Genomic DNA, 57671 nt, shown 5'->3' on the forward strand with positions numbered 1-57671 from the left:
TAGACGTTGCCCGGCACTTCGCCGGCAAAGCGCGCCGCAGCATCGGCAGCGGTGCGGAACACGTAACTGGAGGTGAAGAACATCGGATCACCGTGTTCGCCTTCCGGCGTGCGGTGCTGACCGGCACGGACGGCCAGGGTATCGAACGCTACGCCTTCGAGGTCGCTGTCCAGCCGACCGGCATCCCATTCCTGACTCATGCTGTCTCTCCTTTGTTCACGAACAATAAATATCAGATACAAAACCGGCCCCTCAGGGCCGGTGGAAACTCAGTTGTTGTACAGATCGATGATCGCACTGACTGCCTGGGTCTTGACCTTCGAGGCATCGTTGCGCGCCTGTTCGATCTTGTTCAGGTAAGCCTCGTCGACGTCACCAGTCACGTACTTGCCGTCGAACACCGCGCAATCGAAGTGCTCGATCTTGATCTTGCCGCCACCGACCGCTTCGATCAAGTCAGGCAGGTCCTGATAGATCAGCCAGTCAGCGCCGATCAGGTCGGCCACGTCCTGGGTCGAACGGTTGTGCGCGATCAGTTCGTGAGCGCTCGGCATATCGATACCGTAGACGTTCGGGAAGCGCACCGCAGGTGCCGCCGAGCAGAAGTAGACGTTTTTCGCGCCGGCTTCGCGGGCCATCTGGATGATCTGCTTGCAAGTGGTGCCGCGCACGATCGAGTCATCGACCAGCATCACGTTCTTGCCACGGAATTCCAGCTCGATGGCATTGAGCTTCTGGCGTACCGACTTCTTGCGCGCCGCCTGGCCCGGCATGATGAAGGTGCGACCGATGTAGCGGTTCTTGACGAAGCCTTCGCGGAATTTCACACCCAGGTGATTGGCCAGCTCCAGCGCGGCAGTACGGCTGGTGTCCGGAATAGGGATGACCACGTCGATGTCGTGCTCAGGGCGCTCGCGCAGGATCTTTTCGGCAAGCTTCTCGCCCATGCGCAGACGTGCCTTGTACACCGACACGCCGTCGATGATCGAGTCCGGACGCGCCAGGTAGACGTGTTCGAAAATGCACGGGGTCAGCGACGGGTTGGTTGCGCACTGACGGGTGTGCAGCTTGCCATCTTCGGTGATGTACACCGCTTCGCCTGGCGCGAGATCGCGGATCAGGGTGAAACCGAGCACGTCCAGGGAAACGCTTTCCGAGGCGATCATGTACTCGACGCCTTCGTCAGTGTGACGCTGGCCGAACACGATCGGGCGAATGCCGTGCGGGTCGCGGAAACCAACGATGCCGTAACCGGTGACCATCGCCACAACGGCGTAACCACCCACGCAGCGGTTGTGCACGTCGGTCACGGCGGCGAACACGTCTTCTTCGGTCGGCTGCAGCTTGCCGCGCTGGGCCAGCTCGTGGGCGAACACGTTGAGCAGCACTTCCGAGTCGGAACTGGTGTTGACGTGACGCAGATCGGATTCGTAGATCTCTTTGGCCAACTGTTCAACGTTGGTCAGGTTACCGTTGTGCGCCAAGGTGATGCCGTACGGCGAGTTGACGTAGAACGGCTGGGCTTCGGCCGACGTCGAGCTGCCGGCAGTCGGGTAACGGACGTGGCCGATACCCATGTGGCCGACCAGACGCTGCATGTGACGCTGCTGGAACACATCACGCACCAGGCCGTTATCCTTGCGCAGGAACAACCGGCCATCATGGCTGGTCACGATACCGGCAGCGTCCTGGCCGCGGTGCTGGAGCACGGTTAGCGCGTCATACAGCGCCTGATTGACGTTCGACTTACCGACGATACCGACGATGCCACACATGCGACGCAACCCCTACTTAATGGATCTGAACTGAACAGCACTCACTGAGGCGTTTTCGCCGTCGGCAAGAGCTGCTCCTTGAACGGAATCTCAGCGGGTACGCTGATTCCGCTGGCAAGCCACTGACTGCTCCACCCGAGTATCAGGTTTTTGGACCAGTCGGCGACCAATAGAAACTTGGGCACGAGCTGTGATTCTTTCCACCACCCGTCCTGCTGTACCGGCCCCAGGCTCAACAGCCCGACCGCCACGACCACCAGCAACACGCCACGCGCTGCGCCGAAGGCCATGCCGAGGAATCGATCGGTCCCGGACAACCCGGTGACGCGAACCAACTCGCCGATAAGATAATTGATCATTGCGCCCACGATCAGTGTGGCGACAAACATGATGGCACAGCCCGCGATCACGCGAGCCGATGGGGTTTCGATGTATCCGGCGAGGTACTCGGACAGTGAGCCACCAAACATCCAGGCAACCGCTCCTGCGATGATCCAGGTCAGCAGCGATAACGCTTCCTTTACGAAGCCGCGGCTCAGACTGATCAATGCGGAGATGGCGATGATTGCAACGATCGCCCAGTCAACCCAGGTAAATGGCACAGTGCAGCCTACAGACGGATAAGGCGGCGCATTTTAGCAGAGCGCATGGCTGTCGGTAAGCTGCGATTGTCAGTGCTTTTCAATCGAGGTGATAGATTTCAGCCACGTTCAGGCTGAAAACGGACAACGAAGCCCTTGAGGTTCTGTTGACGGCTCAGCAGATCACGCAGACGATCGGCCTCGGCACGCTCGATCAGCGGACCGACGAACACCCGGTTCTTGCCATCGGCCGAACGAATGTAGGCGTTATAACCCTGGCTGCGCAGGTTCTTCTGCAGGCTTTCGGCGCTGGCGCGGCTCGACAGACTGGCCAGTTGCACCGACCAGCTCACCGACAGACCGTTGGCATCGACGCGGCTCTGCGTGGTGTCAGGCTTGCTGGTTGTGGAGGCGATTGGCTGAGCCGGCGCCGGAATCGGCTTGGCCACCGGTGGCGGCGTTGCCGGGCGGGCAATCTGCGCCGGGATGGTCGGTGCCGGGGCGGCCGGAGCAGCAGCCGGAGCAGCAGGCACCGCTTCTTCAGCGACCTCTGCGTCCGTTGGCACAGGCTCTTGCGGCAAAGCCTGGGGCTCAGGCACGGCGACCGGGTCCATTTGCACTTGCGGCATGGCCGAAGGCTGAGGCGCAGCCGGGGCCTCGACGGCCACCTGACGCTGCTCGTCCTGACGGGAAAACAGCATCGGCAGGAAGATCACCGCCAGCGCCACCAGTACCAGCGCGCCAACCATGCGCTGCTTGTACGCTTTATCCAGCAAAGCCATTTGCCGCTTCCTCCGTGGAGCGCCGGGCCAGCCATTCAAGGGCCTCGGCGACACAATAAAATGATCCGAACAAGAGAATCTCGTCGTCGCTGGTACCTACAGCACACTGCCCTTCCAGAGCCGCCGCAACGCTGGCATAGGACGTAACCGAAGCACCAAGGTTCTGCAGCGCTGCCTCAAGCTCAGTTACGGGACGCGCACGCGGCGAATCCAGCGGCGCGACAGCCCAATGCGCGACACTAGCATTCAATTCGCCAACAACACCATCGAGATCCTTGTCCGCCAGCAACCCGAACACCGCCAGACGCTTGCCAACCGGCGGCCGCGCAGCCAGACGTCGCGCGAGATATTCAGCGGCATGCGGATTGTGACCAACATCCAGCAACAGGTTCAGGCGCTTGCCGTTCCATTCGAACGAACGACGATCGAGGCGCCCGACCACGCGCGTCGCCTGCAACGCAGGTACGATCTGTTCGGCATTCCACGGCAAACCGGTCAGCAGATAGGCTTGCAGCGCCAGCGCGGCGTTTTCCATCGGCAGATCGAGCAGCGGCAGGTCGCGCAATTCGACCGATTGGCCTTGGACATCGGTGCCGCGCCATTGCCAGTGTTGGTCAGTGATGCCGAGATCGAAATCGCGTCCACGCAGGAAGAACGGGCAAGCCAGTTCACGCGCCTTGTCGAGCAGTGGTTGCGGAGGGTTCAGATCGCCACACAAGGCCGGTTTGCCCTGACGGAAAATTCCAGCCTTCTCGTAGGCTACGGATTCGCGGGTATCGCCCAGATAATCGGCGTGATCGACGCCAATGCTGGTGACCAGCGCGATGTCGGCATCGACCACATTGACCGTGTCCAGACGCCCGCCCAGACCCACTTCAAGCACTACAGCGTCAAGTGCAGACTGCTGAAACAGCCAGAACGCCGCCAGGGTGCCCATTTCGAAGTAAGTCAGGGAAGTCTCGCCGCGGCCCGCCTCGACCGCAGCAAAGGCTTCGCACAGCTGGGCGTCAGTGGCTTCGACGCCATTGAGTTGCACCCGCTCGTTGTAACGCAGCAGGTGCGGAGAATTGTAGACACCAACGCTCAGGCCCTGCGCACGCAGCAAAGAAGCCACGAACGCGCAGGTCGAACCCTTGCCGTTGGTGCCGGTGACCGTGATCACCCGAGGCGCCGGCTGGCCCAGCCCCATGCGGGACGCTACCTGTTGCGAACGCTCCAGGCCCATGTCGATGGCCGACGGATGCAACTGCTCGAGGTAGGCGAGCCATTCACCAAGGGTGCGCTGGGTCATACGTTGGCAGGCACCGGCGGCACCACGATCGGCTCGATCGGCGCGGCGACGAACTTCGGCGTCGGCTTGCCGGTCATCTGTGCCAGCAGGTTACCCAGACGCGGACGCAGTTCCTGACGGTGAATGATCATGTCGATTGCACCGTGCTCCAGCAGGAATTCGCTGCGCTGGAAGCCTTCCGGCAGTTTTTCGCGCACGGTCTGCTCGATTACCCGCGGACCGGCGAAGCCGATCAGGGCTTTCGGTTCGCCAACGATGACGTCACCGAGCATCGCCAGACTGGCGGAAACGCCGCCGTAGACCGGGTCGGTCAGTACGGAAATGAACGGAATGCCTTCTTCACGCAGGCGCGCCAGCACGGCCGAGGTCTTGGCCATCTGCATCAGCGAGATCAGCGCTTCCTGCATGCGCGCGCCACCGGAAGCGGCGAAGCAGATCATCGGGCAGCGGTTTTCCAGTGCGTAGTTGGCAGCGCGCACGAAGCGCTCACCGACGATGGCGCCCATGGAACCGCCCATGAAGTTGAATTCGAATGCCGAAACCACCACCGGCATGCCCAACAAGGTACCGCTGACCGAGATCAGCGCGTCTTTTTCGCCGGTCTGCTTCTGCGCAGCGACCAAGCGATCCTTGTACTTTTTGCCGTCGCGGAATTTCAGACGGTCAACCGGCTCCAGGTCAGCGCCCAGTTCGTTGCGGCCTTCCGGATCGAGGAAGATGTCGATGCGCGCACGTGCGCCGATACGCATGTGGTGGTTGCACTTGGGGCAAACGTCCAGGGTCTTTTCCAGCTCCGGACGGTACAACACCGCCTCGCAGGATGGGCATTTGTGCCACAGACCTTCAGGCACCGAGCTCTTCTTGACCTCCGAGCGCATGATCGAAGGGATCAGTTTGTCTACTAACCAGTTGCTCATGCTTTCTTTCTCCAGTACCGGCGGCCCGAACGCTCTGGTTCGCAGCCCCGCGTATGCCCTTGAGCTAAATTCATGTGTGTGGCGATGGTTGCCGAACAGTCGCGGTCAGCGCGAAACATGACCTGCGTACGATTCAGCAACCCTCAGCCGCGCCTGCTTTGTGCAAGTGCATTGATGGACGGCGGCAGACTGCCAGCCGTCACATCGACGATGTATTGCCGCGCACCGCGTTGATGAATGCGCGAATCTTGTGGTGATCCTTGATGCCTTTGCTCGCTTCTACCCCGCCGCTGACATCCACCGCGTAGGGCTTGACCCGCGCTACCGCGTCGGCAACGTTCTGCGGCGTCAGGCCGCCTGCCAGAATCAGCGGCTTGCTCAAGTGTTGCGGAATCAGTGACCAGTCAAACGCCTCGCCGGTTCCGCCGGGCACCCCTTCGACATAAGTGTCGAGCAGTACGCCACTGGCGCCGGGAAAGGCATCGCAGGCGGCGGCAATATCATCGCCAGCCTTGACCCGCAACGCTTTGATGTACGGACGATGCCAGCCTTCGCATTCCTCCGCGCTTTCGTCGCCATGAAATTGCAGCAGATCCAGCGGCACCGCATCGAGGATTTCTCCCAGCTCGCAACGACTGGCATTGACGAACAGCCCCACGGTGGTGACAAACGGCGGCAGCGCCTTGATGATCGCCCGCGCCTGCTGCACGTTCACCGCTCGCGGGCTCTTGGCGTAAAACACCAGACCGATCGCATCGGCACCGGCTTCAACGGCGGCCAGCGCATCTTCGATGCGGGTAATGCCGCAGATCTTGCTGCGAACGGCTGACATGTCAGGAAAACCTCAAGGCAAAATCCGAAAACGTCCCGGATGGTAACAAAAGCGTTCGAGGGCGTCAGCCGTCAAGTTCGGAGAAACCCGTAAGGAAATGTGGCCCGATAAAGCGTTCGGGTAACGGGAATTCGTCGTGGTACTCAACCTGTACCAGATAGAGCCCATATGGATGCGCCGTCACCCCGCCGGAGCGACGCTCGCGACTCTCCAGCACTTCTTTCATCCACTCCACCGGGCGCTCCCCGGCACCGATGGTCATCAGCACACCGGCAATATTGCGCACCATGTGATGCAGGAAGGCATTGGCCCGAATGTCGAGCACGATCATCTTGCCGTGACGGGTCACGCGCAGGTGATGCATCTTTTTGATCGGCGACTTGGCCTGGCACTGACCAGCCCGGAACGCGCTGAAGTCGTGGGTACCGATCAGGTACTGCGCGGCCTCGGCCATGCGCTCGGCGTCGAGCGGGCGGTGATTCCAGGTGATTTCTTCATTGAGGTGCGCCGGGCGAATCTGATCGTTGTAGATCACATAGCGATAACGCCGGGCGATGGCCTTGAAGCGCGCATGAAAATGCGCCGGCATGACCCTGGCCCAACTGACGCTGATGTCGTGGGGCAGATTGATGTTGGCGCCCATGACCCAGGCTTTCAGCGAGCGATCAACCTGGGTGTCGAAGTGCACCACTTGGCCGCAGGCATGCACGCCGGCGTCGGTACGCCCGGCGCATTGCAGGGAAACCGGTGAATTGGCGACTTTCGACAGGGCTTTTTCAAGCTCTTCCTGCACCGTCGCCACACCGGTCAACTGACGCTGCCAGCCGCTGTAGCGCGAGCCTTTGTACTCAACGCCCAGTGCGACGCGGTAAAAGCCGTCGGGCGCCATTTCGGCGACCGGGTTATCTATGTTTGCCAAGGTGGGACAGCCTGCTGATTTTGCAAAGGCGGGCATTATAAGGCGGTGGGCCGGGGATGCCAGAGTTCTCTATCGGCAGTACCGCCGCCTTCGCGAGCAGGCTCGCTCCCACATTTGCAATGCATCCCCCTGTGGGAGCGAGCCTGCTCGCGAAAGCAATCGATCAGACACCGCCGAATCCGGCACCAACAAAAACGGCAGCCCCACCGGGCTGCCGCTTGTTGTTTACCGCTGAACTTACGCCAGGTTGGAAAGCATTTCCTTGGCCTCGCCCCGCTGCTTCTCGTCACCCTCGGTCAACACTTCGTTGAGGATGTCACGGGCACCGTCGGCGTCGCCCATGTCGATGTAGGCCTGGGCCAGATCGAGCTTGGTCGCTGCTTCGTCAGTGCCGGCGAGGAAGTCGAAATCGTCTTCGCCCAAATCATCACCCAACGCTGCGTCCGCTTCGGTGAAGCTCGGTTCGGCCATGCTTTGCGACAGGCGATCCAGCTCGGCATTGACGTCGTCCAGCTCGGCCGAGAAGGCATCCGGCTCAGCAGCCGGGTTGCTGTCCATTTCGTCCGCCAGCGACAGGTCGAAATCGGCTGGCAATTCCAGATCGTCCTGCGGCACGTCGGCGACTACCGGCGTCTCGACCGGCGGCAGATCTTTCACGCCGTCGTCCAGATCCAGCAGGAAGTCATCTTCAGCCAACGTGGCCGGCGATGGTTCGGCGCCGAGATCCATATCCAGATCGAAGTCCGATAGATCGTCGAGATTGTCTTTCATCTCGGTCTGTTCCTGCAGCACCGAGGCGAAACTCAGATCGTCTTCAGCCGGAAATGCGTCGAGCTCGACCGGCGCTTCTGGCTCGACCGCTGGCGCAGGATCGACCGGGGTGATGTTGTCGAGATCGTCCAGGCTCAAATCGAAGGCTGTGTCCAGATCGTCAGTGGCTGGCTCCGGCGCTGCCGGCTCGTCCTGCAACAGTTCCTTGACGTACTGTGCGTCCAGCTCGGCAGCGACGGCGGCAGCCGCCAGCCCACCGGCAGCAACCACGGCCATGGCCGGGAAGCGGCTTTTCAGTGCTTCGACCTTGGCGAAGTTATCGCCATTAGCCACCAGTTGACGCTCCTGCGCGACGAACGCATCGCGGTCGCCCTGCTGGCCGTAGACTTCCATCAACTTCAGGCGCAGATCGCTGCGTTCCGGCTCAAGGCTCACGCCCTCTTCCAGCAGCGCGGCGGCTTGATTGAGGCGACCGGCATTGATGTGCGATTGCGCTTTGTCGAGCACGTCATCCGATCGCTCGCCGGCCGGGGCCACCAGAGGTGCGGCAATCGGCGCAGCCATCACCACCGGAGTGACGACCGGTGCAGGGGCTGGTGCAGGTGCCGGAGCTGGCGTATTGAGTTTGACGCTGGCTGCCGGGGTTTCCAGACCAGAGAAGCTGCTTTCCGGCAGTTCCTGCTCAGCGGAGAATTCTTGCTCTTCAGCCAGAGCGCGGGCCATGCGCAGATGCTTTTCGGCTTCCTGCTGGGCTTTGCGACGACGCGCCAACAGCAACAACAGAAGCAGCAGAACCACCGCACCGCCGCCGATCAGGCCGAGCAGGATCGGATTGGTCAGCAGTTCATTGAAGGCTTTGTCGTCATCGGCGGCAGCAGGCGTGGTTTCGACCACCGGCTCGACGACTGGCTCAACCGGGGTTTCCGCTGGCGGCGCGATGGCCGACTCTGGAGTCGGTGAAGCCGCTGCGGCGTCGGCCGGGGTGGCTGGCGGGGTCGCCGCCAGTTCGGCAGTGATCGCCGGCACCGGCGGTACAGCAGCAGTGGCGCCAGGCGCAGCGCCGGCACCAGCGCCGTCGGCCTGCATCTTCGCCAGCTGATTGTTCTTCAGCTCGATCAGCTTTTGCAGCTTGTCCAACTGGCTCTGCAGATCCGCCATGCGGCTTTTCAGTTCCTCATTGTCACGACGGGTCGTGTCGAGGTTTTCCTGAGTGATTGCCAGTTTGTTGCTCAGCGCCTTGGCGTCGCCGGCCGGGCCTTTCGCACCGGGCTTGGCGCTTTCCGCCGAGACCAGGCTCAGGTTGTCCTGAGTGTTGGCCGCTGTACCGGTATTGCCACGGCCACGATTGGTCGCATCCAACTGCTGCTGACCGGTGCCAGGCTTGGCCGCGTAACGACGGCCCTGACGCCAGGCTTCGTTCTGCGCCGCCACTTCAGCGATGGCCGCCGACTGCGGCAGCGCGGTGCTTTGTACCGGATCCGGCAGACGCAGCACCTGACCGGTTTTCAGACGGTTGATGTTGCCGTCGATAAAGGCATTTGGATTGAGCGCCTGAATCGCCAGCATGGTCTGCTGCACCGAGCCACCGTTGCGCGCCTTCGCAGCGATTTCCCACAGGGTGTCGCGCGGCGTGGTGGTGTATTGATTGCGATGGGTGGCGCCAGTGGTTGGCGCGGTGATGGTCTGCGACGGCGCCGGCTGCGCGGCGGCGTCTGCGGTCTGCGGCGAGAACTTCGACGGATCGAGCAGCACGCTGTAATCACGCAGCAGGCGGCCATTGGGCCACATCACCTGCACGAGGAACTTCACCATCGGTTCCGACAGCGGTTGGCTCGAGGTCACGCGCAATACGCTTTTACCGTTGGCGTTGAGCACCGGGGTGAAAGTCAGATCGTTGAGAAAGGCCTGACGATCAACGCCGGCCTTGGCGAAATCTTCAGGGGAAGCCAGGCTCGGCACCACCTCGGCGGCGGTGAGATCCTTGACGTCGAGCAGCTCGATTTCAGCCACCAGCGGCTGGTTCAGGGTCGACTTCAGGGTCAGCTCCCCGAGCCCGAGGGCATGCGCCATACCGGAGGACAGCGCCGAGGCGGCCGCTATTGCTAACACCAGTTTGCGAACTTGAACCATAGCCTCATCCTTTGTTTGAACGTTCCTCGGCCAGCGAGAAGCTTTTGAATACCGCTGCCGTAAGGCATTGCGCGCGACGACGGAAGTCGCCGCGCGCGATCATTTCTGTGCTGCCCCGGAAAGTCCCGGAGGGTGACTCGTCATCGACGCGCTTCGGGCAAGCATAGCGCTCACCTAGAATCAGTCGACAAATTGTTGCCAAGTATCTTTTACAGCAGGTCTTTTATCAACAACTCAGCCAATTGCACGGCATTGAGCGCCGCGCCTTTGCGTACGTTATCTGACGTCAGCCAAAGATTTAGTTCCGCCGGGTCGTCGACACCACTGCGCACGCGGCCGACATAGACCACGTCCTGCCCCACCGCATCGCCGACAGCGGTCGGATAATCGCCAGCCTCGACCAGCTCGATGCCCGGTGCAGCCTCGAGCGCGGCGTTGACCTTTTCCAGGTCAACAGCGCTGCCTGACTGCAAGGTCACGCTAAAGCTATCGCCAAAAAACACCGGGGCTTGAACGCAAGTGGCAGAAATCTTCAATAAAGGTTTTGCCAGAACCTGGCGCAACTCGCGTACCAGACGCTTTTCCAGCAGCGTATGGCCCTGCGCATCAGGCGTACCGACTTGCGCCAGCAGGTTGAACGCCATCTGCCGATCAAAGAAGGTCGGCTCCAGCGGGCGCATGTTCAGCAGCTCGGCAGTCTGCCGCGCAAGCTCGGTGACCGCCTCGCGCCCTTGCGCAGAAACGGCCAGGTTGGCGGTGACGTTGACGTATTGCAGATCGAGCAGATCGAGCAGCGGCGCCAGTACCACAGCAAGCGTGGTGGCCGACGGGCTTGGGCTGCTGACCTGGAATGGGCTTTTCAGACCGGCGAGAATATCGGCATTGGCCTCGGGCACCACTTGTGGCGCCTGCTCCGCAGGCAACGCGCCGGATAAATCGATCAGAGAGCAACCGGCAGCATGGGCGCGAGCGGCGTAGCTCAGCGACACCGCAGCGCCAGCGGCGAAGAACACCAGTCTGACCTTGCTGAAATCGAACTCGTCGACCTCGCGCACACGGACGTTTTTGTTGCGGAACAGCACCGAGCTGCCGGCCGATTCGCTGCTGGCCAGCAGGTGCAGATTGCCGACCGGGAAGTCGCGCTCTTCGAGAATCTGTACGAGGGTTTCGCCGACAGTACCGGTGGCGCCGATAACGGCGATATCGAAAGTCTGGGTCATGGAGCTACCTCTGGCAAAACGGGGGGAGCGGCACTTTACCGGGTGGGTGGCGCACAGGCAATTTCTGCGGGATTTGCGGCGGCTGTGCCGGCCCTTTCGCGAGCAGGCTCGCTCCCACAGGGACCGCACTTCAATGTGGGAGCGAGCCTGCTCGCGAAAAAGGCAGCACAGACACCGGAGAAATCCTTGGCATAAAAAAACCCGCACCTCTCACAAGGCACGGGCTTCTCATTGCTTCAAGCGATCAACGCTCCAGCAGGATCCGCAGCATGCGGCGCAGCGGTTCGGCCGCGCCCCACAGCAGTTGGTCGCCGACGGTGAAGGCGCCGACGAATTGCGAACCCATGTTCAACTTGCGCAGACGACCGACCGGTACGTTCAGGGTGCCGGTGACCTTGGTCGGGCTCAGCTCCTGCATGCTGATTTCGCGGTTGTTCGGTACCAGCTTGACCCACGGGTTGTGCTGGCTGATCAGCCCTTCGATATCGGCGATCGGTACGTCTTTGTTGAGCTTGATGGTCAGTGCCTGGCTATGGCAACGCATGGCGCCGATGCGCACGCAGATGCCGTCGACCGGGATCGGGCTCTTGAAGCGGCCAAGGATCTTGTTGGTCTCGGCCTGGGCCTTCCACTCTTCGCGGCTCTGGCCGTTCGGCAGTTCCTTGTCGATCCACGGGATCAGGCTGCCGGCCAGCGGTACACCGAAGTTTTCGGTTGGGTACGCTTCGCTGCGCATGGCCTCGGCCACGCGACGGTCGATGTCGAGGATCGCGCTGGCCGGGTCGGCCAGCTGATCGGCGACAGCGGCGTGGGTCGCCCCCATCTGCTTGATCAGTTCACGCATGTTCTGCGCGCCGGCACCGGAGGCCGCCTGATAGGTCATGGCGCTCATCCACTCGACCAGACCGGCCTCGAACAGACCGCCCAGGCCCATCAGCATCAAGCTGACGGTGCAGTTGCCGCCGATGTAGTTCTTGGTGCCCGCGTCCAGCTGCTGGTCGATGACCTTGCGGTTGACCGGGTCGAGAATGATCACAGCGTCATCGTTCATACGCAGGCTCGACGCCGCGTCGATCCAGTAACCCTGCCAGCCGGCTTCGCGCAGCTTGGGGAATACTTCGCTGGTGTAGTCGCCGCCCTGGCAGGTCAGGATCACGTCGAGGGTCTTCAGCTCGTCAATGCTGTAAGCGTCCTTGAGCGGAGCAATGTCCTTGCCCACGGACGGGCCTTGGCCACCGACATTGGACGTGGTGAAAAACACCGGCTCGATAAGATCGAAATCCTGCTCTTCCAGCATCCGCTGCATGAGCACGGAACCGACCATCCCGCGCCAACCGATCAGACCTACACGTTTCATCGCAACTACACCTTCTTGAAAAGTGGGCCGCTGCTTTGTATTGAATTTCGCAGCGGGCCCGAGAGATTACAGATTCCGCAGCGCGGCGACTACTGCGTCGCCCATTTCCTGCGTACCGACTTTGGTACAACCGGCCGAGTGGATGTCACCGGTGCGCAAGCCCTGATCGAGCACGACGCTGACGGCTTTTTCGATGGCATCGGCAGCGTCGTGCAGATTGAAGCTGTAACGCAGCATCATCGACACCGACAGGATCGTCGCCAGCGGGTTGGCAATGCCTTTACCGGCAATGTCCGGCGCCGAACCGTGGCAAGGCTCGTACATGCCCTTGTTGTTGGAGTCCAGCGAGGCCGACGGCAGCATGCCGATCGAGCCGGTGAGCATCGACGCTTCGTCGGAGAGGATGTCGCCGAACATGTTGTCGGTGACGATCACGTCGAACTGCTTGGGTGCGCGCACCAGTTGCATGGCGGCGTTGTCGACGTACATGTGGCTCAGTTCGACTTCCGGGTAATCCTTGGCCACTTGCTCGACCACTTCACGCCACAACTGACTGGACGCCAGGACGTTGGCCTTGTCCACCGAGCAGAGCTTCTTGCCACGCACCATGGCCATGTCGAAACCGACACGGGCGATGCGGCGGATTTCGCTTTCGCTGTACGGCAGGGTGTCGTAGGACTGACGCTCGCCGTTGTCCAGCGTACGGGTGCCACGCGGCGCGCCGAAGTAAATGCCGCCGGTCAGCTCCCGGACAATGAGGATGTCCAGACCGGCAACGATTTCCGGCTTCAGGCTCGACGCGTCGGCCAGTTGCGGATACAGGATCGCCGGGCGCAGGTTGCCGAACAGGCCCAGTTGCGCGCGGATTTTCAGCAGGCCGCGCTCAGGGCGGATGTCACGCTCGATGGTGTCCCATTTCGGCCCACCGACAGCGCCCAGCAGCACAGCGTCGGCAGCGCGGGCGCGATCAAGGGTTTCGTCGGCCAGCGGCACGCCATGCTTGTCGATGGCCGCGCCACCGATCACGTCGTGGCTCAGCTCGAAGCCCAGGCTGTACTTGTCATTGGCCAATTCCAGCACCTTGACCGCTTCGGCCATGATTTCCGGACCAATACCGTCACCCGGGAGAATCAGAATCTGCTTGCTCATGCTTTCCTCGTGTCTTCAAGCGGTGCGCCAGTGAACGGCGCGCCGGGAAAAATTCTTATCGCTCAGCCATCAGTACGATCACATCGGTACTGAACGAGCCGTCGGCATCTATCTCAAAATACTCACCCACTTCGTTGCCCATCGACTGCTGCAACTGGCGGATCGCCGCGCGCATCACTTCAGGTGTGCGCATGCGCTCGACCCAACTGCTGTACTCCAGACGCAGGCGCTGACGGGTGGTACTGCGCACATGCAGACCGGCCTCGCTGACCTGGCGCAGCCACTCGGCGGCGGAGTAGTCGCGGACATGGCTGGTGTCGCGCAACACCTCAACGCTTTGCAGGTAAGTGTCGAACAACGCACTGCCCGGTGACAACACATCAACGAACGCCGCCACCCCGCCCGGCTTCAGCACCCGACGCACTTCGCGCAAGGCCAGACCGAGGTCGCTCCAGTGATGCGCCGAATAGCGGCTGAAGACAAAATCGAACTCGCCATCGGCGAACGGCAAGCGCTCGGCAGCACCGTTGACGGTAATGATGTTGCTCAAGCCGCGATCGACGGCAGCGCCGGCAACCACATCAAGCATTTGCTGCGACAGGTCGTAAGCCACCACTTCCCTGACCAGCGGTGCCACATGAAAGCTGACGTGACCGGCGCCACAACCCAGATCCAGCACCCGTGCCGCGCCTTGCCCGGCCAGCTCAGCCTGCAGCAGCGCGAATTCACTGCCTTGGGCATGAACGGCGCTGCTCAGGTAAGCGGCGGCCTGTTCGCCGAATTGCTTCTGGACGACCTGGGTGTGCTGGGGGGTGCTGGTCATGGGTCACATCCTGTAAGCAGTGTTGTTTGAAATACATTCCCTGTGGGAGCGAGCCTGCTCGCGAAGAGGCCCGCCCTGACTACATCAATCTCGAATCACGCGTCGCGAAACAACCACGGCTGGCTAACTCGATGCTTGGCCTCGAACGTCGCGATCGCATCGCCGTCCTGCAAGGTCAGGCCGATATCGTCCAGACCATTGAGCAGGCAGTGCTTGCGGAACGCGTCGATCTCGAAGCTGTAGACCTTGCCATCCGGGCGGGTCACGGTCTGCGCTTGCAGGTCGACCTGCAATTGATAACCCGGCTCGGCTTCAACCTGCTTAAACAGTTCATCAACTTCTGCATCGCTGAGGATGATCGGCAGCAGGCCGTTCTTGAAACTGTTGTTGAAGAAGATGTCGGCGTAACTCGGCGCGATGATGCTGCGGAAACCGTACTCTTCCAGCGCCCACGGCGCGTGTTCACGGCTCGAGCCGCAGCCGAAGTTCTCGCGGGCGAGCAACACGCTGGCACCCTGATAACGCTCGGCGTTGAGGACGAAATCCTTGTTCAACGGGCGCTTGGAGTTGTCCTGATACGGCTGGCCAACATCCAGATAACGCCACTCGTCAAACAGGTTCGGACCGAAACCGGTGCGCTTGATCGACTTCAAGAACTGCTTGGGAATGATCTGATCGGTGTCGACGTTGGCACGATCCAGAGGCGCGACAAGACCAGTGTGCTGGGTAAAAGCTTTCATGCTGCGCTCCTTTTAGATCAATTCACGAACGTCGATGAAACGGCCGTTCACCGCTGCCGCCGCTGCCATCGCCGGACTGACCAGGTGGGTACGGCCACCGGCGCCCTGACGGCCTTCGAAGTTACGGTTGGACGTCGACGCGCAATGCTCGCCGGACTCCAAACGGTCCGGGTTCATCGCCAGGCACATCGAGCAGCCCGGTTCACGCCATTCGAAACCGGCCTCGAGGAAAATCTTGTCGAGGCCTTCGGCTTCGGCCTGCGCCTTGACCAGACCCGAGCCCGGCACCACGATCGCCTGCTTGATGGTCGAGGCGACCTTGCGGCCCTTGGCAATCACTGCCGCAGCGCGCAAATCTTCGATCCGCGAGTTGGTGCAGGACCCGATGAACACGCGATCCAGCTGAATGTCGGTGATCGCCTGATTGGCGGTCAAACCCATGTATTTCAAGGCGCGGACGATCGAGTCGCGCTTGACCAGATCCATTTCCTTGGCCGGGTCCGGCACGTTCTGATCCACGGCCAAGACCATTTCAGGCGAAGTGCCCCAGCTGACTTGCGGCTTGATCTGCGCGGCGTCGAGCTCGACCACGGTGTCGAATTTGGCATCGGCATCGGAAACCAGGTCTTTCCAGGCTTCGACGGCCATGTCCCACTGTTCGCCCTTCGGCGCGAATGGACGACCTTTGACGTAGTCAATGGTCTTCTGATCCGCCGCTACCAGGCCGACGCGGGCGCCGGCTTCGATGGACATGTTGCAGATGGTCATGCGGCCTTCAACGGACAGATCGCGGATCGCGCTGCCGGCAAATTCGATGGCGTGGCCGTTACCGCCGGCGGTGCCGATCTTGCCGATCACCGCAAGGACGATGTCCTTGGCGGTCACGCCGAACGGCAATTGGCCTTCGACGCGCACCAGCATGTTTTTCATTTTCTTGGCCACCAGGCACTGCGTGGCGAGCACGTGCTCGACCTCGGAGGTGCCGATGCCGTGGGCCAACGCACCGAATGCACCGTGGGTCGAAGTGTGCGAGTCGCCGCAGACTACGGTCATGCCCGGCAACGTCGCGCCCTGCTCCGGGCTGATCACGTGAACGATGCCCTGACGCACGTCGTTCATCTTGAACTCGACGATGCCGTATTCATCGCAGTTGTCGTCGAGGGTCTGCACCTGCAAACGCGAGACCTGGTCGGCAATGGCTTCGATGCCGCCCTTACGCTCAGGGGTGGTCGGTACGTTGTGGTCCGGGGTCGCGATGTTGGCATCGATGCGCCAAGGCTTGCGCCCGGCCAGACGCAAGCCTTCGAAAGCCTGCGGCGAAGTCACTTCGTGGATGATGTGACGATCGATGTAGATCAGCGCCGAGCCATCGTCGCGCTGCTTGACCAAATGCGAATCCCAGAGCTTGTCGTAGAGCGTTTTGCCGGCCATCAGACGGTTCCTCATCAGCTTGTTTCTATGCCCTGGGCTTATAACCCTTTGGCTTGTGAGGCCGATCCTATGGGGTTAGATTAAATAACTCAAATTCATATTTTTTATGCTTTGGATAACCAACTGGAATGCGACATGGACTTGGCTAACCTCAACGCTTTTATTGCCATCGCCGAGACCGGCAGCTTCTCCGGCGCTGGCGAACGCCTGCACCTGACACAACCGGCGATCAGCAAGCGCATCGCCGGTCTTGAGCAGCAATTAAAGGTGCGCCTTTTCGATCGACTGGGCCGCGAAGTCGGCCTGACCGAGGCCGGTCGTGCCCTGCTGCCACGGGCTTATCAGATTCTTAACGTGCTCGACGACACCCGCCGCGCCCTGACCAACCTGACCGGTGAAGTCAGCGGCCGCCTGACCCTGGCCACCAGTCACCACATCGGCCTGCACCGCTTGCCACCTCTATTAAGGGAGTTCACCCGCCGCTACCCACAGGTCGCGCTGGATATTCAGTTCCTTGATTCGGAAGTGGCCTACGAGGAAATTCTCCACGGCCGCGCCGAACTGGCGGTCATCACCCTCGCGCCGGAGCCGCATACCCTGGTCAAAGCCACGCCGGTATGGGACGACCCGCTGGATTTTGTTGTCGCCCCGGAGCATTCGCTGATCAATAACGGCGCCGTCAGTCTGGCGGACATCGCCGGTCATCCGGCGGTTTTCCCCGGCGGCAACACCTTTACCCACCACATCGTCCAGCGTTTGTTCGAAGCTCAGGGCCTGACGCCGAACATCGCCATGAGCACCAACTACCTGGAAACCATCAAGATGATGGTCTCCATCGGCCTGGCCTGGAGCGTGCTGCCGCGCACCATGCTCGACGAACAAGTGGCAAGCATCGCATTGCCGGGCATACAGCTCACTCGCCAGCTAGGCTATATCTTGCACACCGAACGGACGCTATCGAATGCAGCACGCGCCTTCATGGCCCTGCTGGATGCACAAATCGATCGGCCAGGGATCCCGGCCTGACTTGTGCTACTTCTATAGAGCCGCTCCTGTGCCTAACGCCACTCAGCTCAAGGCCCGCTGACAATGCCGAAATCTGTTGACCGAATTCCGCCGATGCCGCGAATCCAGGCTGTTGATCCGCGCCATTCCGAGCAGAGCTGGGAAAGCGCGCCACAATTGCTCGCCGCGCTCAACGGCGCGCGGCTCGGTGCCTGGTATTGGGACATCGAGCGCGGGCAGATCAGCTGGTCGCGAGGCACCCAGGCGTTGTTCGGTTTCGATCCACGGCAGCCATTACCCGCCGACCTGGAATACCTCGACCTGTTGCCACCGGAGGACCGCGCAAAAACCGTGCGTGCCTTCCACGCGGTGATCGCCGGCGCCCCGCTGGAGCAGGCGATGCATCACCGCATCCGCTGGCCCGACGGCAGCCTGCACTGGCTGGAGATCAGCGGCAGCCTGCTGCCAGACAAGAACGGCCGGCCCCGAATGATCGGGGTGATTCGCGAAATCACCCACCAGCGCCAGCGCGAGCAGGCCTTGAGCAGCTCGGAGAAACGTTTCGCTACACTTTTCCACCTATGCCCGAACATGGTTTTGCTGACCCGTCAGGAGGACGGCCTGATCAGCGAGGCCAACCAGTATTTCGAAAGCCTGTTCGGCTGGCCGGTGCAAAGCGCGATCGGCCGCACCACCCTGGAACTGGGCCTGTGGGTGCACCCCGAGCAACGCGCCGAACTGGTGAAGAAAACCAAAGCCAAGGGCGAATTGATCAGCATGGAAGTGCAGTTCCGTGCCAGCAACGGCCAGGTCCACGACGGCATCCTCAGCGCGCAGAAGGTCGAGCTCGAAGGCCAGCCCTATCTGCTCAGCACCTTCCTCGACACCACTGAACGCAAAGCCGCCGAACTGGCCTTGAAGGACAGCCAGGAACGCCTCGACCTGGCGCTGGACTCGGCGCAACTCGGCACCTGGGACTGGCACATCCCCAGCGGCATGCTTTACGGCTCGGCGCGCGCTGCGCAATTGCACGGGCTGGAGCCGATCCCATTCCATGAATCATTCGAGGAGTTTTTCGAAGGCGTGCCGGGCGAGGAGCGCGACAGCATGCGCGACGCCTACCGCAGCCTGCGCGAAGGTCCGGCCGGCAATTATCAACTGACCTACCGCGTGCAATTGCCCGACGGCAGCTCGCGTTATCTGGAAAGCCGCGCGCGTCTCTATCGCGACGACAACGGCGCGCCGCTGCGCATGGCCGGCACGTTGCTGGACATCACCGATCAGGTCGAGCGCGAGCAGCGTCTGGTCGCCTCGGAAGAGAAATTCGCCACGCTGTTTCAGGTCAGCCCTGATCCGATTTGCGTCACGCGCCAGGAAACCGGGGAGTTCATCGAGATCAATTCCAGCTTCAGCCAGACTTTTGGCTGGAGCGCCGCCGACGTGATTGGCCACACCGCCGAGGAAATCGGCCTGTGGGACGCCTCGGCGAAAAGCCTGCAACGCATCGAACGGGTGATTCGCGAACAAGGCCTGAGCAACGTCGCCATTCTCGTCCAGCACAAGGACGGCCAGTCGCTGACCTGCGTGATTTCCAGCCGGCAGATCAGCGTCGGCGATCAGCCGTGCATCGTCACCACCCTGCGCGACATTACTCAGCAACAGCGCTCGGAAGCGGCGCTGAAGGCCAGCGAAGAAAAATTCGCCAAGGCGTTTCACTCAAGTCCAGACGCGATCACCATCACCGAGCGCGACACCGGGCGATATCTGGAGGTCAACGACGGTTTCTGTCGCCTCACCGGCTACCGCGCTGACGAAGTGGTGGGCAAAACCGTTTATCAGGTGGGGATCTGGGCCGAAGAGAAACAACGCTCGACCTTGCTCGCCGAGTTGCAGATCAAGGGACGCGTGCATCATCAGGAAATGCTCGGGCGCAACAAGCGCGGCGAATTGCTCACGGTGGAAGTCTCGGTCGAGCCGATTACCCTCAACGAAACCGCGTGCCTGCTGCTGACCGCGCGCGACGTCAGCCTGTTGAAGAACGCCGAAGCGCAGATTCGTCACCTGGCCTATCACGACCCGCTGACCAACCTGCCCAATCGCGCGCTGCTGATGGATCGCTTGAGTCAGCAGATCGCCCTGCTCAAGCGCCACAATCTACGCGGCGCCTTGCTGTTTCTCGACCTCGATCACTTCAAGCACATCAACGATTCCCTCGGTCACCCGGTCGGCGACACCGTGCTGAAAATCATCACCGCGCGGCTCGAAGCCAGCGTGCGCATGGAAGACACGGTGGCGCGCCTCGGTGGCGATGAGTTTGTGGTGTTGCTCAGCGGCCTCGAAGGTTCGCGCAGTGAAGTCAGCGAACAAGTGCGCGCGCTGGCCGACACCATTCGCGAATTGCTTTCGGAGCCGATGTTCCTCGATGGCCAGCGCCTGCAAGTGACGCCGAGCATTGGCGTCGCGTTGATCCCCGATCACGGTTCGACCCCGACCGACCTGCTCAAACGCGCCGACATCGCCCTTTACCGGGCCAAGGACTCCGGGCGCAACACCACGCAGATGTATCACAACACCATGCAGAAAGCGGCCAGCGAACGCCTGCGCATGGAGACCGACCTGCGTCTGGCGCTGTCACGCGGCGAGTTCAACGTGCACTTTCAGCCGCAGGTCGATGCCCGCGACAACCGCATCATCGGCGCCGAAGCGCTGGTGCGCTGGAATCATCCCGAACTCGGCGCGCAATCGCCCACCGAGTTCATCAAGGTACTGGAAGACAGCGGCCTGATTCTCGAAGTCGGCACGTGGATCCTCGATGAAGCCTGCAACGCCTTCAAAAAACTGATCGCGTTGAAACTGGTCGACCCGCTGAACTTCAGCCTGTGCGTGAACATCAGCCCGAGACAGTTCCGCCAGAACGATTTCGTCGAACGCATCGAACACAGCATGACCAGCCACGGCCTGCCCTGCTCGCTGCTTAAACTGGAAATTACCGAAGGCATCGTCATCCAGAATCTGGAAGACACCATCAGCAAAATGCGCCGCCTGAAAAAGCTTGGCGTGAGCTTCGCCATGGATGATTTCGGCACCGGTTACTCATCGCTGACCTATCTGAAACGCCTGCCGGTGGACACCTTGAAAATCGACCAGTCGTTCATCCGCGATGCGATCACCGACTCCAATGTCGCGGAGATCATTCGCGCAATTGTCGCGATGGCGCGCAGCTTGGAGCTGGAAGTGATTGCCGAGGGCGTGGAGACGCCGGAACAGTTGGCGTTCTTGCAGGGGCTGGACTGCCATTTGTATCAAGGTTATTTGCATAGCCGTCCGGTGGGGTTGGAGGATCTGAAAAAACTGCTGCCCTGAATCGGCGGTCGCACGGCCTGGCAACAGAGCAACAATTGCCACGGTTTGCGTCAGCCTGTAGGGTCGCGTTTTTTGCGCCGCTTCGAGATCAACCATGCAGGATGCATCCCTTCCCCGCCCGGCCCTGCTGGGCATCGACCTTGGCACCACCAACAGCCTGATCGCCGTCTGGCGTGAAGGACGCGCCGAGCTGATCCGCAACGCCCTCGGCGATGTGCTGACACCGTCGGTGGTCAGCCTTGATGAAGACGACACGATTCTGGTCGGCAAAGCCGCCCGCGCCCGCCTGACCACGCACCCGGAACGCACTGCCGCCGCGTTCAAGCGCTTCATGGGCAGCGACCGGCAAATCCAGCTCGGCTCTCGCCAGTTCAGCCCGGAAGAGTTGTCGGCGCTGGTACTTGGCTCACTCAAGCAAGACGCGGAAGCCTTTCTCGGCCAGGCGGTCACAGAAGCGGTCATTTCCGTACCGGCATATTTCAGTGACGAGCAGCGCAAGCGCACCTTGTTCGCCGCCGAACTGGCCGGGCTGTCCGTGACGCGCCTGATCAATGAACCGACCGCTGCCGCCATGGCGTACGGCCTGCACGAACAGAAGTTCGAACGCACGCTGATTTTCGATCTCGGCGGCGGCACGTTCGACGTCACCGTGCTCGAATACGCATTGCCGCTGATCGAAGTGCACGCCTCCACCGGTGACAACTTTCTTGGCGGTGAAGACTTCACCGCCGCCCTGTTGCAGGCCTGCCTGAAACACTGGCAACTCACCCCCTCAACGATCGATGCACAAGCCATGGCCAGCCTCGGTGATGCCCTGGAACAGCTGAAATGCAAACTCGGCGAAGGGGCGCAGCACTTGAGCTGGCGGTATGCCGAGCAGACATTCGAATGGGAACTGGATGAAGCCGCTGCGGTGAAAATCTGGGAGCCGTTGCTGGCCCGCTTGCGCGCACCAATCGAACAGGCTCTGCGCGATGCCCGACTGAAACCGCGCGACCTCGACAGCCTCGTACTGGTCGGTGGCGCCACGCGCATGCCGGCGGTACAGCAAATGGTCGCCACGTTGTTTGGACGCCTGCCTTATCGGCATCTTGATCCGGACACCATCGTGGCTCTGGGCGCAGCGACGCAGGCGGCATGCAAGGCGCGGGACGGTGCGGTCGAGGAATTGATTTTGACCGATGTCTGCCCTTATACGCTGGGGATTTCGACCAATCGTGGCGAAGGCGTCAGTGGCGCGTTCTCGCCGATCATCGAACGTAACACGGTGATTCCAACGTCACGGGTGCAGCGTTACTCGACGACGTTTGCGCAACAGACTGAAATCCGTATCGCGGTTTACCAAGGGGAACGCCCGTGGGTACGCGACAATATTTTCATCGATTCTTTCGACATCCAGTTCACCCCTAGTGAGCAGCTGCAGAGCCTCGATGTGCGTTTCAGTTATGACATCAACGGCCTGCTGGAAGTAGACGTCACGCTTCTGGAAACCGGCGAACGTTACGGCCACAGCATCGACCGCAGCCCGACCGGACTGGATGAACAGGCGCGCAGAGACAGCCATGCCCGGCTCGCGACGCTCAAAGTCCACCCTCGCGACGCCCTGCCCAACCGCACCCTGCTCGCACGTCTGGAGCGAGCATGGATGCAAACTCTGGGCGACGAGCGTGCGCGCATTGCCGAGTGGATGGACACCTTCAACACCGTGCTTGCCGGCCAGCAAGCCAGCAAAATCGCCAGCCACCGCTCAGCGCTGAATGATGCGCTGGATCAGATGCGTCTTTAACCGTTCAGTTGCCGTAAAGCAGCCTGCAACCCGCCGGACAACATATCTGCCCCACTGTCCGGCGGCACGCCATAGCGGTTAGGCAGTTTGTCTCCCGGAAAGCCGAACAACACCAGCGGCAGGAATGGCAGAAACGGCGACAATCCAAGAAATATCAGCAGTGTCGGTATGCCCCGGCCCATATCGTGCAACCGCCGTAGAACTGCCGCGAACAACAGCAGCACGCCAAGCAAAAAGATGACCAACCCGCCAATCGTCGTGCCCGTTATCAGCCCCGCTATTGGGGTTACCACTACGCATCCCAGGACCTGAGCGATAAAAGCCTTGCGCCCCAGCCGTGATCCGAGGCGCCAGAAAGCTTTCGCTGGTACTGGCTGGACATCACTGTTGGCTAACAGCAACCGCTCCGACCACGACAGCAACGCGCACAGTGCCAAGCGCAAACCGACGCTGTTCTGCACGTCATCCTTACCCTGCTGCAGTTGCCGCAACACTCGCGTTTTCGGCACACCGGCAGCGCCGTAGCGAATCAAGCTTTTGAGCGCATCCAGCGCCTCATAGGCCAATAGTTTGTCGACACCGAAATCCGTCAACACCTTGCGCGGTGGCCACACCGGTTCGCCCTTGATCAGACCGTCGCGAAAGCCTTCGAACCAGTCATCCTCGCAACTGACCGCTTCAATCGACTGCAACAACGCCCGGTGCTGCTCGGCGCTCAGGCCTGGATCGTGGTAGAGCACGCCCCAGAACATCAACAAGCCCAGCAGATCATCGCCGCACGCCGCACGGTCACTTTCGACGCAGGTGTAAAGCAGGGTATTGGCGGGCAGCCTGGCGCTGTCGAGAGCCTGCTCGACACTGAACAACTGTTGCACCAGCAAACCGTGCACAGGATCGTCACCCTGCAGCCAGCCCAGCAAACCGGCGCCATTGCCCTGCTCACGCAGCAAGCGCCGCAATAGCGGCTGCAGTCGGCTCAAAGGATGCGCAGGATTGAACGGCAAACGCTCCAGACACTGCGCATCAATCAATTGCAACCAGCGCTCGGGTTGTTCCAGCAATGCCAGAAAAAACACGGTTTGAGCGTGCCAATCCCAGATGGCCGCTCCCAACCCGATCGGCGGCAAACCTGTCGCGCGCCGACTCAACTGGAGCATGAGATCAAGCTCCGAGAGGTCATTGCCGTCTTTGACCGCACTCAGCTCGAACGCGTCGGCGATGCGTGCAAGCGCCGTGTCGCTATAGGGCCGCAAGCGCTGCAACCACAGACGACAAACCTTGTGCAGCGCACCTTCGGACAACGCGAGCGGCAATTGCGGTGAAAGTGTTTGCGAGTCAGTGAAAGCGCTCATGGCCTGCGCAACAGGCGCCTTGGCCAGCCAATGCAGATGTTGCCTGGCCTGATACTTCAGGCCGCTCAAAACCAGGCATTCCAGCGCGTCCACCGGCAGCGGTTCGTCGACAATCTGCTGCAACAAGGCCGAATCACCACGATGCAGCGCCCAGGCGTGCCGGTACAGACGCAGCAAACGGCTGTCGTGGTTTTCGCCGATCAACTGCGCGAGCAATGGCAACTCGTCGCCCGCCATGCGCCAATCAACAAAGCTTTGCGCCAGTGCATCAAGCTTGAGCCGTCCGACACCCAACCAACGGGTCAAGGTCTCGGGCCGTTGTGACGGACTGCCATACACTTGGCACTCAGCACCCAGTTCGTCCGGCCAAACGGCGCAGTCCTCCAGACGATCGAACGCCTGAATCAGCACCGGCAGAAAGGTCGGCTGACGCTTGGCACACAGCTCCAGCAAGCGACTCTCTGCCGCGGGATGGCGATGTTCGCTCCAGAGCCGAATCCAGCATGGAAACGCTTGATCGTCGTGCCCCAACAGACTGTACTGACACGCCAGCAGGTACAGCCAGTCGACGTTATCCGGCGCGGCATCGTGCTGTTCGGCACAGCATTGCAGGAACGTCGGCGCGCCCATCCCCGCTTGGGTGAACTGCACCAGCAACCGCTTGAGGTACGCGGCATCGTTGGGCAACGGCAAGCACGTGTGCCGACTGGCGAACTCGGCGAACTCGTGAAGCGGACGCTGAGTAAAGATGAAATCGAGGCTACGGGCATACCACAGCGACTCGGTCTGTGCCGGCTCTGACCAGGCGCTCATCAGATCCGTGTCGAACGGGTCGGGCGTCTTGATGCGCTGCAAAAAGCCTTCTACCGCTTGCGCATCGTCGAATGCCAGATCGAGCAATTGCTGGTCCCAGGCCATGCGCTGCGCCAACAGATTCGCACAACGGTAGGACAACGGACCGGCGCCGGAAAGTCGGTGGTACAAGCCCCAGTTGAGGTCATCGAAAACCTCCAGTGACAAGTCATCCAGCGTCCGGACAAATGCCTGCCATGCCGCGTAGTTGAAGCGTCGCGCGGGATCATCCAGCAGCGCACAGAAATCCAGGAAAGCTTGAGGCGCCCGGACGACATTGGCTTGTGCAGCGTCGATCTCGTCTCCAGCCTCTTCCTCCTCTTCACGGGCCAGACGCAGGGCACTCTCGTAGGCCATGCGTAGCGCTTGAAAACCTTCCGGATCGGTTTCCGGATGGTGCGCCGGCAAACGGGCGCGATAGGCGCTGCGAATCAGGGTTTCGTCAGTAGTCGGTTCAATGCCCAGTCGAATCCAGCAACTCATGACCAGTCGAACTCCCCAAGCGATGCCGGACGAGACGGCGGATCAATATCCATGTGCCAAGGCAGATCAGCGAGAAAGTGTGGAATGTTTTGCGCAAGGCCTCGGGCAATCCTGGTGTTGAAAGCGCTGGTGCCCTCACGACTCATCTCGACCGCCAGTTCACCATCGCTTTTGCTCATGCAGCACCAAAAAGTTCGTCCCACCAGAAAGCCGTTGAAATAAGCCATCCAGCTGCCGTAATGAAACTGCGCCCTCAACGCCAGACGACTGTGCAACCAGTTGCTCTCGTCCAGACCGATCCATTGATTACGCACGGCGCAGCGCAACAGAAAGCCCATCCGGCCGTAATCCCAGGACAAGATGCCGCCGGGACCACAGTTGCCGAAGGTACGGCTGGCAAATTCATGCAGGACGCGCTCGCGCGGGCTCAGCTCATTGAGCAACGACTGCCATTCACTCGGCAGGCATCGCTGCCACGCCAGATAGGCCGCACTGAGGTGTTTGGCATGGCCGTCGTCGGTCATCCATCCGAGCATGTCGAACAACTGTTGCCGATCATCGATACCCCAACTTTCCTTGAGGTTGATGTAACGATCGTTGCAGAACGCCGGGTCGTCATACCCGGCGCCGGTGTTGAGCGCGGCCATTGGTGCGGACAACGCGCACAGCCAGCGCTGTTGAATCTCGTCCATGAAAAAAGGCTCCAGGCCGACCGCTGGGAAATGGGGGCCGGCAAAACTGCGCCGATTGTAAAGAGCCCCGCCAACAGCGGCAAACCCTGCATCGCTTTGACTGCGCGCACAAAAAAGGCCCCGACGTATCGGGGCCTTTCGTTCAGCGGCTTATCGCCGGTTCGGGCGATTGTGTGTCAGCACATGAATCAATGCTGCAACGCCGGCTGCTGCGCTCCATTGATCGGGATGCGCTTGGCTTTCGCCTCTTCCGGGATCACACGGAGCAGGTCGATGCTCAGCAGGCCGTTGCGCAGGGCAGCGTCCTTGATCTCGATGTGATCAGCCAGACGGAACGACAGCTTGAAGGCTCGCTGAGCGATGCCTTGATGCAAGAACGTGACGCTTTCGTCGGTGTCACGTTTGCCGCCACTGATGGTCAGCACACCCTTCTCGACTTGCAGGTCCAGGTCTTCTTCCTGGAAACCGGCGGCCGCAACGACGATACGGTATTGGTCATCACCGTGTTTTTCGACGTTGTAAGGTGGGTAGCTGCTGCCTGGCTCGTTGCGCAGGGCGGTTTCGAAAAGGTCGTTGAAACGGTCGAAACCTACCGAGGAACGGAACAGTGGTGCGAGAGAAAATGCAGTACTCATGATTCAAATCTCCTGAAAACAATCAGCAAGGTTTTGTGTCTCCGCGACCCGAATTCGGCATCGCGTAACCCTTAGATAGGGACCGCTGTTTTGATTTCAAGAGAATATTTTGAGATTTTTTATGCGGCTTCGACGAGCGGCAATCCGAGCAGACGCGAGACTTGATCCGGCTCGGTTTCGCGGCGCAGAACGGTGAAAAGCTCGGCGGCTTCCGGGTAGTTGCGGGTCAGCATGGCCAGCCATTGCTTGAGGCGACCGGGCGATTGGCGCGCGGTCATTTGCGCTTTGGCCTGCAGCCAGAAGTCCCGAATCAGCGGCATCAGCTCGGCCCAGGTCATCTCGACGACCTCTTCGCCAGCGCGAGCCGCAGCGATCTGCCGAGCGAGATCCGGGCGGGAGACCAGACCCCGACCGAGCATAATGTCTTCCACGCCACTGATTTCGCGGCAACGGCGCCAGTCTTCGACGCTCCAGATATCGCCGTTGGCGAACACCGGCACCTTGACCACGTCCTGCACGCGCGGGATCCACTCCCAATGAGCCGGCGGTTTGTAGCCGTCCATTTTCGTCCGCGCATGTACGACGATGTGCTCTGCCCCGCCTTCGGCCAGCGCCGTGGCGCAGACCAGCGAGCCGTCAGGACTGTCGAAACCCAGGCGCATTTTCGCGGTAACCGGGATATGCGCCGGTACGGCGCGACGGACATGCTCGACGATCTGGTTGAGCAGCTCCGGCTCCTTCAGCAGCACGGCGCCGCCACGGGATTTGTTGACGGTCTTGGCCGGGCAGCCGAAGTTGAGGTCGATCACTTCAGAACCGAGCTCGCAGGCCAGAGCGGCGTTTTCCGCCAGGCACACCGGATCGGAACCGAGCAATTGCACGCGCAGCGGCACGCCGGACGCGGTGCGAGCACCGTTGAGCAGCTCGGGGCCGAACTTGTGGAAATACGCCGGGGTGAGCAACTGGTCGTTGACCCGAATGAATTCGGTCACGCACCAGTCGATGCCGCCAACGCGGGTCAGCACGTCGCGCAGGATGTCGTCGACCAACCCTTCCATGGGCGCCAGAGCAATTTGCATGGGGAAACACTACTTGAAGAAAAAACGTGCGGCAGTTTACTGGATATCGCCCAAATCCGCAGAACTACACATATCTCTGTGGGAGCGAGCCTGCTCGCGAAGACGGTCTTTCAGCTCATGCATGCGTGACTGACCTGACGCTTTCGCGAGCAGGCTCGCTCCCACAGGGTGAGATTTACATCGCCTCTGCAATCTGGATCGCCGGGCCATAGCCTTCGATGAATTCCGCCGGCATGCGCTTCGGCTTGCCGGTCGACAGTTCGATGCACACAAACGTGGTCTGCGCGCGCAGCAGGGTGGCGTTGTCGCTGGGGCGTTTGAGCTGGAAGTGCCGGGTCATTTTCAAGCGCTGATCCCAGTCGACGATCCAGGTCGCCAGTTGCAGTTCATCACCTTCATAGGCGGCGGCCAGGTAATCGATTTCGTGGCGGACAACGGCCATCGCCCGATCCAGTCGCCGGTATTCGACCAGGTCCAGGCCGAGGCGCTGCGAATGGCGCCAGGCGCAGCGCTCGAGCCAGGTCACGTACACCGCGTTATTGGCGTGCCCGAGCCCGTCGATGTCTTCGGCGCCTACTTGCAGATCAATGGTAAACGGCGTTGCCCGATCCCAGCCCATGCCCCACTCCCGGTCAAAGTATTCAACCGGGGCAGTGTAACGGAGCTCAGGCCGATTGGCGCGCCTGAAGGCTGCGACCGGCAAGCAGTGATAACACACCATCAATCACTCGAGGGTCGGCCAGCACGCGTTGATGGCCGCCGCTTTCCAGACGCAGCAGGCGGCTGTCGAACCAGGCTTCGTGAATCAATTGCGATTCCTTGACCGAGACGAAGTTGTCGTCCTCGGCATGCACGATCAGGCCGGGCATATCCAGTTGATAGTGGGCCACGTCCAGCGTCGCAGCGCGCATGCCGACGTCCTGCTCGACCTGACGAATGAACGCAGAACGCGCGCGCGGCGGCATGCCGACCATGCGCGCGAATCCGCGCAGTACGCCGAGGATCCGCGACGGTGCGGCAATGCTGACCAAGGTTTCGGTGCGCAGACCCAATTGCACGGCGAGCATCGCGCTGGCGCCGCCCATGGAATGGCCGATAACCGCTTGCAGCGGCGGCAATTCGGCAGCCGCTTCGAGCATGGCGCGGGCGAACAGCACTACATTGGCTTCTCGCCCAGGGGAGCGACCGTGAGCCGGACCGTCGAGCGCGACGACGGTATAGCCGGCATCGACCAGAGCATTGATCAGCGAGGCGAATTGCGTTGGCCGCCCTTCCCAACCATGCATCAGCAGCACCGTAGGGCCTTGGCCCCAGCGCAGCGCCGACAGGCCGAAGCGCAACGTGATGCGTTCGGAGCTGGCCAACAGCGGCAGCTCCCAATCCCGCAACGGCAGCGCCCGTGGCGTCATGAATGCCAGGCGCATTTTGCTCGCCACCAGTTTCGGTGCAAACCAGCCCAAGGTACCGTTAACGCCACGAACCCACTTCAACGCGTTCATCGCACTCTCCTCAGGCTTGTTGCCTTCAGGTCAACGCACCGCCGACTTGGCAGCGCGCAGCAATCGATCGGATAACTCTCCCGGACCCAGCGCTCTGGCCAAGGCCAGACCACCGACCATCAACGCGACATCGGCCAGAGCCTTGTCGGTGTCTTCAGGGCTGGCCGCCAGTTGCGCGACCATCAGCTCCAGATGCTCGTTCAGTGCAATGCGGAACGACTCTGGCAGACGGCCCAGCTCGCCAATAGACGCCGGAATCGGGCATGCGGCTTCGCTGGAATCACGGTGTTTGCGCGACAGGTAGAACGCAGCCACCAAAGCGCGACGCTCTTCGCCGGTCAGATCGGCGTCCATGTCGGCAATCAGGTCGCGACGGCGGCCCAGCAGTTGCTTGAACGCTTCGAGCATCATCGCGTCCTTGCTTTCGAAGTGTGCGTAGAAACCGCCGACGGTCAGGCCGGCGGCGCCCATCACTTCGCCCACGCTCGGGTCTGCCGGGCCGCGCTGAATCAACGCGGCGCTGGCAGCCTTGAGGATGCGTTCGCGGGTTTGAGCTTTTTTATCGTTCATCGTTGCCTCCGAATATTACGACTAGAATATTATTCGCATAATAATATTCCGCAAGTCATGAATATGACCGCTGGTCTGAAGCACAGTGTAAGGAAAAAGGAGAGTTGGCCAAACGCCAGACAAACAAAAGGGCCATTCAATAATTGAATGACCCTTATAAAATCCCGCAGAGCGGGTAATCGTGGCGTCCCCTAGGGGACTCGAACCCCTGTTACCGCCGTGAAAGGGCGGTGTCCTAGGCCACTAGACGAAGGGGACACAAACCCTTCTATACAACTGATCAGTGCTGAGAGCTGATCGATTCAAGGCCGGTGTGGCCAGACCTTGAACTGTAAAATTGGTGGAGCTAAGCGGGATCGAACCGCTGACCTCCTGCATGCCATGCAGGCGCTCTCCCAGCTGAGCTATAGCCCCGGATTTTTCGCCTCACGGCGGAGTGATCTCTTGCAACATCACTTCTGTAAAACTGGCGTCCCCTAGGGGACTCGAACCCCTGTTACCGCCGTGAAAGGGCGGTGTCCTAGGCCACTAGACGAAGGGGACGCAAACCCTTCTATACAACTGATCAACGCTGAGTGTTGATCGCTTCAAGGCCGGTGTGGCCAGACCTCGAAGTGTAAATTGGTGGAGCTAGACGGGATCGAACCGTCGACCTCTTGCATGCCATGCAAGCGCTCTCCCAGCTGAGCTATAGCCCCTCATCGCTGAGGACGGGGCGAATCTTAAGGGCGTATCGAAAGCCTGTCAAACTTATTTTTGAAAAATTTCAAAATTTTTTGCCGGGATAACAATCACTTACCGCCCTCCCCCGTAAAACCGGGCGGTTTGCAACGCGGGCAGACCTGCAGGAGCTGGCGCAGCCTGCGATCTTTTGACTTTGCCTTTTGAAAACAAGATCAAAAGATCGTAGCCTGCGGCAGCTCCTACCAAGAAGCAAAAGCGTTTAGACGATAGAGCCCAAGAGCTTTTCCCATTCCTTGTTTTCTTTCTTCGACACGCCGCCCAGCAGGTCAATCGCCTGTCGCAGGCGGAAACGGGTGAGATCCGGGCCGAGGATTTCCATCGCATCGAGCACCGACACCGAACTGGCCTGCCCGGTGATCGCAGCAAACATCAGCGGCATGGCGTCGCGCAGTTTCAGCTCGAGGGATTCGACCACCGCCTGAATCGTCGCGGTGATGCTGTCCTTCTCCCACTGCCGCAGACTTTCCAGTTTCCACAGGATCAACTGCATCAACTGGCGAACCTGATCGCCGGAGAGCTTTTTCGACTCGAACAGCCTGGCGTCCGGATTAACGCCGCCGGCAAAGAAGAACCCCGCCAGCGGTGCAACCTGGCTGAACGTTTCAACCCGGCCCTGCACGTGCGGCGCGATCTTCATCATGTAGTCGGAATTGAACGCCCACTTCTGCACGCGGGCGGCAAACTCTTCGACCGGCAGATCGCGCAGCCACTGGCCGTTGAGCCACGACAGCTTCTCGATGTCGAAAATCGGCCCGCCGAGGGAGACACGCTTGAGGTCGAAGTTGTCGACCATTTCCTGCAGCGAGAACTTCTCGCGCTCGTCCGGCATCGACCAGCCCATGCGCCCGAGGTAGTTGAGCATCGCTTCCGGCATGAAGCCCATGCGCTCGTAGAACGTCACCGAGGTCGGGTTCTTGCGCTTGGACAGCTTGCTCTTGTCCGGGTTACGCAGCAGCGGCATGTAGCACAGCTCTGGTTGTTCCCAGCCGAAGTATTCGTACAGCAAAATCAGTTTCGGTGCCGATGGCAGCCATTCTTCGCCACGCAGCACGTGGGTGATGCCCATCAGATGGTCATCGACGACGTTGGCGAGGAAGTACGTCGGCAGGCCGTCGGTCTTCATCAGCACCTGCATGTCCATACGATCCCACGGGATCTCGACGTCACCACGGAGCATGTCCGGCACCACGCAGACGCCTTCGCTCGGCACCTTCATGCGAATCACGTGCGGTTCGCCAGCAGCCAGGCGCGCCGCGACTTCTTCCTTCGACAGCAACAGTGCGCGACCGTCGTAACGTGGAGTTTCGCCGCGAGCCATTTGCTCGGCGCGCATCTGGTCCAGCTCTTCAGCAGTGCAGAAGCACGGGAACGCATGGCCCATGTCGACCAGTTGCTGGCAGTAGTTCTGGTAGATATCGCCGCGCTCGCTCTGCCGATATGGGCCGTGCGGGCCGCCGACGTCCGGGCCTTCGCTCCAGTCGATGCCGAGCCAGCGCAGGGCGTCGAAGATCTGCTGTTCGGACTCGCGGGTCGAACGCAACTGATCGGTGTCTTCGATGCGCAGGATGAACTCACCGCCGTGCTGCTTGGCAAAGCAGTAGTTGAACAATGCGATGTAAGCGGTACCTACGTGGGGGTCCCCGGTAGGCGATGGCGCGATGCGAGTGCGGACGGTGGTCATGGCATGTCTCGAAAAGAATGAAAAGCAAAACAATCAAGCGGCGAATGGTAACAGGCGACACCCGCCCCGCTCCAGCGGGCAGGGCATTTAAGCCGGAAGCCCTAAGGCCTTCCGATTGTGTGAAGGCCATTCGCGAGCAGGCTCGCTCCCACAGGAATATGCAATTGCTATGTGGGAGCGAGCCTGCTCGCGAAGAGGCCCGGCAAGGCGATCAAGATCAAACGGTGAGAAGTCGCTCGCGCAGTTTGGCAATCTCGTCGCGCATCTGCGCCGCCGCTTCAAACTCCAGATCCCGCGCCAGCTGGTACATCTTCTCTTCCAGCGCGCGGATGCGCTTGGTGATTTCGCTTGGCGAGCGCAGTTCGGCTTCGTACTTGGCGTTCTCTTCGGCGGCCTTGGCCATGCCTTTGCGCTTCTTGCTGCGCGAACCGGGCACGGTGGCGCCTTCCATGATGTCGGCGACGTCCTTGATCACACCTTTCGGGGTGATGCCGTTTTCCAGGTTGAAAGCGATCTGCTTCTCGCGACGGCGCTCGGTCTCGCCGATCGCTCGCTCCATCGAACCGGTCATGCGATCGGCGTAGAGAATCGCCCGGCCGTTGAGGTTACGTGCCGCACGGCCAATGGTCTGGATCAGCGAGCGCTCGGAACGCAGGAAGCCTTCCTTGTCCGCGTCGAGAATCGCCACCAGCGACACTTCCGGCATGTCGAGCCCTTCGCGCAGCAGGTTGATCCCGACCAGCACATCGAACACGCCGAGGCGCAAGTCGCGGATGATCTCGACGCGCTCGACGGTGTCGATGTCCGAGTGCAGATAACGCACGCGCACGCCGTGGTCGGCGAGGTAATCGGTCAGGTCTTCGGCCATGCGCTTGGTCAGCGTGGTGACCAGCACACGTTCTTCGATCGCCACGCGCTTGGTGATTTCCGAGAGCAAGTCATCGACCTGGGTCAGGGCCGGCCGCACTTCAACCTGCGGGTCGACCAGACCGGTCGGCCGTACCACTTGCTCAACCACGCGGCCGGCGTGCTCGGCTTCGTAGTTGCCCGGCGTCGCCGAGACGAAGATGGTCTGCGGGCTGACCCCTTCCCACTCGTCGAAACGCATGGGCCGGTTGTCCAGCGCCGAAGGCAGGCGGAAGCCGTACTCAACGAGGGTTTCCTTGCGCGAACGGTCGCCCTTATACATTGCGCCGACCTGCGGCACGCTGACGTGGGATTCGTCGATCACCAGCAAGGCGTCGGCGGGCAAGTAGTCGTAAAGCGTGGGTGGCGCCGCGCCGGCCGGACGCCCGGACAGGTAGCGCGAGTAGTTTTCGATGCCGTTGCAATAGCCCAGTTCGAGGATCATTTCCAGGTCGAAACGGGTGCGCTGTTCAAGACGCTGGGCTTCCACCAGTTTGTTGTTGCTGCGCAGGTATTCGAGGCGCTCCTGCAATTCGACCTTGATGCCTTCGATGGCGTCGAGCAGGGTTTCCCGCGGAGTCACGTAGTGGCTTTTCGGGTAGAAGGTGAACCGCGGCATCTTGCGGATGACTTCGCCGGTCAGTGGGTCGAAGGCGGAAATGCTCTCGACCTCGTCATCGAACAGCTCGATGCGGATCGCTTCCAGATCGGATTCCGCCGGGAAGATATCGATCACGTCACCACGCACGCGGAACGTCGCCCGGGCAAAATCCATGTCGTTGCGGGTGTATTGCAGGTCGGCCAGGCGCCGCAGCAGAGCGCGCTGATCAAGCTTGTCGCCGCGATCAACGTGCAAGACCATCTTCAAATAGGTTTCCGGACTGCCCAGACCATAAATGCACGACACTGTGGTGACGATGATCGCGTCCTTGCGTTCGAGCAACGCTTTGGTTGCGGACAGCCGCATCTGCTCGATGTGGTCGTTGATCGACGCGTCCTTCTCGATGAAGGTGTCGGACGACGGCACATACGCTTCGGGCTGGTAGTAGTCGTAGTAGGAAACGAAATATTCCACCGCGTTGTTCGGGAAGAACGCCTTGAACTCCCCGTACAACTGCGCGGCCAGGGTCTTGTTCGGCGCCAGTACCAGCGTCGGACGCTGTACCTGCGAAATGACGTTGGCGATGCTGAAGGTCTTGCCCGAACCGGTCACACCGAGCAGCGTCTGGTGCGCCAGCCCGGCGTCAATGCCCTCAACCAACTGGCGAATGGCTTCCGGCTGATCGCCGGCGGGCTCGAAGCGGGTGACTAGCTGGAATTCCGACATACACACCTCTGGAATCGCGGCGTTCCGCGTCAGACGGAACACCACGAGGACGACCGCAAACGACCGATGTCGCGCAAGAAAAAACCTGGATTGTGCTGAATGTGGTGGCGATTGCCTGACCTTTCAAGGCAAACGTCCTACATCCGGTAAAGAATCTGACAAAGTCAATCGACTAACGGTCCAGAAATAATCGGAAAAACTTACCGTAAAAGCCGATTCGCCTGTCGCCATTGCGCGGTGATGGCCTCTATACTAGCTCCCCGTTTGTGCACCGCTCTAGTGCATTCGGCTGGAGCGCTACACGTCCCTCCACTCTCCATTCAGAGCCGCCGTAATAATGAGCCTGTTCTCCGCTGTCGAAATGGCACCCCGCGATCCAATCCTGGGCCTCAACGAAGCATTCAACGCCGATACCCGGACCACCAAGGTCAACCTGGGCGTGGGCGTGTACTGCAACGAAGAGGGGCGAATTCCACTGCTGCGTGCGGTGATCGAAGCCGAGACGATTCGCGTCGCGCAACACGCTTCGCGCGGTTACCTGCCGATCGATGGCATCGCTGCCTACGACCAAGCCGTGCAGAAACTGCTGTTCGGCAACGATTCGCCGCTGATCAGCGCCGGTCGCGTCATCACCACTCAGGCCGTCGGCGGGACTGGCGCACTGAAAATCGGTGCCGACTTCCTCAAGCAACTGCTGCCGAACGCCGTCGTGGCGATCAGCGACCCGAGCTGGGAAAACCACCGCGCACTGTTCGAAACCGCTGGTTTCCCGGTGCAGAACTACCGTTACTACGACGCTGCCACCCATGACGTTAACCGTGCCGGCATGCTCGACGACCTCAACGCCCTGCCGAACGGCTCGATCGTTGTCCTGCATGCTTGCTGCCACAACCCGACCGGCGTCGACCTGACCCCGGCGGACTGGAACAAGGTGCTGGAAGTGGTCAAGGCCAAAGGTCACGTGCCGTTCCTCGACATGGCTTACCAGGGTTTCGGCGACGGCATCGACGAAGACGCCGCCGCTGTGCGCCTCTTCGCCGAATCCGGCCTGACCTTTTTCGTCTCGAGCTCGTTCTCCAAATCGTTCTCGCTATACGGCGAACGCGTTGGCGCACTGTCGATCATCAGCGAATCGAAAGAAGAAAGCGCGCGCGTGCTGTCGCAGGTCAAGCGCGTGATCCGCACCAACTACTCCAACCCGCCGACCCACGGCGCCAGCATCGTTGCTGCGGTGCTCAACAGCCCGGAACTGCGCGCGCAGTGGGAAGCCGAGCTGGCCGAGATGCGTCTGCGTATTCGCGGCATGCGCGAACAGATGGTTGCCCTGCTGGCGGAAAAAGCGCCGGGCCGCGATTTCAGCTTCGTTGGTCGTCAGCGCGGCATGTTCTCCTACTCCGGCCTGACCACTGAACAAGTGCATCGCCTGCGCAACGAGTTCGGCATCTACGCCCTGGACACCGGCCGCATCTGCGTGGCCGCGCTGAACCAGAGCAACATCAAGGCTGTGACGGACGCGATCGTTCAGGTCATCTGATTTCGGCCAGTGATGAAAAACGGGAAGCCTTTTCGGCTTCCCGTTTTTATTTGTCTCTGGAAACGCCTTGCAACCTCTAGACTGCACACAATTCAGAACCGTAGGAGCTCGTAGGAGCTGACGAGTGAAACGAGGCTGCGATCTTTTGATCTTGTTTTTTAAGATCAAGATCAAGATCAAGAGCAAGATCAAAAGATCGCAGCGTTCCGCAGCTCCTACCGGTTTTGTGTACACCCGAGATTTTTGAAGAGAACCCACATGAAAAACGACAACCTGCGCGCTGACCGTGACGACCTGGATGATTTCATCCCGCGCGCTCCGGCCAAGCGTGAAAAAAGCCTGGTGCTGCAAGTCGCCACCGGGGTATTCCTCGGTGGCCTGGCCCTGTGGCTCGTGCAACTGGCGGCGACGGCGGCCTATGCCAAGCTAATGCTCGGCACGATTACCTTCGGCAGTTAAGCCAGCTCGGCCGAGCGCTGGGTGGCGGCGTCGTCGTAAATCACATACAGCGATTCGGCGACCTGGCTCTTGATGGCCTTGCTGCTTTCGAGGCCGAGGACAAAACCTTCAGCCTTGCCGCCAGCGCGGTTCAATTCTTCGGCGGTGCTTGCACCGGCGATTGCATCGAAAAGTTTTTCGGCGTGCGGGCCGATGCCTTTGGGCAGGCTGATCTGTGTGGTGCTCATGCGAGCACCTCGGTGTTGCGAGTGATTTGAATCATGGCGCGTACCTTTGCGGCGAATGGCCGGTAGCGCGTGTGACCACTTCCGGGCTGCCATGGTAGACCGCCGAGGCCATTCTGGTAACCGCCAATCGCTGACAAAATGCCGTCCGTCCAGGCGAAACGCAAAAGTTGCCAGGCGACGCTTGACTTCTCTTTTTGAATCAGTAACATACGCACCAATTCCGCAATAGCTCAGTTGGTAGAGCAAGTGACTGTTAATCACTGGGTCCCTGGTTCGAGTCCAGGTTGTGGAGCCAAATAGCAAAGCCCCTGAATCGCAAGGTTCAGGGGCTTTTTTGTGGGCGCACGAAAAATACCAAAAGGCCGATCTGTTTGGGCAGATCGGCCTTTTCTGTTTCAGACGCAGCGGTCAGACATGTTCGCTGCTTTTCACCTGCACCTTCGGCGCGCCGTGGCCATGATCATGGTCATCCGGCTCGATCACCGGCACTTCCTTGCCATCGCAATCATGCAGCTTGCCGTCGCTGAAGTAATCACCTTCACGCAGCGCGGCGAGATCGCGATAACGCAGGGTGCGCTCTTCCGCGGCGGCGAACACCGATTGTTGATCCGAATTGCCGGTCGTGAAGTGGTTGAACGCCAGGTTGAGCAGGATCGCCATGATTGCCGACGAACTGATGCCCGAATGGAAAATCGTCGCGAACCAGCTCGGGAAGTGATCGTAGAAATTCGGCGCGGCGATCGGGATCATGCCGAAACCGATCGAGGTGGCAACGATGATCAGGTTGACGTTATTGCGGTAGTCCACCTTCGACAACGTGCGGATGCCGCTCGCAGCCACAGTACCGAACAGCACGATCCCGGCGCCGCCGAGTACCGAAGTCGGCACGGCGGCAATCACCCGCCCCATGAACGGCAGCAGGCCGAGCACCACCAGGAACAGACCGCCGGTGGCGACCACGAATCGGCTCTTGATCCCGGTCACCGCCACCAGGCCGACGTTTTGCGCGAAAGCACTTTGTGTAAAAGAACCGAAGATCGGCGCGAACATGCTCGACAGCATGTCGGCACGCAGGCCGTTGCCCAAGCGTTTCGAGTCGACCTTGGTGCCGATGATCTCACCCACCGCAAGGATGTCCGCCGAGGTTTCCACCAGCGTCACCATGACCACAATGCACATCGACAGAATCGCGGCGAAATGGAAGGTCGGCATGCCGAAGTGGAATGGTGTCGGAAAGCCAAACATGGGACCGGTGGTGACACTGGAGAAATCCGCCATGCCAAGGAACACCGCCAGCACCGTGCCGATGACCATGGCCAGCAGAATCGACAGCCGAGAAATGGTCGCGCTGCCAACCTTGCTCAGCAGCAACACCAGCACCAGCGTGACCGCCGCCAGACCGATGTTCTGCATGCTGCCGAAGTCCGGCGCGTGGCTGTTGCCGCCCATCGCCCAGCGTGCGGCCACAGGCATCAGCGTCAGGCCAATGGTGGTGATCACAATGCCGGTGACCAAAGGCGGAAAGAACTTGGTGATGCGTGAGAACACCGGCGTGATCAGCAAGCCGATCAACGAGGCGGCAATCACCGCACCCAGCACCGATTGGAAACCGCCCTCCCCGCCGCTGCTGACGATCGCGACCATGGTCGCCACGCCGGAGAACGATACGCCCTGGACCAGCGGCAACTGACAGCCAAAAAACGGCAGACCCAGGGTTTGCAGCAACGTCGCCAGCCCCCCCGCAAACAATGAAGCAGCAATCAACAGACCAATGTCCGCCGGCGACAGACCGGCCGCCTGGCCGATGATCAGTGGCACCGCAACGATACCGCCGTACATGGTCAGAACATGTTGCAGGCCGTAAGCCATATTCGCGCCGACCCCGAGGTTTTCGTCCTCGGGCCGTTGGTGTGAAACATGGGGCGTTTTCATGGTGGGGGGTTCCCTGGTTTTTGTTATGCGCACACTGTATTCAATACTCAGGACAAATGTCTATAGAGTTGTATACAACTTATCAGTCACATAATGGTTAGGTAGCCATCCAACCTTCTAGCCTGCGCTTCTTGCTCCAACAAATCCGGCAACACATCCCCGCTGCGTCCGCGCCAGTGCCCACTAGGCTGGAGTGTTCACGGCGACCGACGGTGCAGTCGCGCTCTTTTAGCGGCCATCGGCGAAATCCGTCGCGTATTGGAGCCTGGTGTAAAGCCTTAGATGGAGGCTGGCGCGATGACCCGAGCCAGCGCTTGCCGTACACGCGGTGAATCAGGCACCTGAAGGTCGAACTCGCGGCGCAGCAACTCCATCAGCTCGTCGACGTCCGCCACCTCGCGCCGCTCACTGTCCGCGCCCATGTGATGAATGGCAAAACTGCCGTTGTTCAGGGTTTTGCGCCAACCAGCGCCGGTGCGCGCAACCATCAGGCGCTGGGCAAAAGGTGACTCGGGATGGGTGGAGACGTACCAGTTGCCGACGCTGTAATCGATGTCTTCCTGGCGCTGCAAATCGAACAGGTACATCGGCCGCCATTCGCCTGCGACTTTGGCGCGCAGCAGGTAGCCATCGGTCTGTTTGTCGATGCGGTAGGGTTCGTGCGGGGTGGGTTGCTCATCCTCACTGTCGAGCAACAGCGGCGCGGTGGGCACCATGCCACCGAAGCCGACGTCGGTGATGTAACGCACTGCGTCGATGGTCACCAGACTCAAACGATGGGTTCGCGCCGTCCAGCTGCCTTCCGGCTGATTCATCACCACGCGCCCGCTGATCGCCCGCGCGTCGAAGCCCAATTCAAGCAGCAGCGCATAGAACAAATGATTGAGCTCATAGCAGTAGCCGCCCCGCCCCTGCTGCAACACCTTGTCTTCGATGGAGACCAAGTCGATCAACACCGGCTCTCCACTGATCGTTGCCAGATTTTCGAAAACAAACTGAGCGGTGTGGCGCAGTTGCAACTGATGCAAGGTTTCCAGCGTCGGTGGCGGCGGCGCATCGAAACCCAGACGTTGCAGGTACAGATTGGTATTGGTCAGCCGTGGCGCACTCATTGCTCGATCCTTATGCATGGGCCGCAGAACACTGCGTTGATGTTGCCCTGTATACGGGATCAGGCACGGCTTTCGACAATTGATTTCGCCAATCGCCCGTTCAGCGCTTTTTCCGCGAAGCGATGCGAATCCACGTCGGCGCATGGTCACTGGCGTGCGGTTCATTGCGCACCCAGGCGTCGACGCCAGCGTCATGCAGATACGGGCTCAATGCCGGGTTGAGCAGCAGGTGGTCGATGCGCAGGCCGGAGTTGGTTTGCCAATGATTGCGGAAGTAATCCCAGAAGGTGTAGAGGCGCTCTTCGGGATACACGTGGCGCAGAGAATCGGTCCAGCCCTGATCCAGCAGCCGCTGGTAGCACTCGCGGCTTTCGGGTTGCAACAAAGCATCCTTGAGCCAGGATCGGGTGTTGTAGATGTCCATGTCGGTGGGCACGACATTGAAGTCACCGGCGAGCACCACCGGGTGATCGCTGCTTTGCAGGTCTTTGGCGTAATTGATCAGACGCTCGAACCAGGCCAGTTTGTAATCGAATTTCGGCCCCGGCTGCGGGTTGCCATTGGGCAGATACAGGCAACCGACCAGCACACCGTGCACCGCCGCTTCGATATAGCGGCTGTGGGTGTCATCGGCATCGCCGGGCAAACCGCGTCGACTCTCCAACGGCTGCGCATCACGCGCCAGAATCGCCACGCCATTCCATGACGCCTGGCCCTGCCAGATTGCGCCGTAACCGGCGGCTTCCAGTTCGGCGGCGGGAAATGCGCTGTCGACTGATTTGAGCTCTTGCAGGCAGGCGATGTCCGGCTGCTCGCGCTTGAGCCATTCCAGCAGATTCGGCAGCCGCGCGCGCATGCCGTTGACGTTGAAGGTGGCGATTCGCAGGTTTTTCATCGTCTGCAACTCCTGCCCGGTGGGATTGCAAATTGTGACCCTGAGAACGCCGCGCAGGTTGCATCGAATGACAATACGACAGCTCAGACTCGGTTACGCAGCCATTGCAGAAAGCCTCTTTTCGGCGCGACCACGGGCGTTTCCTCGGTCAGCGACTGTGCCTTGTGCAGACGGAAATCGAGCAACGCCTGCATCGCATCATGGATGTCATGGCGCGCATCCAGGCACGGTTTCAGGTAGGACTTCTCGATGCGATACAGGGCGCAGAAAGTCTTCGCGGAGAAATCCGCCGGCAAGGCGGTGTCGGAAAGAATCCCGGCCTCGCCGATCACCTCACCCGGCCCCATGCGCCCGGATTCCAGGGGTGCGCCGTGGCGCTTGAGCGTCACCGATACCACGCCGGATTCAATGATGAACAAATGATCGCTGACCTCGCCGCCCGCGAGAATCGTTTCGCCGGCGCGGAAGGTTTGCAGAGTCATGTTCTGGCTGAAGGTGTCTTTCTCTTCTTCACGCAGAGTCGAGAAGATCGGTGAGCTTTCCAGCAGCGCCCGTGGCCGCGACAACTGCGGTGCGGCGCTGGTCTCGTTGCTCGACAGCAGATTGACTCCCGAAGCCTGCAAATGTCGGTAGGCCAGATCGAACAATTGATTGCGCACCACGCGCTTCTCGCCCATCGAAGCGACAAATCCGCTGATCTCGTATTCCGCACCGCCGCTGGCAGAACTTTTCAACGACACGCTGGGCGCCGGTGTGTCGAGCAATTGCCGGCAGCCTTGCATCGCCCGCTCCAACGCCTCGATTACCGAACTGGGCCGGGCATGGGGGCTGACGGGCACGCTGACGGAAACGCCGAACATATTGCTCGGTCGGCTGAAGTTGATGATTTTGGCTTTCGCCGCCAGCGAGTTGGGAATTACGGCCATGCTGCCCTGACTGGTTTGCAGACGCGTGGCGCGCCAGTCGATGTCGGTGACGCGGCCCTCGGTGCCGTCGATGGAGATCCAATCATCGAGTTGATAGGGCTTGGTGGTGTTGAGGACGATGCCGGAGAACACATCGCTCAAGGTGCTCTGCAAGGCCAGACCGACAATGATCGCCAACGCGCCGGACGTCGCCAGCACGCCTTTGACTGGCAGATCGAGCACGTACGCCAGCGCCGCAATGATCGCGATGAGGAAAATCACCGCGCCGAGCAAGTCCTGCAACAGCCGGCCGGTATGGCCGACCCGTTGCATCATCACCGCGCCGATCAGCACCGTCAGGGTCCGCGCACCAAACAGCCACCACCCGATCTGCAACCCGGTCGCCGCCAGATGCAGCGGCACGTTGTCGGCCCACGGTGCCGGTTCCATCGGGTTGAGGCCTTCGTTGAACAGCACAATGCTGAACAAGGCGAAAATCAGCACCCGCACCAACAGCTTCCATTCGCTGCCGCGAGAGCTGATCAGCCGCCACAGGCCAAGATCGAGCAGGATCAGGATCAACGCGCTAAACAACGGGTGTTCGGTCAGCAGAGACAGCATCAAACAACTCCGACAAAGGCCAATCGCGAGAAGATCGCACAGATTGGCACAGTGTAGGAGCAATTGATTTCGGTGGATGAACAGCGTCTCGAAAACGCTGAAAAACCTGTAGGAGCGAGCCTGCTCGCGAAGGCGTCCTGTCAGTCACTACCTCTTGGACTGAAACAGAGCATTCGCGAGCAGGCTCGCTCCCACAGGGGGGGTCAGTTGCCAGTAAAGCTCGGGGTCAGGGGTGCATCTGGCCAAAGCGCCCGGACTGGAAGTCGGCAAAGGCCTGATGGATTTCCTGCTCGGTGTTCATCACGAACGGGCCGTGGCCGACGATCGGTTCGTCGATCGGCTCGCCACTGAGCAGCAATACCACCGCGTCTTCGCTGGCCTGGAGGGTGAGTCGATCACCGTCGCGTTCGAACAGCGCCAACTGCCCTACTTCCACCGATTCCGCGCCGTTGACCTGCACCGAACCTTTTAACACCACCAGCGCCGTGTTGCGTCCTTCGTGCAGATCAAGCGTCAGCAGCTTGCCGGCATTGAGGCGCAGATCCCACACGTCGATCGGCGTGAAAGTCCGCGACGGTCCGGTGTGCCCATCGAATTCGCCGGCGATCAGACGCAGGCTGCCGGCGTCGTCCTTGAGCGCGATGCTCGGAATGTCGCGGTCGAGAATGGTCTGGTAACCCGGCGCGGCCATTTTGTTCTTGGCCGGCAGGTTGACCCACAGCTGGACCATTTCCAGCTTGCCGCCGGTTCTGGCGAAGTTCTCCGAATGAAACTCTTCATGGAGGATGCCGGACGCTGCGGTCATCCACTGCACATCACCCGGGCCGATGGTGCCGCCACTGCCGGTGGAGTCACGGTGCTGCACTTCGCCGTCGTAAACGATGGTCACGGTTTCGAAACCACGGTGCGGGTGCTGGCCGACGCCACGCTGTTCAGTGGTCGGGGTGAATTCGGCGGGACCGGCGTGATCGAGCAGCAGAAACGGGCTGATGTGCTTGCCCAGGTTGTCATAGGAAAACAGGGTGCGCACCGGGAAACCATCGCCGACCCAGTGGCCGCGCGGGCTGGTGTAAATGCCGATGATATTTTTCATGGGGTCTCCAATGTGTAAGTGCATTGGATTAAGCGTAAGGGCATATCGAATATTCGACTAGAGGGTGCAAACCGGCTTGAGTGTTCCATATGCAGAACAATTGAGCAGCGGCGCGCATTTCTCGAGCAGGCTCGCTCCCACAGGAGTCTGCAATGGTTCAGAGGCACCGTGCGAGGCCGTGCATGGCTTCGCGCAACTTGCCGATGGCACGGTCGATGACAGCGCTGTCACTGTCTCGGCACGCCGTGTCCAGATCAGCGCACGCCGCAACAACCCGCGCAGCCCCAACCATTTGCGCGCCGCCCCTGATGCGATGAGCCAACTCGCGCAAGTCTGCGCGGTCGCTCGCCTGCAAGCGATCCAGTGCTTGCAGATCATCGCGCAGGCTATTGCCGACTTCCTTGCGCAAGCGTTCGATCAACGAATGATCGGCACCCGCCATCTGTTCAAGAGCACTGAGATCGATCTCGACCGGCTCGGCGCCTGGCGGTTCATCTTCGTGCGGCGCGCAAGGCTGCGCGCCGGTCAAGGCCTGTGCCAAATCGCGCAAGCGAATCGGTTTGAACAAGCAGTCATCCATGCCGGCATCCAGACAACGCAAACGCTCTTCGACCTGCGCGTTGGCCGTAAAACCGAGGATCAGACAGGGTGCGCGGCCGCTGGCGGCCTCTTCATCGCGAATGGATCGCGCCAGTTCATAGCCATTGCGTCGCGGCATGTTGCAGTCGGTTATCACCACATCAAAAGCCTGCGCTCGCCAGCGTTGCAGCCCTTCATCGCCATCCCCGACATCAGTCGTGCGATGCCCCAGTTCGCTCAGTTGCCAGCACATCAGCAAGCGGTTGACCGGGTGATCGTCTACCACCAGCACGTTCAATACACAGGCGGCGAGCGTCACGTCGGGCGTAGCCGCTGTGGTCGTCATCGCGGTCAGCAGTGGCAATTGCAGATGGACTTCCACTCGCGTGCCCTGCCCCAGGTCACTGTCGAGGCGCAGCGTACCGCCCATCATGTCGCAGAGGTTGCGGCTGATCACCAGCCCCAGACCGGAACCGCTGCGCGCCGTTTGCGAACTGTTGCTTGCCTGGACGAAAGGACTGAACAGAAGCTTTTGATCTTCGACACTGATGCCGATGCCGCTGTCTTCGATGCGCACCAGCATGTCCACTTCAGCGTCGGTCATGGCGATGACCTGCAAGCGCAAACTCACCTCACCCACCTCGGTGAATTTGATCGCATTGCTCAACAGGTTCGACAGCACCTGTTTGAAGCGCGTCGGATCAATCAGCACATCCACGTCGGCGCGCGGATCAAGTTCGATGCGCCACACCAAGCGCTTCTGCCGCGCCAGCCCTTCGAACACTCGGCATACCGATAACACCGTCTCGCGTAAATTGGCCCGGTCGGGCGAAAGGGACAAATGCCCCGATTCGATGCGGGCGATGTCGAGAATGTCGCCAATCAACGCCAGCAGTTGCTGGCCGGCATTCGAAGCCACTTGAATCGCCAATCGGTCGGTCACGCCCTCCTCTGCGCGCATGAGCGCCAATTCGAGCATGCCGATCAGGGCGTTCATCGGCGTGCGGATCTCGTGGCTCATGGTCGCCAGAAAAGTACTCTTGGCCCGATTGGCCTCATCCGCTGCGTCCTTGGCCTGTTGCAGTTGCAACAACCATTGCTGGCGCTGATGGATCTGCCGACGCTGCCAGCCGATCCAGATCAAGGCCAGCAGCAGCAACACCGCCGCGCTGGCAAAGCCGAGCAGAATCTCCTGACGATGGCGCGACCAATAGCTGTCTTCAACCACCACATCGTGGCTCCAGCGCTCGACCAGTTCATCCATTTGCTGCGGCGCGATGCTCAGCAACGCCTTGTTCAGGATCGAGTGCAGCAGCGCCGACTGCGGCGCCGTGGCCAAAGCGATGCGCGCCGGCTGATCGCCAACGGTGCCGGTGATGCGCAGGCGGTCGCGATACTGGCGGGCGATCAGAAAACGCGCTACCAGCAACGAGCTTACCGTCACGTCGACCTGCCCTCGGGCAATCAGCGCCATGCCTTCGGCTGGGCTTTTGACCTCGACCAGACGCAGACCGGGGACCCGTTGCAGCAAATAATCGCGCAGCGGGTGCCCCCGATAGATCGCCAGGCGTTTGCCCGCCAGTTCGTCGAGCGGCAATGGATGTTGCCCGTTCGCCGCGCTGACCAGCACGAACGGATTGTTCAGATAGGCGCGAGTGAATTGCAGCTGCGCTTCACGCTCGGTGCTCGGCGTCACCACCGGCAGAACATCGAGTGCGCCGGCCTGAAGTTGGACGACCTGGTCGTTCAGCGAGGTGCCACGCACGATCTCGAAATTCAGCCCGCTGCGCTGTGCAATCAGGCTCAGCAACTGCGCTGCCAGCCCTTTGAAGCGTCCGTCGGCATCGAAAAACGCCAACGGCGCGAAGTCTTCGACAGCGCCGACCCGCACCACCGGGTGCTGATCCAGCCACTGCTGCTCGGCGGCGCTGAGCTGTACCCGCGACTGTTCGGCCATCTCGGCGAGGCCGACGCTCCAGCGCTGTTCGATCAGATGGCGACGCTCCATGGGCACGGCCAGCAAGGCCTTGTCGACGATGCGTTTGAGCACCACGTCGCTGCGCAACAACGCAAAAGCGAACGGATTGGCATCAAGCCCCGACGGCCCGGCCAGTTGCAAATCGTTGCGGTAATTGGTGTTGATCAGATAGTTGGCGCTGATGAAGTCGCCCAGGTACGCATCGTCGGCACCGAAGGCGACCGCGCCGAGTGCATCCATTGCCGAAGCATAAAGCTGCACGTAGGCGCCGGGGTAGAAGGCCTGAACGTGGGCCAGCGGCAGGTAATCCTCGACCATGGCGATGCGTTTGGCCGCCAGGTCGGTGGGCAGTTTCTCGTCGTGGCGCGTAACCAGCATCGGCTGATCTTCAGCGTACGGCCGCGACAGAATGAAGGCCGGATCTGCCGCTTCGAAACTGTTCGAGGTGCCCAAGAGATCGACATCACCGCGCTTGAGTGCCGCCATCAGCGCGGGTCGATCGGTAAAACGCCGCACTTCGATCCTGATGCCGAGCAGTTGTGCCAACAGGTCGACGTAATCCGCCGTCAGTCCCTCCAACTCATGCTGATGGCGGGTGATTTCGAAGGGCGGGTAGTCCGGGCCGGAGATGCCCATACGCAACACCGGATGCTCACGCAACCACTGGCGTTCCCGATCATCGAGGCGGACCTGGACATTGCCCGGTTCGAGGCGGGCCAGCACTTCCAGTGTCTGCGGCCGGTCATCGGCCCAGACCGAGGCGGCCAGCCCCAGCCACAACCCTAAAACCCGCAGTCCCTGCGTCATGTCGGGGCACTCAGATCAAGTGATTGCGCTTGGCGAACTCACGCAGGAGCACCAGTGAACCCAGGCAAAGCTTGGCCATCATGCGGGTTTTGTAGGTGCTGACGGTCTTGTGACTCAAGTGCATCTCCTGGGCGATGGCCTTGTTCGGTTTGCCCAGCGCCAGATTCACGAAGATGCATAACTCCCGATCGGACAGCTGAGCGATCATCTCCTGTTCAGTGCGTTGCACGGCGTTGTACAGACCGCTGGTATTGGGTAACGCGGAGAAATAGGTGTGGCCGGACATCAATGCCTTGATGGCTTCGTGCAGCAGAGTCAGTTGGTTGCTCTTGGTCACGTAGCCCCGTGCGCCGGCACGCAGACAGCGCTCTTGATAATGCGTGGGCTCATGCATGCTGAACACCAGGATTCGGCAGCGCGCCGTCGGCGCCTTGATCTGAATCCGCGTCAACACTTCCAACCCATCCATGGACCCCAGCCCGAGGTCGAGTACGACGAGCTGCGGATCATGGGTGCAAATCAGCGGCACGACTTCGTTGCCATTGGACGCTTCATGAATATCGGTGAAGCCTTGAGCCTGCAGAACGATCCGAATGGCCGCGCGCACTACTGGATGATCATCGACGATCAGCGCTGACTTCATTGGTACTCCTGCAAAATCGAAGACACCGCAACAATCTGTTCCGGAGTCGGTGGCTGCGCAGGCACTGTTACATGGATGATCAAGAGAATCACCTGTCAGGTCTGACAGTTGTGCAGCCTGGTTTTTTATGCATTGGCATGGCGCAACGACCAGCGGGAATCAGACGCAGCTTGGCGTTCGCCGGCGGCTTCGACTCTCGCCATCACCTGTTCGATGAGTGCTGAACTGGGCAATGGCGCCGGGCTGATCTGCGCGTTTTCCTGAGCAAACCCGGCAACCGCCTGCAAAGGTGCCGACGGTTCGTTGTAGATCAGAGCGTGGCGGACCTGTGGGTTATCGAGCAGAAAGCCCAGCAGATCGAGAGAGCCTGCCGCCAGTTCGGCATTGATCACCAGCACATCGAACGGCTCGCAGCCGTAGTCGACCAGGGTCAACAATTCACCGAGATTCTGCACCGGGGCAACGCGGTAGTAGCCGAACGCGTTGAACAGGCGCTCGATTTTCATGCGATGAAAATGCTGCGGGTCGGCGATCAGGATGCGCAACGCTTTGTTGCTCATGGTCATTCTCCCGGTGGGGTTTGGGGAGGGCAAGACTACGCAAGCGCCGGGGATAGCTCTGTAGGACTTTTCCTAAAAATCCGGTCATTCATCCGGCGGCCCTGACGCACCAATATCCCCTGTGGGAGCGAGCCTGCTCGCGAAGGGGCTATACCAGTCAGAGATACTGACTGACACGACGCCTTCGCGAGCAGGCTCGCTCCCACAGGAGAAGCATTCCATGGCGGTTATTGCCAGCCGAACCGGCGGATGTAGAAACCCTTCACTGCCTGGGTCAGGGCCATGTACGCCAGCAGAATCATTGGCAGAAACACGAAATACAGCGACGGCAGTGCCTGCAATTTGAAGTAATGCGCCAGCGGGCCCATTGGCAGGAAGATGCCGACGGCCATGATGACCCCGGTCATCACCAGCAGCGGCATGGCTGCGCGGCTTTGCAGGAACGGGATCTTCGGCGTGCGAATCATGTGCACGATCAGCGTCTGGGTCAGCAGACCGACCACGAACCAGCCGGACTGGAACAGTGTCTGGTGATCCGGGGTATTGGCGTCGAACACGTACCACATCAAGGCGAACGTCGTGATGTCGAAAATCGAGCTGATCGGACCGAAGAACAGCATGAAGCGCCCGACGTCAGCCGGCTGCCAGCGCTGCGGCTGTTTCAGCATCTCGTCGTCGACGTTGTCGAACGGAATGGCGATCTGCGAAATGTCGTAGAGCAGGTTCTGCACCAGCAGGTGCATCGGCAGCATCGGCAGGAACGGGATGAACGCGCTGGCGACCAGCACCGAGAACACATTGCCGAAGTTGGAGCTGGCAGTCATCTTGATGTACTTGAGCATGTTGGCGAAGGTGCGCCGCCCTTCGAGCACGCCCTCCTCCAGCACCATCAGGCTTTTTTCCAAGAGAATGATGTCCGCCGCTTCCTTGGCGATGTCCACCGCGCTGTCCACGGAAATGCCGATGTCGGCGCTGCGCAGCGCCGGCGCGTCGTTGATGCCATCGCCCATGAACCCGACCACGTGGCCGTTGCCCTTGAGAATGCCGACGATGCGCTCTTTGTGCGATGGCGTGAGTCTGGCGAAGACGTTGGTAGTCTCGACCGCCGCGGCCAGTTCGGTATCGCTCATGCGCTCAATGTCATTGCCCAGCAGCAAACCCTGTTGAGCCAGGCCGACCTCACGGCAGATTTTCGCCGTCACCAGTTCGTTGTCGCCGGTCAGTACCTTGACCGCCACGCCATGCTCGGCCAAGGCCTTGAGCGCTGGCGCGGTGCTTTCCTTCGGTGGATCGAGGAATGCCACGTAACCGATCAGCGTCAGTTCCTGTTCATCTGCCAGGCTGTAAATCTCGCGCCCTTCTGCCATTGAGCGAGCCGCGACCGCCACCACGCGCAGACCTTCGGCGTTGAAAGCACCGGTGACGTGGCGAATCCGCGCCAGCAATTCATCGCTCAAGACTTCATCGACCTCGCCGTGACGCACCCGGCTGCACACCGCCAGCACTTCTTCCACCGCGCCTTTGCAGATCAGTTGATGGGGCTGACCGCGGCCCTCCACCACCACCGACATGCGCCGGCGATTGAAGTCGAACGGGATCTCATCGACCTTGCGAAACACGCTGCCGACCTTGAGTTCGCGATGGACTTCCACGTGTTCGAGCACGGCGACATCCAGCAGGTTTTTCAGGCCGGTCTGGTAGTAGCTGTTGAGGTAGGCCAGTTCCAGCACAGCGTCAGAGTCCTCGCCCCAGACGTCGACATTACGCGCCAGAAAGATCTTGTCCTGAGTCAGGGTGCCGGTCTTGTCGGTGCACAGCACATCCATGGCGCCGAAGTTCTGGATCGCGTCGAGGCGTTTGACGATGACCTTTTTGCGCGACAGGAACACGGCGCCTTTGGCCAGGGTCGAGGTGACGATCATCGGTAGCATTTCCGGAGTCAGGCCGACGGCAATCGACAGCGCGAAGAGTAGCGCTTCGCTCCAGTCGCCCTTGGTGAAACCGTTGATGAACAGCACCAGCGGCGCCATGACGAACATGAAGCGGATCAGCAACCAGCTGACCTTGTTGACGCCCTGCTGAAACGACGTCACCGCGCGGTCCGTCGCGCCGACCCGTTGCGCCAGCGCACCGAAGTAGGTGCTGTTGCCGGTGGTGAGAATCAGTGCAATCGCGCTGCCGGAGACAACGTTGGTGCCCATGAACAGAAGGTTGTCCAGCTCCAGTGGGTTACGCGTGTCGCGATCGGTCTGCCGGGTGAATTTCTCCACCGGCATCGATTCACCGGTCATCGCAGCCTGACTGACGAACAGATCCTTGGCGCTGAGCACGCGGCAATCGGCAGGAATCATGTCGCCAGCCGAGAGCACGATGAGATCGCCGGGCACCAGTTGCCTGATCGGCAGTTCCCGCCGTGGCGCATCCCGGCGCAGCACCGTGGCGGTGTTGCTGACCATGGCTTTGAGCGCATCGGCCGCCTGATTGGATTTGCTCTCCTGCCAGAAGCGCAGCAGCGTCGACAGCACCACCATGGAAAAAATCACCACGGCCGCCTTGAGGTCTTCGGTCAGCCAGGAGATCACCGCGAGCAGAGTCAGCAGCAGGTTGAACGGGTTTTTGTAGCAGTGCCACAGATGGTTCCACCACGGCAGCGGCTGCTCGTGTTCGACTTCATTAAGTCCGTGTTGCGCGCGCAGTGCATCGGCCTCGACCTCGGAGAGCCCCTCGCCGTGCGTGCCCAGCGATGACAGCAACGCAGCGCTGTCTTCATGGGCGGCAGCGACCAGCGTGTTGGCCAGCGTCGGCGGTACTTCACGGCTGACCGTGGTGTCATTGATCGAATCCAGCAGCGCCAGGCGACGGAAGTGCCTGGCGATGTGGCGGCTGCGCAGAAAGCCTGCGAAAAATTCCTTGAGCGTGAGTTTCATGGCTGTGTCCCCTGTGGTCAGCCGGGAAACCGTCGAGCAGGTACCGCCGCGCCCTGGCACCGGGAAAACCGGCACGGCAAGGCGTGGCACGCCGGTCAGGAACAGGCGTGTCGATAGGCTGCGAGACGACTGAGGTCGCCATCACGCCTGGTTCAGCATCGATGAGAAGGACGTCGAGACACGATCCGGAACGGGTCGTGCACGGGATGCCGCTGCTCGCTGTTACGGCGAGACAACGGCAGGGAAAGGCTGCGCGTTATCTTGCCGAGAATCTGCCGGTGATCGAGACCGGCCGACAACTGTCACTCGAACAAGTACCCACTGTGGGTCTCCGCAATTGATGAAAACGCGCGCAGCTTACGCCCGCAGCGAAACGGCTGGAAGAGGTGTTTTCGGGGAATGTTGGGGGTGTTCAGGAAGGGTTCAGATTCAGGATCTGTGGGGCTTTCCATGGCCCCTTCGCGAGCAGGCTCGCTCCCACATTCTGGCCTGCGTTCACAGAACCATTGTGGGAGCGAGCCAGCTCGCGAAGGCGATATGTCAGGCAATGCAGATTCAGCTGGCAGTGGCTAGTAACAACTCCGCCACCGAGCGACTGTGCCCGCGCTGTTTGCCATGCTCGTACAACGAGCCAGCGATTTCATCGGCGCGAATCGGCAGCACCGAGAGCAGCGTATCGCTCAGACCATGGCTGGCCTGGCAGAAGCCCTGCATATAAATGCCGGCCTTGCAGCGCTCGTCGGTGATCAGTTTGTAGTTGCGATCGACCTCGAACTCACCGAGGTATTCCTCCAGCGGCGCGAGCAACTTGCGGTGCATCTGCCGCTCGTAACCGGTGGCCAGCACCACGGTGTCATAGATTCGCACCGTGACTTCGCCGGTGGCATTGTTGCGCACTGCCAGTTCGATACCGTTTGCCGTGGCAGTGGCGCTCTCGACGGTGGTCAGGGTGCGGAACGCATGGCGGGCAATTCCGGAAACCTTCTGCCGGTAGAAGATGCCGTAGATGCGTTCGATCAGGTCGATGTCGACCACCGAATAGTTGGTGTTGTGGTACTCGTTGACCAGACGCTCGCGCTCGACGCTGTTCTGCTGGAACACCAGATCGGTGAACTCCGGCGAGAACACTTCGTTGACGAACGGGCTGTCGTCCGCAGGCTTCAAGGCCGAGCCGCGCAGGATCATGTCGACCTGCACCGACGGGAACGAATCGTTGAGATCGATAAAGGCTTCCGCCGCGCTCTGCCCGCCACCGATGATCGCGATGCTCATCGGTTGATTGTTCACGCACGGCTGCCTGGCCATTTGCGACAGGTATTGCGAATGGTGGAACACCCGATGATCGCCCTTCAGTGCCTTGAACGCTTCTGGAATACGCGGTGTGCCGCCAGCGCTGACCACCACCGAACGCGTGGTACGCACGAACTGCTGGCCGTCGCTGCCCCGGGAAATCACCCGCAAGGCTTCGACCTGCTGGTTGTGCAATACCGGTTCGATGAACTGCACTTCTTCGCCATAACGGCTCTGCGCGGTGAACTGCCCGGCCACCCAGCGCAGGTAGTCGTTGTACTCCATGCGGCATGGATAAAAGGTGCCGAGGTTGATGAAATCGACCAGACGCCCGTGGTGCTTGAGGTAGTTGACGAACGAGTAAGGGCTGGTCGGATTGCGCAGGGTCACCAGGTCCTTGAGGAAGGAAATCTGCAACTCGCTCTGCGTCGACAAGGTGTTGCCGTGCCAGCTGTAAGTGGCCTGCTTGTCGAGGAACAGCACATCCAGTTCGCCATGGGTGGCGCCGCGTTCCTGCAGAGCGATGGCCAGTGCCAGGTTCGAAGGGCCGAAACCGACGCCGATCAGGTCGTGAACGATGGGCGATGCAATTGCCTGTGTCATTTCCAGTGTCCTCTGGATGAACCCCTCAACGCGGGGAAATAAAGCCTGGGTGGCCTGACCGGCCTGAATCAGGTCAGCAGGTCGTCTGTTGAGTAGGAACGAGGACGATGAAAGGAAATTTAACCGGCGCGGCTCACTGGCCATCCCATTGCTGGATGCGCAAGCGGCAGTGCTTCATGGCGTTGACGATGTGTTTTTCCACCAGCGCCCGGGAGATGCCGAGGGTCTGGGCGATTTCCGGATGGGACAGGCCTTCGATCTTGCGCAGCAGAAAACTGTCGCGGCACAGCGGCGGCAGCTCGGCCAGTGCGCGCTGAAGCATTTCCAGGCGCTGTCCGTGATCGAGGGTGCCGTGGGGGGACGGGGTGAAATAGCGCTCTTCATTGTCGAGCACGTCCAGCGATTCGACCTGGCGCAGCGCGTTGCGGCGGTGATCGTCGATAACCAGGTTCAACGCGGTGCGATAAAGGAAGGCCCGGGGTTGTTCGATCGGCACCTCGCTGGAGCGCTCCAGCACGCGTACATAGGCGTCATGCACCACATCCTCGGCGACCTGACGGTTGCCCAGTCTGGCGTTGAGGAAACACACCAGCTCACGATAGTAGTTTTCCAACATGACTCCCGACCGCATCGATGCCGTTTCTGTCCTTGAGCGCACTGATCAGACCTGCGAATCACGCAGTAGCAAGATAGTGGCAACTTGAGGTGCGTAATTTATAGTAATTCTCATATAGATTTAAAGAGTTGATTCCATATCCCGGACAAATAGTCGTGGCCCGGCTGCGGTAACTCGATGTGTCTGCGGCTAAATTCCGTCGCCCATGCCTCGTTTACAGGACAGCCCCTGTGTCTGTCGTGCCTTGCGACGGGCCGCAACCACTGGCCGGAACCCTGCATGAATCGTCCCCGCCCCGCCCGTCGCGCACTGTTCGCCGCCCTCTGTCTGATTCCCGTGATCGCCGTCGCTGCCTGGCAAGTCTTGCCACCCGGTCGCGACGCCGTTGCCACTGTGCAGGTCAGCCGCGGCGATATCGAAAACAGCGTGACGGCGCTCGGCACCTTGCAGCCGCGCCGCTATGTGGATGTCGGCGCACAGGCTTCGGGGCAGATTCAGAAGATTCACGTCGAAGCCGGCGATACGGTCAAGGAAGGCCAGTTGCTGGTGGAAATCGACCCGTCGACACAGAAAGCCAAGCTCGATGCCGGGCGCTTTTCCATCGAAAACCTCAAGGCGCAGTTGCAGGAGCAACGCGCCCAGCACGATCTGGCGCAGCAGAAATACCAGCGCCAGCAGAAACTCGCCGCCGGTGGCGCCACCCGCGAAGAAGACGTGCAGACCGCGCGCGCCGAGGTTCGCGCAACCCAGGCGCGCATCGACATGTTCCAGGCGCAGATCCGTCAGGCCCAGGCCAGCCTGCGCAGTGACGAGGCGGAACTCGGTTACACGCGCATCTACGCGCCGATGAGCGGCACCGTGGTCGCCGTCGGTGCGCGCGAAGGCCAGACGCTCAACGCGCAGCAACAGACCCCGCTGATCCTGCGCATCGCCCGGCTGTCGCCGATGACCGTGTGGGCCGAGGTGTCGGAGGCCGACATCGGCCACGTCAAACCGGGCATGACCGCCTACTTCACCACCCTCAGCGGCGGCACTCGGCGCTGGAGCAGCACGGTGCGGCAGATCCTGCCGGTGCCGCCGCGTCCGCTTGAACAGAACCAGGGCGGCAGTCCCACCAGTGGTCGCAGCGGCAGCGAACGGGTGGTGCTGTACACCGTGCTGCTCGACGTCGACAACGCCGACCACAGCCTGATGACCGACATGACCGCCCAGGTGTTCTTTGTCGCGCAACAGGCGCAAGACACTTTGACCGTGCCGACTGCTGCCCTGCAACCGGGCTCGCGTCCGCAGTGGCAGCGAGCGCAGATCGTCGCTGCCAACGGTGATATTCAGGCGCGCGAAGTACGCACCGGCATCAGCGATCGCCTGCGCACCCAGGTGCTCGAAGGTCTGGCCGAGGGCGAGCATGTTCTCAGCGCGCCGGCCGCCGGTCATGGAGGCTGAATGCACACGCCTCTGATCGACCTGCGACAAATCCGCAAAGCCTATGGCGGTGATGACAGCCCGCTGGTGGAAGTGCTGCGCGGGATCGATCTGTCGATCCACGCCGGCGAGTTCGTCGCCATCGTCGGCGCCTCCGGTTCAGGCAAATCGACGCTGATGAACATTCTCGGTTGCCTCGACCGTCCCACCAGCGGCGAATACCGCTTCGCCGGGGAAAACGTCGCGCAGCTGGACAGTGATGAACTGGCCTGGCTGCGCCGCGAAGCCTTCGGTTTTGTCTTTCAGGGCTATCACCTGATCCCGTCCGGCTCGGCCCAGGAAAACGTCGAGATGCCAGCGATCTATGCCGGCACCCCGGCCGCCGAGCGGCATGCCCGAGCCCACGCGTTGCTGGAACGTCTCGGCCTCGGCACTCGCACCGGCAATCGCCCGCATCAGCTTTCCGGCGGCCAGCAACAGCGGGTGTCGATCGCACGTGCGCTGATGAACGGCGGCCATATCATCCTCGCCGACGAGCCGACTGGCGCCCTCGACAGCCACAGCGGCGCCGAGGTCATGAGCTTGCTCGACGAACTCGCCGATCAGGGTCATGTGGTGATCCTCATCACCCACGACCGCGAAGTGGCGCAACGGGCCAAACGCATCATCGAAATCCGTGACGGCCTGATCATCAGCGACAGCGCCGAGCACGCCTGCGCGCCGCCTGCAGCCAATCCCGGCGCGCTGCAAGCGGTCGACCTGCGCCAGCGCCTGAGCAACGGCAGCAGCCAGACCGGCGCCTGGAAAGGTGAACTGCTCGACGCTGTACAAGCGGCGTGGCGGGTGATGTGGATCAACCGCTTTCGCACGGCGCTGACGTTGCTGGGCATCGTCATTGGCGTGGCCTCGGTGGTGGTCATGCTCGCCGTCGGCGAAGGCAGCAAGCGCCAGGTCATGGCGCAAATGGGCGCGTTCGGCTCCAACATCATTTACCTCAGCGGTTCGGCGCCGAACCCGCGCACGCCGGAGGGCATCATCACCCTCGACGATGTTGCCGAACTGTCCACCCTGCCCCAGGTGGAACGGATCATGCCGGTCAACGGCTCGACCGCCGGGGTGCGCTTTGGCAACGCCGACCACAGCAGTTACGTCGGCGGCAATGACACCAACTTTCCGCAGATTTTCAACTGGCCGGTGATTCAGGGCAGTTACTTCACCCAGGCCGACGAGGACAGCGCCGCCGCTGTCGCGGTGATCGGCACCAAGGTCCGCGACAAGTTGCTCAAGGATGTCGCCGACCCCATCGGCCAATACATCCTCATCGAAAACGTGCCGTTCCAGATCCTCGGCGTGCTCGCCGAAAAAGGCGCCAGCTCCGGCGACTCCGATAGCGACAACCGCATCGCCGTGCCTTATTCGGCGGCGAGCACGCGCCTGTTCGGCAGCCGCAATCCGCAATACGTGGTGATTGCCGCCAAGGACGCGCGCAAGGTCAAGGACGCCGAACAGGCCATCGAACAGGCGATGTTACGTCGGCACCACGGCAAGAAGGATTTCGAGCTGACCAACAATGCCGCGATGATCCAGGCCGAAGCGCGCACGCAAGGCACGCTGTCGCTGATGCTGGGGGCTATTGCGGCGATTTCCCTGCTGGTCGGCGGTATCGGCGTGATGAACATCATGCTCATGACCGTACGCGAACGTACCCGCGAGATCGGTATTCGCATGGCCACCGGCGCCCGTCAGCGCGACATCCTACGTCAGTTTCTCACCGAAGCCTTGATGCTCTCGGTGGTCGGCGGAATCGCCGGGATTGGCTTGGCGCTGCTGGTCGGCGGCGTGTTGTTGCTCAGTGGCGTGGCGATCGCCTTTCAAGCGCTGGCGGTGATCGGTGCGTTTTCCTGTGCGCTGGTCACCGGCGTCATTTTCGGCTTCATGCCGGCCCGCAAAGCTGCCCGGCTCGACCCGGTCACGGCCCTTACCAGTGAATGATCGACCTATGAAAGTGCGACTGACCTTCCTCGCCGCCAGCCTGCTACTGGCGGCCTGCAGCAGCCCGGCGCCGCGCCTCGACAGCGGCGTACAGCCACCGAGCGCGTGGCAGTCCGCCGCCAACCATGGCGCGCTGCAGAGCAATCGGCAATGGTGGACGCAATTCGGCAGCCCCGAGCTGGAGCGGCTGGTGGAACAGGCGCGGCTGGGCAGCTATGACCTCGCCGCCGCCGTGGCGCGAGTCAGACAGGCCGAGGCCAGCGCAACCATCGCCGGCGCCCCGCTGCTGCCCGAACTCAAGGCCGGGCTGAATGCCAACCGGCAGAAACTGATCCACGGCAAGGGCTACAGCCAATTGGATGTCAGCCCGGAAAATCGTTCGCTGGACTATTACGATGCCGAGCTCAGCGCCAGTTACGAGATCGATTTCTGGGGCGGCAAGCGAGCCGCGCGCGACAGTGCCGTGTTCGGCGTGCAGGCCAGCGAGTTCGACCGCGCCACCGTCGAGCTGACCTTGCTCAGCGGCGTCGCCAACAGTTACACCCAAGCCCTGGCCTTGCGTGAGCAGGCGCGCATTGCCGCACTCAATCTGGCCAATGCACAAAATGTGCTGCATCTGGTGCAGACCCGTTTCGACGCCGGCAGCGCCACCGCGCTGGAACTGGCCCAGCAGAAAAGCCTGGTGGCCGAACAACAGCGCCGCCTGCCGCTGGTGCAGCAGCAGGCCCGCGAAGCACAGATCAGCCTCGCCGCCCTGCTCGGCCGACCGGTACAAACGTTACCG

At 60.9% G+C, this 57671-nt stretch carries 45 protein-coding genes and 5 tRNA genes (2 of these 50 only partly in view); 9 read left to right on the forward strand and 41 right to left on the reverse strand.

Annotated elements, in window-relative coordinates:
* From PspCFBP13508_RS22775 to leuC, 15 genes are all read right to left on the reverse strand, one after another.
* Positions 1-200: the 5' end (the start) of an O-succinylhomoserine sulfhydrylase gene (locus PspCFBP13508_RS22775; RefSeq protein ID WP_016773944.1), read on the reverse strand. 1012 nt of this gene lie to the left of the window's left edge; the window shows 200 of its 1212 coding nt (coding positions 1-200); the start codon lies at positions 198-200; the stop codon falls past the left edge of the window.
* 69 nt (positions 201-269) lie between these two features.
* The gene (purF, locus tag PspCFBP13508_RS22780) at positions 270-1775 is read right to left on the reverse strand and encodes an amidophosphoribosyltransferase (RefSeq protein WP_016773943.1); all 1506 of its coding nucleotides are present in this window, start codon (positions 1773-1775) and stop codon (positions 270-272) included.
* A gap of 41 nt (positions 1776-1816) precedes the next feature.
* Positions 1817-2377 carry a CvpA family protein gene (locus PspCFBP13508_RS22785; protein WP_016773942.1) on the reverse strand — a complete coding sequence of 187 codons (561 nt, stop codon included), beginning with the start codon at positions 2375-2377 and terminating at the stop codon, positions 1817-1819.
* A gap of 98 nt (positions 2378-2475) precedes the next feature.
* Positions 2476-3138 (reverse strand): SPOR domain-containing protein, encoded by a 663-nt coding sequence (locus PspCFBP13508_RS22790; protein WP_137215744.1) that lies wholly within the window; start codon positions 3136-3138, stop codon positions 2476-2478.
* On the reverse strand, positions 3122-4429 hold the full coding sequence (folC, locus tag PspCFBP13508_RS22795; RefSeq protein ID WP_137215745.1) for a bifunctional tetrahydrofolate synthase/dihydrofolate synthase: 1308 nt from the start codon (positions 4427-4429) through the stop codon (positions 3122-3124). The genes PspCFBP13508_RS22790 and folC overlap by 17 nt, the downstream gene beginning before the upstream one ends.
* Positions 4426-5346, reverse strand: coding sequence for an acetyl-CoA carboxylase, carboxyltransferase subunit beta (accD, locus tag PspCFBP13508_RS22800; RefSeq protein ID WP_016773939.1), 921 nt, complete (start codon positions 5344-5346; stop codon positions 4426-4428). Before accD ends, folC begins: the two co-directional genes overlap by 4 nt.
* 199 nt (positions 5347-5545) lie before the next feature.
* On the reverse strand, positions 5546-6178 hold the full coding sequence (locus PspCFBP13508_RS22805; RefSeq protein WP_137215746.1) for a phosphoribosylanthranilate isomerase: 633 nt from the start codon (positions 6176-6178) through the stop codon (positions 5546-5548).
* Positions 6179-6242: 64 nt separating this feature from the next.
* Entirely contained in the window at positions 6243-7067 is an 825-nt protein-coding gene (gene truA / locus PspCFBP13508_RS22810; protein WP_016773937.1) for a tRNA pseudouridine(38-40) synthase TruA, read from the reverse strand.
* Positions 7068-7334: 267 nt separating this feature from the next.
* Complete coding sequence (locus PspCFBP13508_RS22815; RefSeq protein ID WP_137215747.1) at positions 7335-9998, reverse strand: FimV/HubP family polar landmark protein; 2664 nt, start codon at positions 9996-9998, stop codon at positions 7335-7337.
* Positions 9999-10207: 209 nt separating this feature from the next.
* The gene (locus PspCFBP13508_RS22820) at positions 10208-11218 is read right to left on the reverse strand and encodes an aspartate-semialdehyde dehydrogenase (RefSeq protein ID WP_137215748.1); all 1011 of its coding nucleotides are present in this window, start codon (positions 11216-11218) and stop codon (positions 10208-10210) included.
* Positions 11219-11462: 244 nt separating this feature from the next.
* Positions 11463-12575: an aspartate-semialdehyde dehydrogenase gene (gene asd / locus PspCFBP13508_RS22825; protein ID WP_071171651.1), complete on the reverse strand. Its 1113-nt coding sequence runs from the start codon at positions 12573-12575 to the stop codon at positions 11463-11465.
* Positions 12576-12641: 66 nt separating this feature from the next.
* Complete coding sequence (gene leuB, locus PspCFBP13508_RS22830) at positions 12642-13724, reverse strand: 3-isopropylmalate dehydrogenase (protein ID WP_016773933.1); 1083 nt, start codon at positions 13722-13724, stop codon at positions 12642-12644.
* A 55-nt stretch (positions 13725-13779) separates the two neighbouring features.
* Positions 13780-14547, reverse strand: coding sequence for a class I SAM-dependent methyltransferase (locus PspCFBP13508_RS22835; RefSeq protein ID WP_137215749.1), 768 nt, complete (start codon positions 14545-14547; stop codon positions 13780-13782).
* A gap of 95 nt (positions 14548-14642) precedes the next feature.
* Positions 14643-15287: a 3-isopropylmalate dehydratase small subunit gene (gene leuD, locus PspCFBP13508_RS22840; protein ID WP_007913445.1), complete on the reverse strand. Its 645-nt coding sequence runs from the start codon at positions 15285-15287 to the stop codon at positions 14643-14645.
* Between the two features lie 12 nt (positions 15288-15299).
* Positions 15300-16718: a 3-isopropylmalate dehydratase large subunit gene (gene leuC / locus PspCFBP13508_RS22845; RefSeq protein WP_016773930.1), complete on the reverse strand. Its 1419-nt coding sequence runs from the start codon at positions 16716-16718 to the stop codon at positions 15300-15302.
* Positions 16719-16853: 135 nt separating this feature from the next.
* Here leuC and PspCFBP13508_RS22850 point away from each other — a divergent pair, with 135 nt between their 5' ends.
* The 3 genes from PspCFBP13508_RS22850 (at position 16854) to PspCFBP13508_RS22860 (ending at position 22872) form a co-directional block, all read left to right on the forward strand.
* Positions 16854-17744, forward strand: a complete 891-nt coding sequence (locus PspCFBP13508_RS22850; protein WP_024012384.1) for a LysR family transcriptional regulator — start codon at positions 16854-16856, stop codon at positions 17742-17744.
* A gap of 63 nt (positions 17745-17807) precedes the next feature.
* The gene (locus tag PspCFBP13508_RS22855; protein ID WP_137215750.1) at positions 17808-21086 is read left to right on the forward strand and encodes a PAS domain S-box protein; all 3279 of its coding nucleotides are present in this window, start codon (positions 17808-17810) and stop codon (positions 21084-21086) included.
* Positions 21087-21180: 94 nt separating this feature from the next.
* A complete protein-coding gene (locus PspCFBP13508_RS22860) occupies positions 21181-22872 on the forward strand; it encodes a molecular chaperone HscC (protein WP_137215751.1) in 1692 nt (563 codons plus the stop codon).
* Here PspCFBP13508_RS22860 and PspCFBP13508_RS22865 read toward each other — a convergent pair.
* The 13 genes from PspCFBP13508_RS22865 to uvrB all read right to left on the reverse strand — a co-directional run bounded on the left by PspCFBP13508_RS22865 (position 22869) and on the right by uvrB (position 34692).
* Entirely contained in the window at positions 22869-25559 is a 2691-nt protein-coding gene (locus tag PspCFBP13508_RS22865) for a DUF805 domain-containing protein (protein ID WP_137215752.1), read from the reverse strand. The genes PspCFBP13508_RS22860 and PspCFBP13508_RS22865 overlap by 4 nt on opposite strands.
* Positions 25556-26251: a DUF1266 domain-containing protein gene (locus PspCFBP13508_RS22870; RefSeq protein WP_137215753.1), complete on the reverse strand. Its 696-nt coding sequence runs from the start codon at positions 26249-26251 to the stop codon at positions 25556-25558. Before PspCFBP13508_RS22870 ends, PspCFBP13508_RS22865 begins: the two co-directional genes overlap by 4 nt.
* A 188-nt stretch (positions 26252-26439) precedes the next feature.
* Positions 26440-26886: an Hsp20 family protein gene (locus PspCFBP13508_RS22875; RefSeq protein WP_016773925.1), complete on the reverse strand. Its 447-nt coding sequence runs from the start codon at positions 26884-26886 to the stop codon at positions 26440-26442.
* A 119-nt stretch (positions 26887-27005) separates the two neighbouring features.
* Positions 27006-27965, reverse strand: coding sequence for a tRNA-dihydrouridine synthase (locus PspCFBP13508_RS22880; RefSeq protein ID WP_137215754.1), 960 nt, complete (start codon positions 27963-27965; stop codon positions 27006-27008).
* A 175-nt stretch (positions 27966-28140) separates the two neighbouring features.
* Complete coding sequence (locus tag PspCFBP13508_RS22885) at positions 28141-28584, reverse strand: thioesterase family protein (RefSeq protein WP_016773923.1); 444 nt, start codon at positions 28582-28584, stop codon at positions 28141-28143.
* 46 nt (positions 28585-28630) lie between these two features.
* A complete protein-coding gene (locus tag PspCFBP13508_RS22890) occupies positions 28631-29464 on the reverse strand; it encodes an alpha/beta fold hydrolase (protein ID WP_016773922.1) in 834 nt (277 codons plus the stop codon).
* Between the two features lie 30 nt (positions 29465-29494).
* On the reverse strand, positions 29495-30034 hold the full coding sequence (locus PspCFBP13508_RS22895) for a TetR/AcrR family transcriptional regulator (RefSeq protein ID WP_016773921.1): 540 nt from the start codon (positions 30032-30034) through the stop codon (positions 29495-29497).
* A 182-nt stretch (positions 30035-30216) separates the two neighbouring features.
* A tRNA-Glu gene (locus PspCFBP13508_RS22900) sits at positions 30217-30292 on the reverse strand.
* 80 nt (positions 30293-30372) lie between these two features.
* Positions 30373-30448: transfer RNA gene (locus PspCFBP13508_RS22905), tRNA-Ala, on the reverse strand.
* Positions 30449-30501: 53 nt separating this feature from the next.
* A tRNA-Glu gene (locus PspCFBP13508_RS22910) sits at positions 30502-30577 on the reverse strand.
* Positions 30578-30656: 79 nt separating this feature from the next.
* Positions 30657-30732 (reverse strand) — tRNA-Ala (locus tag PspCFBP13508_RS22915).
* Between the two features lie 245 nt (positions 30733-30977).
* Complete coding sequence (gene gltX, locus PspCFBP13508_RS22920; protein WP_137215755.1) at positions 30978-32459, reverse strand: glutamate--tRNA ligase; 1482 nt, start codon at positions 32457-32459, stop codon at positions 30978-30980.
* 217 nt (positions 32460-32676) lie between these two features.
* The gene (gene uvrB, locus PspCFBP13508_RS22925) at positions 32677-34692 is read right to left on the reverse strand and encodes an excinuclease ABC subunit UvrB (RefSeq protein WP_024012378.1); all 2016 of its coding nucleotides are present in this window, start codon (positions 34690-34692) and stop codon (positions 32677-32679) included.
* A gap of 337 nt (positions 34693-35029) precedes the next feature.
* Here uvrB and PspCFBP13508_RS22930 point away from each other — a divergent pair, with 337 nt between their 5' ends.
* Together PspCFBP13508_RS22930 and PspCFBP13508_RS22935 are read left to right on the forward strand one after the other, a co-directional pair.
* Positions 35030-36226 carry an amino acid aminotransferase gene (locus PspCFBP13508_RS22930; RefSeq protein WP_016773918.1) on the forward strand — a complete coding sequence of 399 codons (1197 nt, stop codon included), beginning with the start codon at positions 35030-35032 and terminating at the stop codon, positions 36224-36226.
* Between the two features lie 258 nt (positions 36227-36484).
* Positions 36485-36685 (forward strand): hypothetical protein, encoded by a 201-nt coding sequence (locus tag PspCFBP13508_RS22935; protein ID WP_016773917.1) that lies wholly within the window; start codon positions 36485-36487, stop codon positions 36683-36685.
* Here PspCFBP13508_RS22935 and PspCFBP13508_RS22940 read toward each other — a convergent pair.
* Together PspCFBP13508_RS22940 and PspCFBP13508_RS27360 are read right to left on the reverse strand one after the other, a co-directional pair.
* Positions 36682-36912, reverse strand: a complete 231-nt coding sequence (locus PspCFBP13508_RS22940) for a hypothetical protein (RefSeq protein ID WP_137215756.1) — start codon at positions 36910-36912, stop codon at positions 36682-36684. The two genes, PspCFBP13508_RS22935 and PspCFBP13508_RS22940, sit on opposite strands and share 4 nt — an antisense overlap.
* Positions 36909-37121: a hypothetical protein gene (locus PspCFBP13508_RS27360; protein WP_162556384.1), complete on the reverse strand. Its 213-nt coding sequence runs from the start codon at positions 37119-37121 to the stop codon at positions 36909-36911. The genes PspCFBP13508_RS22940 and PspCFBP13508_RS27360 overlap by 4 nt, the downstream gene beginning before the upstream one ends.
* Positions 37122-37131: 10 nt before the next feature.
* Here PspCFBP13508_RS27360 and PspCFBP13508_RS22945 point away from each other — a divergent pair.
* Positions 37132-37207: transfer RNA gene (locus PspCFBP13508_RS22945), tRNA-Asn, on the forward strand.
* A gap of 113 nt (positions 37208-37320) precedes the next feature.
* Here the strand turns inward: PspCFBP13508_RS22945 and PspCFBP13508_RS22950 are convergent.
* From PspCFBP13508_RS22950 to PspCFBP13508_RS23000, 11 genes are all read right to left on the reverse strand, one after another.
* Positions 37321-38844, reverse strand: coding sequence for a nucleobase:cation symporter-2 family protein (locus PspCFBP13508_RS22950; protein ID WP_130911608.1), 1524 nt, complete (start codon positions 38842-38844; stop codon positions 37321-37323).
* Between the two features lie 278 nt (positions 38845-39122).
* Positions 39123-39956 carry an arylamine N-acetyltransferase gene (locus PspCFBP13508_RS22955; protein ID WP_137215757.1) on the reverse strand — a complete coding sequence of 278 codons (834 nt, stop codon included), beginning with the start codon at positions 39954-39956 and terminating at the stop codon, positions 39123-39125.
* A gap of 100 nt (positions 39957-40056) precedes the next feature.
* Complete coding sequence (gene xth, locus PspCFBP13508_RS22960) at positions 40057-40851, reverse strand: exodeoxyribonuclease III (protein ID WP_137215758.1); 795 nt, start codon at positions 40849-40851, stop codon at positions 40057-40059.
* Positions 40852-40934: 83 nt separating this feature from the next.
* Positions 40935-42377 (reverse strand): mechanosensitive ion channel family protein, encoded by a 1443-nt coding sequence (locus tag PspCFBP13508_RS22965; RefSeq protein ID WP_024012372.1) that lies wholly within the window; start codon positions 42375-42377, stop codon positions 40935-40937.
* A 226-nt stretch (positions 42378-42603) separates the two neighbouring features.
* Positions 42604-43470 (reverse strand): pirin family protein, encoded by an 867-nt coding sequence (locus tag PspCFBP13508_RS22970; protein WP_137215759.1) that lies wholly within the window; start codon positions 43468-43470, stop codon positions 42604-42606.
* A gap of 157 nt (positions 43471-43627) precedes the next feature.
* Positions 43628-46834, reverse strand: coding sequence for a transporter substrate-binding domain-containing protein (locus PspCFBP13508_RS22975; protein WP_137215760.1), 3207 nt, complete (start codon positions 46832-46834; stop codon positions 43628-43630).
* Between the two features lie 10 nt (positions 46835-46844).
* On the reverse strand, positions 46845-47477 hold the full coding sequence (locus PspCFBP13508_RS22980) for a response regulator transcription factor (protein WP_130911614.1): 633 nt from the start codon (positions 47475-47477) through the stop codon (positions 46845-46847).
* Between the two features lie 125 nt (positions 47478-47602).
* Positions 47603-48037 (reverse strand): chemotaxis protein CheY, encoded by a 435-nt coding sequence (locus PspCFBP13508_RS22985; protein ID WP_137215761.1) that lies wholly within the window; start codon positions 48035-48037, stop codon positions 47603-47605.
* A gap of 227 nt (positions 48038-48264) precedes the next feature.
* Positions 48265-50964 (reverse strand): magnesium-translocating P-type ATPase, encoded by a 2700-nt coding sequence (mgtA, locus tag PspCFBP13508_RS22990; protein ID WP_137215762.1) that lies wholly within the window; start codon positions 50962-50964, stop codon positions 48265-48267.
* A gap of 555 nt (positions 50965-51519) precedes the next feature.
* Positions 51520-52857, reverse strand: coding sequence for a SidA/IucD/PvdA family monooxygenase (locus PspCFBP13508_RS22995; protein ID WP_137215763.1), 1338 nt, complete (start codon positions 52855-52857; stop codon positions 51520-51522).
* A gap of 133 nt (positions 52858-52990) precedes the next feature.
* The gene (locus tag PspCFBP13508_RS23000; protein WP_041478511.1) at positions 52991-53473 is read right to left on the reverse strand and encodes a sigma-70 family RNA polymerase sigma factor; all 483 of its coding nucleotides are present in this window, start codon (positions 53471-53473) and stop codon (positions 52991-52993) included.
* A gap of 279 nt (positions 53474-53752) precedes the next feature.
* Here PspCFBP13508_RS23000 and PspCFBP13508_RS23005 point away from each other — a divergent pair, with 279 nt between their 5' ends.
* The 3 genes in view from PspCFBP13508_RS23005 to PspCFBP13508_RS23015 are tightly spaced (at most 7 nt apart) and all read left to right on the forward strand, a layout consistent with a single transcriptional unit that may run on beyond the window.
* Entirely contained in the window at positions 53753-54916 is a 1164-nt protein-coding gene (locus tag PspCFBP13508_RS23005; protein ID WP_130911618.1) for an efflux RND transporter periplasmic adaptor subunit, read from the forward strand.
* Positions 54917-56887: a MacB family efflux pump subunit gene (locus PspCFBP13508_RS23010; RefSeq protein ID WP_137215764.1), complete on the forward strand. Its 1971-nt coding sequence runs from the start codon at positions 54917-54919 to the stop codon at positions 56885-56887.
* A gap of 7 nt (positions 56888-56894) precedes the next feature.
* Positions 56895-57671 carry the 5' portion of an efflux transporter outer membrane subunit gene (locus tag PspCFBP13508_RS23015; protein ID WP_137215765.1) on the forward strand. Its footprint extends 618 nt past the window's final position, so only the first 777 of its 1395 coding nucleotides appear in the window; it begins with the start codon at positions 56895-56897; the stop codon falls past the right edge of the window.

The organism is Pseudomonas sp. CFBP13508, from assembly GCF_005233515.1.
In the GTDB taxonomy this organism is placed as follows: Bacteria; Pseudomonadota; Gammaproteobacteria; order Pseudomonadales; family Pseudomonadaceae; genus Aquipseudomonas; species Aquipseudomonas mercuritolerans.

Bases quoted from the DNA above. Each gene is read 5' to 3' on its own strand.
- purF (WP_016773943.1), bottom strand. From the start codon at position 1,775: ATGTGTGGCATCGTCGGTATCGTCGGTAAGTCGAACGTCAATCAGGCG.
- PspCFBP13508_RS22790 (WP_137215744.1), bottom strand. From the start codon at position 3,138: ATGGCTTTGCTGGATAAAGCGTACAAGCAGCGCATGGTTGGCGCGCTG.
- folC (WP_137215745.1), bottom strand. From the start codon at position 4,429: ATGACCCAGCGCACCCTTGGTGAATGGCTCGCCTACCTCGAGCAGTTG.
- accD (WP_016773939.1), bottom strand. From the start codon at position 5,346: ATGAGCAACTGGTTAGTAGACAAACTGATCCCTTCGATCATGCGCTCG.
- PspCFBP13508_RS22805 (WP_137215746.1), bottom strand. From the start codon at position 6,178: ATGTCAGCCGTTCGCAGCAAGATCTGCGGCATTACCCGCATCGAAGAT.
- truA (WP_016773937.1), bottom strand. From the start codon at position 7,067: ATGGCGCCCGACGGCTTTTACCGCGTCGCACTGGGCGTTGAGTACAAA.
- PspCFBP13508_RS22815 (WP_137215747.1), bottom strand. From the start codon at position 9,998: ATGGTTCAAGTTCGCAAACTGGTGTTAGCAATAGCGGCCGCCTCGGCG.
- PspCFBP13508_RS22820 (WP_137215748.1), bottom strand. From the start codon at position 11,218: ATGACCCAGACTTTCGATATCGCCGTTATCGGCGCCACCGGTACTGTC.
- asd (WP_071171651.1), bottom strand. From the start codon at position 12,575: ATGAAACGTGTAGGTCTGATCGGTTGGCGCGGGATGGTCGGTTCCGTG.
- leuB (WP_016773933.1), bottom strand. From the start codon at position 13,724: ATGAGCAAGCAGATTCTGATTCTCCCGGGTGACGGTATTGGTCCGGAA.
- PspCFBP13508_RS22835 (WP_137215749.1), bottom strand. From the start codon at position 14,547: ATGACCAGCACCCCCCAGCACACCCAGGTCGTCCAGAAGCAATTCGGC.
- leuD (WP_007913445.1), bottom strand. From the start codon at position 15,287: ATGAAAGCTTTTACCCAGCACACTGGTCTTGTCGCGCCTCTGGATCGT.
- leuC (WP_016773930.1), bottom strand. From the start codon at position 16,718: ATGGCCGGCAAAACGCTCTACGACAAGCTCTGGGATTCGCATTTGGTC.
- PspCFBP13508_RS22850 (WP_024012384.1), top strand. From the start codon at position 16,854: ATGGACTTGGCTAACCTCAACGCTTTTATTGCCATCGCCGAGACCGGC.
- PspCFBP13508_RS22855 (WP_137215750.1), top strand. From the start codon at position 17,808: ATGCCGAAATCTGTTGACCGAATTCCGCCGATGCCGCGAATCCAGGCT.
- PspCFBP13508_RS22860 (WP_137215751.1), top strand. From the start codon at position 21,181: ATGCAGGATGCATCCCTTCCCCGCCCGGCCCTGCTGGGCATCGACCTT.
- PspCFBP13508_RS22865 (WP_137215752.1), bottom strand. From the start codon at position 25,559: ATGAGTTGCTGGATTCGACTGGGCATTGAACCGACTACTGACGAAACC.
- PspCFBP13508_RS22870 (WP_137215753.1), bottom strand. From the start codon at position 26,251: ATGGACGAGATTCAACAGCGCTGGCTGTGCGCGTTGTCCGCACCAATG.
- PspCFBP13508_RS22875 (WP_016773925.1), bottom strand. From the start codon at position 26,886: ATGAGTACTGCATTTTCTCTCGCACCACTGTTCCGTTCCTCGGTAGGT.
- PspCFBP13508_RS22880 (WP_137215754.1), bottom strand. From the start codon at position 27,965: ATGCAAATTGCTCTGGCGCCCATGGAAGGGTTGGTCGACGACATCCTG.
- PspCFBP13508_RS22885 (WP_016773923.1), bottom strand. From the start codon at position 28,584: ATGGGCTGGGATCGGGCAACGCCGTTTACCATTGATCTGCAAGTAGGC.
- PspCFBP13508_RS22890 (WP_016773922.1), bottom strand. From the start codon at position 29,464: ATGAACGCGTTGAAGTGGGTTCGTGGCGTTAACGGTACCTTGGGCTGG.
- PspCFBP13508_RS22895 (WP_016773921.1), bottom strand. From the start codon at position 30,034: ATGAACGATAAAAAAGCTCAAACCCGCGAACGCATCCTCAAGGCTGCC.
- gltX (WP_137215755.1), bottom strand. From the start codon at position 32,459: ATGACCACCGTCCGCACTCGCATCGCGCCATCGCCTACCGGGGACCCC.
- uvrB (WP_024012378.1), bottom strand. From the start codon at position 34,692: ATGTCGGAATTCCAGCTAGTCACCCGCTTCGAGCCCGCCGGCGATCAG.
- PspCFBP13508_RS22930 (WP_016773918.1), top strand. From the start codon at position 35,030: ATGAGCCTGTTCTCCGCTGTCGAAATGGCACCCCGCGATCCAATCCTG.
- PspCFBP13508_RS22935 (WP_016773917.1), top strand. From the start codon at position 36,485: ATGAAAAACGACAACCTGCGCGCTGACCGTGACGACCTGGATGATTTC.
- PspCFBP13508_RS22940 (WP_137215756.1), bottom strand. From the start codon at position 36,912: ATGAGCACCACACAGATCAGCCTGCCCAAAGGCATCGGCCCGCACGCC.
- PspCFBP13508_RS27360 (WP_162556384.1), bottom strand. From the start codon at position 37,121: ATGTTACTGATTCAAAAAGAGAAGTCAAGCGTCGCCTGGCAACTTTTG.
- PspCFBP13508_RS22950 (WP_130911608.1), bottom strand. From the start codon at position 38,844: ATGAAAACGCCCCATGTTTCACACCAACGGCCCGAGGACGAAAACCTC.
- PspCFBP13508_RS22955 (WP_137215757.1), bottom strand. From the start codon at position 39,956: ATGAGTGCGCCACGGCTGACCAATACCAATCTGTACCTGCAACGTCTG.
- xth (WP_137215758.1), bottom strand. From the start codon at position 40,851: ATGAAAAACCTGCGAATCGCCACCTTCAACGTCAACGGCATGCGCGCG.
- PspCFBP13508_RS22965 (WP_024012372.1), bottom strand. From the start codon at position 42,377: ATGCTGTCTCTGCTGACCGAACACCCGTTGTTTAGCGCGTTGATCCTG.
- PspCFBP13508_RS22970 (WP_137215759.1), bottom strand. From the start codon at position 43,470: ATGAAAAATATCATCGGCATTTACACCAGCCCGCGCGGCCACTGGGTC.
- PspCFBP13508_RS22975 (WP_137215760.1), bottom strand. From the start codon at position 46,834: ATGACGCAGGGACTGCGGGTTTTAGGGTTGTGGCTGGGGCTGGCCGCC.
- PspCFBP13508_RS22980 (WP_130911614.1), bottom strand. From the start codon at position 47,477: ATGAAGTCAGCGCTGATCGTCGATGATCATCCAGTAGTGCGCGCGGCC.
- PspCFBP13508_RS22985 (WP_137215761.1), bottom strand. From the start codon at position 48,037: ATGAGCAACAAAGCGTTGCGCATCCTGATCGCCGACCCGCAGCATTTT.
- mgtA (WP_137215762.1), bottom strand. From the start codon at position 50,964: ATGAAACTCACGCTCAAGGAATTTTTCGCAGGCTTTCTGCGCAGCCGC.
- PspCFBP13508_RS22995 (WP_137215763.1), bottom strand. From the start codon at position 52,857: ATGACACAGGCAATTGCATCGCCCATCGTTCACGACCTGATCGGCGTC.
- PspCFBP13508_RS23000 (WP_041478511.1), bottom strand. From the start codon at position 53,473: ATGTTGGAAAACTACTATCGTGAGCTGGTGTGTTTCCTCAACGCCAGA.
- PspCFBP13508_RS23005 (WP_130911618.1), top strand. From the start codon at position 53,753: ATGAATCGTCCCCGCCCCGCCCGTCGCGCACTGTTCGCCGCCCTCTGT.
- PspCFBP13508_RS23010 (WP_137215764.1), top strand. From the start codon at position 54,917: ATGCACACGCCTCTGATCGACCTGCGACAAATCCGCAAAGCCTATGGC.